At 49.8% G+C, this 57,671-nt stretch carries 48 protein-coding genes (1 of these 48 running past the window's edge); 27 read left to right on the forward strand and 21 right to left on the reverse strand.

Annotated features, from left to right (window positions below; translation table 11 throughout):
* Positions 1-246: 246 nt before the first annotated feature.
* The 11 genes from L3D05_RS20540 to L3D05_RS20590 form a co-directional block, all read right to left on the reverse strand.
* Positions 247-1,221, reverse strand: a complete 975-nt coding sequence (locus L3D05_RS20540; protein WP_239618203.1) for a hypothetical protein — start codon at positions 1,219-1,221, stop codon at positions 247-249.
* A gap of 14 nt (positions 1,222-1,235) precedes the next feature.
* Positions 1,236-1,910 (reverse strand): hypothetical protein, encoded by a 675-nt coding sequence (locus L3D05_RS20545; RefSeq protein WP_255807645.1) that lies wholly within the window; start codon positions 1,908-1,910, stop codon positions 1,236-1,238.
* 369 nt (positions 1,911-2,279) lie between these two features.
* Positions 2,280-3,083: a carbohydrate ABC transporter permease gene (locus L3D05_RS20550; protein WP_239618204.1), complete on the reverse strand. Its 804-nt coding sequence runs from the start codon at positions 3,081-3,083 to the stop codon at positions 2,280-2,282.
* Positions 3,080-3,967, reverse strand: a complete 888-nt coding sequence (locus L3D05_RS20555) for a carbohydrate ABC transporter permease (protein WP_239618205.1) — start codon at positions 3,965-3,967, stop codon at positions 3,080-3,082. Before L3D05_RS20555 ends, L3D05_RS20550 begins: the two co-directional genes overlap by 4 nt.
* 91 nt (positions 3,968-4,058) lie before the next feature.
* On the reverse strand, positions 4,059-5,432 hold the full coding sequence (locus L3D05_RS20560; RefSeq protein ID WP_239618206.1) for an ABC transporter substrate-binding protein: 1,374 nt from the start codon (positions 5,430-5,432) through the stop codon (positions 4,059-4,061).
* Positions 5,433-5,550: 118 nt separating this feature from the next.
* A complete protein-coding gene (locus L3D05_RS20565; protein ID WP_239618207.1) occupies positions 5,551-7,281 on the reverse strand; it encodes a sensor histidine kinase in 1,731 nt (576 codons plus the stop codon).
* 13 nt (positions 7,282-7,294) lie between these two features.
* A complete protein-coding gene (locus L3D05_RS20570) occupies positions 7,295-8,857 on the reverse strand; it encodes a response regulator transcription factor (protein WP_239618208.1) in 1,563 nt (520 codons plus the stop codon).
* 40 nt (positions 8,858-8,897) lie between these two features.
* On the reverse strand, positions 8,898-10,016 hold the full coding sequence (locus tag L3D05_RS20575; RefSeq protein ID WP_239618209.1) for a TolB-like translocation protein: 1,119 nt from the start codon (positions 10,014-10,016) through the stop codon (positions 8,898-8,900).
* The gene (locus tag L3D05_RS20580) at positions 10,013-11,497 is read right to left on the reverse strand and encodes a sensor histidine kinase (RefSeq protein ID WP_239618210.1); all 1,485 of its coding nucleotides are present in this window, start codon (positions 11,495-11,497) and stop codon (positions 10,013-10,015) included. Before L3D05_RS20580 ends, L3D05_RS20575 begins: the two co-directional genes overlap by 4 nt.
* Positions 11,494-12,180 (reverse strand): response regulator transcription factor, encoded by a 687-nt coding sequence (locus L3D05_RS20585; protein WP_239618211.1) that lies wholly within the window; start codon positions 12,178-12,180, stop codon positions 11,494-11,496. The genes L3D05_RS20580 and L3D05_RS20585 overlap by 4 nt, the downstream gene beginning before the upstream one ends.
* Positions 12,181-12,216: 36 nt before the next feature.
* Positions 12,217-13,143 carry a M15 family metallopeptidase gene (locus tag L3D05_RS20590; RefSeq protein WP_239618212.1) on the reverse strand — a complete coding sequence of 309 codons (927 nt, stop codon included), beginning with the start codon at positions 13,141-13,143 and terminating at the stop codon, positions 12,217-12,219.
* A 300-nt stretch (positions 13,144-13,443) separates the two neighbouring features.
* Here L3D05_RS20590 and L3D05_RS20595 point away from each other — a divergent pair, with 300 nt between their 5' ends.
* The gene (locus tag L3D05_RS20595) at positions 13,444-14,115 is read left to right on the forward strand and encodes a sensor domain-containing protein (protein WP_239618213.1); all 672 of its coding nucleotides are present in this window, start codon (positions 13,444-13,446) and stop codon (positions 14,113-14,115) included.
* Positions 14,116-14,201: 86 nt separating this feature from the next.
* Here L3D05_RS20595 and L3D05_RS20600 read toward each other — a convergent pair whose 3' ends face one another.
* Positions 14,202-14,510: a winged helix-turn-helix transcriptional regulator gene (locus L3D05_RS20600; RefSeq protein WP_239618214.1), complete on the reverse strand. Its 309-nt coding sequence runs from the start codon at positions 14,508-14,510 to the stop codon at positions 14,202-14,204.
* Between the two features lie 158 nt (positions 14,511-14,668).
* On the opposite strand from L3D05_RS20600, the gene L3D05_RS20605 reads away from it, so the two are divergent.
* Positions 14,669-15,070: a DoxX family protein gene (locus L3D05_RS20605; protein WP_239618215.1), complete on the forward strand. Its 402-nt coding sequence runs from the start codon at positions 14,669-14,671 to the stop codon at positions 15,068-15,070.
* A 22-nt stretch (positions 15,071-15,092) separates the two neighbouring features.
* Positions 15,093-15,797 carry a pirin family protein gene (locus L3D05_RS20610; protein ID WP_239618216.1) on the forward strand — a complete coding sequence of 235 codons (705 nt, stop codon included), beginning with the start codon at positions 15,093-15,095 and terminating at the stop codon, positions 15,795-15,797.
* A 325-nt stretch (positions 15,798-16,122) separates the two neighbouring features.
* Here the strand turns inward: L3D05_RS20610 and L3D05_RS20615 are convergent, their stop codons facing one another.
* Positions 16,123-16,935 (reverse strand): histidinol-phosphatase, encoded by an 813-nt coding sequence (locus tag L3D05_RS20615; protein ID WP_239618217.1) that lies wholly within the window; start codon positions 16,933-16,935, stop codon positions 16,123-16,125.
* A gap of 20 nt (positions 16,936-16,955) precedes the next feature.
* The gene (locus L3D05_RS20620) at positions 16,956-17,858 is read right to left on the reverse strand and encodes a LysR family transcriptional regulator (protein ID WP_239618218.1); all 903 of its coding nucleotides are present in this window, start codon (positions 17,856-17,858) and stop codon (positions 16,956-16,958) included.
* Between the two features lie 207 nt (positions 17,859-18,065).
* Here L3D05_RS20620 and L3D05_RS20625 point away from each other — a divergent pair, with 207 nt between their 5' ends.
* From L3D05_RS20625 to L3D05_RS20635, 3 genes are all read left to right on the forward strand, one after another.
* Positions 18,066-19,697, forward strand: coding sequence for an MDR family MFS transporter (locus L3D05_RS20625; RefSeq protein WP_239618219.1), 1,632 nt, complete (start codon positions 18,066-18,068; stop codon positions 19,695-19,697).
* A 3-nt stretch (positions 19,698-19,700) separates the two neighbouring features.
* Positions 19,701-20,282 carry a PadR family transcriptional regulator gene (locus L3D05_RS20630; protein WP_239618220.1) on the forward strand — a complete coding sequence of 194 codons (582 nt, stop codon included), beginning with the start codon at positions 19,701-19,703 and terminating at the stop codon, positions 20,280-20,282.
* Positions 20,283-20,394: 112 nt separating this feature from the next.
* Positions 20,395-21,645 carry an MFS transporter gene (locus tag L3D05_RS20635; protein WP_239618221.1) on the forward strand — a complete coding sequence of 417 codons (1,251 nt, stop codon included), beginning with the start codon at positions 20,395-20,397 and terminating at the stop codon, positions 21,643-21,645.
* 26 nt (positions 21,646-21,671) lie between these two features.
* On the opposite strand, the gene L3D05_RS20640 is transcribed toward L3D05_RS20635, so the two are convergent.
* Complete coding sequence (locus L3D05_RS20640) at positions 21,672-22,619, reverse strand: zinc dependent phospholipase C family protein (protein WP_239618222.1); 948 nt, start codon at positions 22,617-22,619, stop codon at positions 21,672-21,674.
* Between the two features lie 116 nt (positions 22,620-22,735).
* Between L3D05_RS20640 and L3D05_RS20645 the strand changes: the two genes are divergently transcribed.
* The 4 genes from L3D05_RS20645 (at position 22,736) to L3D05_RS20660 (ending at position 27,242) form a co-directional block, all read left to right on the forward strand.
* On the forward strand, positions 22,736-23,194 hold the full coding sequence (locus L3D05_RS20645; RefSeq protein WP_239618223.1) for a chemotaxis protein CheX: 459 nt from the start codon (positions 22,736-22,738) through the stop codon (positions 23,192-23,194).
* Positions 23,195-23,312: 118 nt separating this feature from the next.
* Positions 23,313-24,095, forward strand: coding sequence for an SDR family NAD(P)-dependent oxidoreductase (locus L3D05_RS20650; protein ID WP_239618224.1), 783 nt, complete (start codon positions 23,313-23,315; stop codon positions 24,093-24,095).
* 44 nt (positions 24,096-24,139) lie between these two features.
* The gene (locus tag L3D05_RS20655) at positions 24,140-25,744 is read left to right on the forward strand and encodes a DEAD/DEAH box helicase (RefSeq protein WP_239618225.1); all 1,605 of its coding nucleotides are present in this window, start codon (positions 24,140-24,142) and stop codon (positions 25,742-25,744) included.
* 196 nt (positions 25,745-25,940) lie between these two features.
* Positions 25,941-27,242: an S-layer homology domain-containing protein gene (locus L3D05_RS20660; protein WP_239618226.1), complete on the forward strand. Its 1,302-nt coding sequence runs from the start codon at positions 25,941-25,943 to the stop codon at positions 27,240-27,242.
* 78 nt (positions 27,243-27,320) lie between these two features.
* Here the strand turns inward: L3D05_RS20660 and L3D05_RS20665 are convergent, their stop codons facing one another.
* The gene (locus L3D05_RS20665) at positions 27,321-27,539 is read right to left on the reverse strand and encodes a hypothetical protein (RefSeq protein ID WP_239618227.1); all 219 of its coding nucleotides are present in this window, start codon (positions 27,537-27,539) and stop codon (positions 27,321-27,323) included.
* Positions 27,540-27,645: 106 nt separating this feature from the next.
* On the opposite strand from L3D05_RS20665, the gene L3D05_RS20670 reads away from it, so the two are divergent.
* The 5 genes from L3D05_RS20670 (at position 27,646) to L3D05_RS20690 (ending at position 33,499) form a co-directional block, all read left to right on the forward strand.
* Entirely contained in the window at positions 27,646-28,749 is a 1,104-nt protein-coding gene (locus tag L3D05_RS20670; protein WP_239618228.1) for a GerAB/ArcD/ProY family transporter, read from the forward strand.
* Positions 28,746-30,185 (forward strand): spore germination protein, encoded by a 1,440-nt coding sequence (locus tag L3D05_RS20675; RefSeq protein WP_239618229.1) that lies wholly within the window; start codon positions 28,746-28,748, stop codon positions 30,183-30,185. Before L3D05_RS20670 ends, L3D05_RS20675 begins: the two co-directional genes overlap by 4 nt.
* Positions 30,182-31,321, forward strand: a complete 1,140-nt coding sequence (locus tag L3D05_RS20680; protein WP_239618230.1) for a Ger(x)C family spore germination protein — start codon at positions 30,182-30,184, stop codon at positions 31,319-31,321. Before L3D05_RS20675 ends, L3D05_RS20680 begins: the two co-directional genes overlap by 4 nt.
* 86 nt (positions 31,322-31,407) lie before the next feature.
* Complete coding sequence (locus tag L3D05_RS20685) at positions 31,408-32,196, forward strand: ABC transporter ATP-binding protein (RefSeq protein WP_239618231.1); 789 nt, start codon at positions 31,408-31,410, stop codon at positions 32,194-32,196.
* Positions 32,189-33,499, forward strand: a complete 1,311-nt coding sequence (locus L3D05_RS20690; protein WP_239618232.1) for an ABC transporter permease — start codon at positions 32,189-32,191, stop codon at positions 33,497-33,499. Before L3D05_RS20685 ends, L3D05_RS20690 begins: the two co-directional genes overlap by 8 nt.
* Before the next feature lie 217 nt (positions 33,500-33,716).
* Here L3D05_RS20690 and L3D05_RS20695 read toward each other — a convergent pair whose 3' ends face one another.
* Together L3D05_RS20695 and L3D05_RS20700 are read right to left on the reverse strand one after the other, a co-directional pair.
* Positions 33,717-35,024 carry an aminotransferase class I/II-fold pyridoxal phosphate-dependent enzyme gene (locus L3D05_RS20695; protein ID WP_239618233.1) on the reverse strand — a complete coding sequence of 436 codons (1,308 nt, stop codon included), beginning with the start codon at positions 35,022-35,024 and terminating at the stop codon, positions 33,717-33,719.
* 101 nt (positions 35,025-35,125) lie between these two features.
* Positions 35,126-35,752, reverse strand: a complete 627-nt coding sequence (locus L3D05_RS20700; protein ID WP_239618234.1) for a pyridoxamine 5'-phosphate oxidase family protein — start codon at positions 35,750-35,752, stop codon at positions 35,126-35,128.
* 114 nt (positions 35,753-35,866) lie between these two features.
* Between L3D05_RS20700 and pdxR the strand changes: the two genes are divergently transcribed.
* Positions 35,867-37,387 carry a MocR-like pyridoxine biosynthesis transcription factor PdxR gene (gene pdxR / locus L3D05_RS20705; protein WP_239618235.1) on the forward strand — a complete coding sequence of 507 codons (1,521 nt, stop codon included), beginning with the start codon at positions 35,867-35,869 and terminating at the stop codon, positions 37,385-37,387.
* Entirely contained in the window at positions 37,380-38,165 is a 786-nt protein-coding gene (locus L3D05_RS20710; RefSeq protein ID WP_239618236.1) for a helix-turn-helix domain-containing protein, read from the forward strand. The genes pdxR and L3D05_RS20710 overlap by 8 nt, the downstream gene beginning before the upstream one ends.
* Positions 38,166-38,239: 74 nt before the next feature.
* Here L3D05_RS20710 and asd read toward each other — a convergent pair whose 3' ends face one another.
* Complete coding sequence (asd, locus tag L3D05_RS20715) at positions 38,240-39,031, reverse strand: archaetidylserine decarboxylase (RefSeq protein ID WP_239618237.1); 792 nt, start codon at positions 39,029-39,031, stop codon at positions 38,240-38,242.
* Between the two features lie 167 nt (positions 39,032-39,198).
* On the opposite strand from asd, the gene L3D05_RS20720 reads away from it, so the two are divergent.
* The gene (locus L3D05_RS20720) at positions 39,199-40,347 is read left to right on the forward strand and encodes a glycosyltransferase family 4 protein (protein ID WP_239618238.1); all 1,149 of its coding nucleotides are present in this window, start codon (positions 39,199-39,201) and stop codon (positions 40,345-40,347) included.
* Between the two features lie 845 nt (positions 40,348-41,192).
* Here the strand turns inward: L3D05_RS20720 and L3D05_RS20725 are convergent.
* Complete coding sequence (locus tag L3D05_RS20725) at positions 41,193-42,584, reverse strand: Nramp family divalent metal transporter (RefSeq protein WP_239618239.1); 1,392 nt, start codon at positions 42,582-42,584, stop codon at positions 41,193-41,195.
* Positions 42,585-42,817: 233 nt separating this feature from the next.
* A complete protein-coding gene (locus L3D05_RS20730) occupies positions 42,818-43,183 on the reverse strand; it encodes an ArsR/SmtB family transcription factor (RefSeq protein ID WP_239618240.1) in 366 nt (121 codons plus the stop codon).
* Between the two features lie 179 nt (positions 43,184-43,362).
* Here L3D05_RS20730 and L3D05_RS20735 point away from each other — a divergent pair, with 179 nt between their 5' ends.
* The 9 genes from L3D05_RS20735 to L3D05_RS20775 form a co-directional block, all read left to right on the forward strand.
* Entirely contained in the window at positions 43,363-49,947 is a 6,585-nt protein-coding gene (locus L3D05_RS20735; protein WP_239618241.1) for a WIAG-tail domain, read from the forward strand.
* A 206-nt stretch (positions 49,948-50,153) separates the two neighbouring features.
* The gene (gene aepX, locus L3D05_RS20740; protein WP_239618242.1) at positions 50,154-51,050 is read left to right on the forward strand and encodes a phosphoenolpyruvate mutase; all 897 of its coding nucleotides are present in this window, start codon (positions 50,154-50,156) and stop codon (positions 51,048-51,050) included.
* A gap of 181 nt (positions 51,051-51,231) precedes the next feature.
* The gene (locus L3D05_RS20745) at positions 51,232-52,401 is read left to right on the forward strand and encodes a KamA family radical SAM protein (RefSeq protein WP_239618243.1); all 1,170 of its coding nucleotides are present in this window, start codon (positions 51,232-51,234) and stop codon (positions 52,399-52,401) included.
* A gap of 126 nt (positions 52,402-52,527) precedes the next feature.
* Positions 52,528-53,724: a YheC/YheD family endospore coat-associated protein gene (locus L3D05_RS20750; RefSeq protein WP_239618244.1), complete on the forward strand. Its 1,197-nt coding sequence runs from the start codon at positions 52,528-52,530 to the stop codon at positions 53,722-53,724.
* Between the two features lie 17 nt (positions 53,725-53,741).
* The gene (gene aepY, locus L3D05_RS20755) at positions 53,742-54,902 is read left to right on the forward strand and encodes a phosphonopyruvate decarboxylase (RefSeq protein ID WP_239618245.1); all 1,161 of its coding nucleotides are present in this window, start codon (positions 53,742-53,744) and stop codon (positions 54,900-54,902) included.
* Positions 54,902-56,023: a 2-aminoethylphosphonate aminotransferase gene (locus tag L3D05_RS20760; protein ID WP_239618246.1), complete on the forward strand. Its 1,122-nt coding sequence runs from the start codon at positions 54,902-54,904 to the stop codon at positions 56,021-56,023. The genes aepY and L3D05_RS20760 overlap by 1 nt, the downstream gene beginning before the upstream one ends.
* Positions 56,024-56,083: 60 nt before the next feature.
* On the forward strand, positions 56,084-56,776 hold the full coding sequence (locus L3D05_RS20765; RefSeq protein ID WP_255807647.1) for a YheC/YheD family protein: 693 nt from the start codon (positions 56,084-56,086) through the stop codon (positions 56,774-56,776).
* A 25-nt stretch (positions 56,777-56,801) separates the two neighbouring features.
* Positions 56,802-57,530 carry a YheC/YheD family protein gene (locus L3D05_RS20770; RefSeq protein WP_239618248.1) on the forward strand — a complete coding sequence of 243 codons (729 nt, stop codon included), beginning with the start codon at positions 56,802-56,804 and terminating at the stop codon, positions 57,528-57,530.
* 32 nt (positions 57,531-57,562) lie between these two features.
* Positions 57,563-57,671, forward strand: the beginning of a protein-coding gene (locus L3D05_RS20775; RefSeq protein WP_239618249.1) for a YheC/YheD family protein. It continues 650 nt past the right edge of the window; the window shows 109 of its 759 coding nt (coding positions 1-109); the start codon lies at positions 57,563-57,565; its stop codon lies beyond the right edge, outside the window.

Consider the following 57,671-nt stretch of genomic DNA (forward strand, 5'->3'; position numbering starts at 1 on the left):
AGCAAACCCAGCAAACCCAGCAAACCCAGCAAACCCAGCAAACCCTTAGTAACAAATAATAAATGGAAATGTACAGTTATTTCTTTGTGATGAAACAGCCACCATGAAATAAATGGAAATGTACAGTTAATTCATTCATTTTGATCTTGGATTGAATTAAATGTTATTAAATAGATGTAGATTTACAGTTATTTCGATAATTGCGCTAGTTTGCGCTTGAAATAAATGTACCTATACAGTTATTTCTTATCGAGATCGCACAAGCACCAACAGCAGCACCAACAGCAGCACCAACAGCAGCACCAACAGCAGCACCAACAGCAGCACCAACAGCAGCACCAACAGCAGCACCAACAGCAGCACCAACAGCAGCACCAACAGCAGCACCAACAGCAGCACCAACAGCAGCACCAACAGCAGCACCAACAGCAGCACCAACAGCAGCACCAACAGCAGCACCAACAGCAGCACCAACAGCAGCACCAACAGCAGCACCAACAGCAGCACCAACAGCAGCACCAACAGCAGCACCAACAGCAGCACCAACAGCAGCACCAACAGCAGCACCAACAGCAGCACCAACAGCAGCACCAACAGCAGCACCAACAGCAGCACCAACAGCAGCACCAACAGCAGCACCAACAGCAGCACCAACAGCAGCACCAACAGCAGCACCAACAGCAGCACCAACAGCAGCACCAACAGCAGCACCAACAGCAGCACCAACAGCAGCACCAACAGCAGCACCAACAGCAGCACCAACAGCAGCACCAACAGCAGCACCAACAGCAGCACCAACAGCAGCACCAACAGCAGCACCAACAGCAGCACCAACAGCAGCACCAACAGCAGCACCAACAGCAGCACCAACAGCAGCACCAACAGCAGCACCAACAGCAGCACCAACAGCAGCACCAACAGCAGCACCAACAGCAGCACCAACAGCAGCACCAACAGCAGCACCAACAGCAGCACCAACAGCAGCACCAACAGCAGCACCAACAGCAGCACCAACAGCAGCACCAACAGCAGCACCAACAGCAGCACCAACAGCAGCACCAACAGCAGCACCAACAGCAGCAGCAACAGCAACAGCAACAGCAGCACCAACAGCAGCAGCACCAACAGCAGCACCAACAGCAGCACCAACAGCAACAGCAACAGCAACAGCAACAGCAACAGCAACAGCAACAGCAACAGCAACAGCAGCACCAACAGCAAGTAGCAGTACTAAACTACTTCCATTCCGCGAATCCTTTTGCTAACTTATAGCGGATTGCTCGTTTACCATTTGCGCCGAAAATGGGTTTCAGCCAACCTTTTACGCTTAAGACACCTAAATGTTTTACTGCAGTGCGATGGTCGATGTGTAGATGTCGGGTTACATCTATTGGGCGAATTGGACGAGCTAGGCGAAAAGTTAGTCGGATAATTTCTAACTCCGCTAGGCTCATTAAATCAGTGTTCGTGTCATTTCCGATGTTGGAACTAATATAAAGACGTAACAAGGTAAGGCATAATTCTGGGCGGTTTGCTACATCGTCATAAGCAAAAGAGATGACACGGAAACCCATAGCTTGATTGAATAATTCACGATTTAATTCACGACAGTAACCATCTCTATCTAAATCGCGAACGTGTTTGGAGTAGCTTTTTATTTCAATGAGTAGGCTGATCGGCCCTGGAGGCTTCCATGCGAAATCAGCGAAATAGGATCTGCCACGCCAATCCATAATCTCGAATTCCGGGTGTAAATCATCCAAATTGCCTTTAAGAACCCACCAAACGTTTTGCAAAAATAGCTTCTCGCCGTGAAAATTGCGGCTAATCAGTCGTCCTCTCCGTTCACCTGATCTTTGCCCGATATGGGCTTGCATAAACTTCTCGTATGCTTGTTCAAAATCGATCATAAAAACCTCCTTAGAATTATCGTGATAAACCACCAACAACCAAACCACCAACAACAACCATCCATCCTGATAAACCGACGCACCCCCAACGGCATTGTAGGTTGAAAAAGCCTGTGTTAAAAATCCTGGGCCGAATGGAGCTTGGGTTGAGTGAACTGTGTTGAAAATCCTGAGCCGAATGGAGCACGGGTTGAAAGCGACATTCACGCAAAAAAAGAACGCCCTCATCCCATAGAGCGGGACAAGGACGTTCTTCGTCTCTTAGTTGACAGTATATTCGGAAAATAAAAGTTTGAATAGTCCTAAACAGATGAACACATGAACTCTTGGCGTTGCCTTTAAATATCTAGCCTACTTCTCAATCCACCCTTACCCCTTAACAGCGCCGGCGGTTAAGCCCTTCATGAACGTTCTGGAGCCCAGAATGAACAAGATCAGCACGGGTACGGTAGTCATCGCGAGGGCGGCCATACGGGCGGCGTAGTCGGTGCGATGGACCATTCCGAGATTGGAGATGAAGAGCGGCAACGTGAACCAATCCGATTTGTTGATCGTGACCAAGGGAAGCAAGTAGTTGTTCCATGACCACAAGAACACCATCGTCGCCATCGTCGCCAGACCCGGCTTAATGATCGGAAGGACGATGCGGAGCAAGATGCCCGGTTCCGAGCAGCCGTCGATTCGCGCGCATTCGAGCAGATCGTTCGGAACGGCATCCCGCATGAATTGGATCATGAAGAACGCGCCGAACGGGAAGGCCATCCAGACGAAGATGATCGGCCAAAGCGTGTTACCTACGCCGATGTGACGCATTTCGATAATATAGCCGATCAATCCGACCTGCGTCGGCACCATCATCGTAAGGATAACGAATATCTGCAGAAAATTTCGGCCGCGAAATTTGAACTTGGCGATCGCGTATCCGATCAACGTGCTAGTGAATAGCGCGAGCGCGACGGAAGTAATCGACACGACCAAGCTATTACCGTATACCCGCAAGAAGTCGGATTTAAATACCGTTTTCAAATTCTCGAACAAATAGTCGCTAGGAAGAAGCGGAATTCCTTTGAACAAATCCTCGTTGAAATACGTACTCATGACGATCATCATGTAAAAAGGAAACAGCGACAGGATCGAGATTAGGATAAGGCAAACCCACATCAATTTTTTCATCGCTTATCCTCCTTTTGCGCGCTGAGGCGGTAGCTGATGATGGAGAAAAAGACGATCAATACGAACAAAGTATAAGCGATTGCCGAAGCATATCCGAAGCGCGTATTGGAAATGAACGATTCGTCCACGAATTTCCATATGACAGTAAGCGCCGTATTGTCGGGTCCGCCGACTTGCACCGATCCGGACCAACCGCCGTACAGCAGCTTAGGTTCATCGAACAATTGAAGGCCGTTTATGACTGACGTGACGATCAAAAATACGGAGATGTTTCTGAGCAACGGCATCGTGATGTGACGGAAAGTATGGAACCCCGTCGAGCCATCGACTTTGGCCGCTTCGTATACGTCTTGCGGCACAGCAGTCATGCCTGCCATGAAAATGACCATGAAATAACCGAGATTGCGCCAAACGACCATCAAGGCAATGACCGCACGCGATGTCCAAGGATCTTGGAGCCAATAAAAGCCTTCCTGCATCAAACCTAGCTTCACGAAAATGAGGTTGATCAAGCCGGTTTGCCAATCGAATAAATATGAGAAAATAAAACCGATGGCGACCGGAGTCGTAATGTAAGGCAGAACGTTAACCGTTTGAAAAAACTTTCTTCCTCTCGTTAATTGGAAGGTCCAGTAGGCGAGAAGCAGGCCTAGAATCAGCGTGATCGGAATGAACATCGCCATCATGATCAACGTGTTCCAGAGCGATTTGTAGAACAAAGGATCTTTCGTTAATAAATCGACATAGTTGCGTAAGCCGACAAACGTTTTTTCGCCGATTCCGTTCCAGTCGCTTAAGCTCAAATAGAAGGAATAGAGTACAGGGTACAGTTGGAACGCCGCGTAAGAAAGAATGAAAGGCAAAGCGAAAAGGTAGGGCCACATGCGTGGCCCCCATTTCCGTTTGCGGGATGCGGCGGAAGACGTTTGAAGTGTGCGTTCCGAATTCACGTTCATCCCTCGTTTATGCAAGTTTTTATTTCACTGTAGCTTCGGTTGCTTTGTTCTTCACTTCGGTGATGAACTTCTGCAACGCGGCGTCCGCGGTGATGGAAGTGTCCTTGGTCCACAATGGATAAAGCGCATTGAACACGCTGTCGACGACGGAGTCATACTTCGATTGCGCTTCGCCCTTCATGTCGGGAACGATGTTCTCCATGAAGTATTTCGCGAGATTTTGTCCGCCGAAGAACTCATCGTACGCTCCTGGAGCTTCGATCAGAGCTTTTTCGTTCTCGTAGAACGCTTTGGAGCTGGTCATGTTACCGAAAGTTTTGAAGTTGTAGGCCGATCCTTCATCGGACAAATAAGCGAATTGCATGAATGCCCAAGCGGCTTCTTTAACTTTGCTGTCTTTGTAAATTCCGATTGCGGTACCGCCACGCGTAAATCCGCCTTCCGGCGCTTTCACGAGACCCCATTTTCCGCTGCCTTCAGGGTCGTTAGCAGAAATGTGCCATTTCGGTCCCCATGGTCCCATCGGGTAGAACATGAATTGGCCTTTCGCCATCGACGCGGACCATGCCGGAGTCCAAAGCTCATTCTTGCCGAGAATGCCTGCGTCTCTCATTTTGAAGAGCGTTTCAAGCGGTTTTTGAAGTTTGGACGTTAAGTCCACATCAGTTCCGTTAACATAGGAGTTGAAGTTTTGACCGCGAAGAACGATATAAGCATCGCCCAATCCCGGGAACATCAACACTTTGCCGCCGCTTTTCTCTTTCAACTCTTGGCCTTTAGCAATAAAAGCATCCCAAGAGGAGATCAGCTTCTCGAGCTCGGCAGGATCGTCCGTGCCCCAGTATTCCTTGGCGAGGTCGCGGCGGTATGCGAAGCCGGCAGGCGTAATCGCTTGGTCGATCGCGATCAATTCGCCTTTGGAGTTTTGCAGGTAAGGAACCGTGTAATCGAGCACGGAGCTTTTGTCGAAGTTGTAAGGAGCGCCTTCTAGGTTATCCAGCACGCCAAGATCGAACAATTTGCCGCGGTAAGCGGATTCTCCAAGGATGATGTCAGGCACGTCGGAACCGGAAGCGATACCGCTTTGCAGCTTCTGCAAGTAATCGTTCGGGTTAACGACGGTAACTTCAACCTTGATGTTCGGATATTTTTTGTTGAATTCAGGAATCATGCCTTTTTGGAACGTTTCATCCCAATCCCATACTTTGACTGTACCGCTTAGGTCGTTCGGGTTGGCACTTGCCGCTTGGCTAGCGCTAGGGCTGGCTCCCGCGCTTGTCGTTGCCGACGGCGCTGCATTATTATTGTTGCTGCCGCACGCTGCGAGCGATACGGTTAGCAAGGAAAGCGAGGCGAGCATAGTCGCCCATTTTTTGACTCCGATTGTCTTCATTCTAGTAACCCCTCCTGTATATCTTGTGGAAAACGCTTACCTTGTTTATGTTAACAGCGAGGGTTAAACGAGAAAACGAGAGTAAGCGGCTATTTTGTATAAAATCCGGCGATCCGATTTATTCGTTCGACTTCAATGGGAGCCTGATTCGAATAAGCGTGCCTTGTCCATCAAGGCGGTCGATTTCGACCCCGTAAGGCGAGCCGTAGTGGAATTGGATACGTTCGCGGATGTTGCTTAAGCCGATTCCGCGGGTTCGTTCTGGCTCGGAAAGCGATAGGTGGCGTATTTCCTCATTGTTGTTTTCGTCCATGCCGACCCCGTTATCTTCGACTTCCAATATCAATTGATTATGAGCTTCATAGGCTCTGATCGTAATTCGCCCATCTTCGCGATCGGAAGGAAATAACCCGTGCAGAATCGCATTTTCGACAAGAGGCTGCAGGAGCATCCGGGGAACTTGGGAATCCCATAGTTGTTCCTCCGCCTGCCACTCGATGCGGAACCGGTCCGGATAGCGGGTTTGTTGGATGATAACGTACTTATCTACGATTCGGCGTTCTTCACTAAGCGTCGCGAACTCGGCCCCGTCCCCGGTTTTGATCGTATCCTGAAGAATGGCGATTAAAGCTTGGGTCATCTCGGCAGCTTGAACATTTCGCCCCGCATGCGACAAGTAAATTATCGTATTCAGAGTGTTATACAGGAAATGAGGATTGATCTGGGCCATGAGTAGGTCGATCTGCATTTTACGTCTCATGTCCTGATCGCGAATGGAAGATTCGATATGGGATTTCAAGTCGTGCACCATCCGGTTAAAGCCTGCCCCCAATATTTCCAGCTCATCTCCGCTATGGATGGACACGCTCGTATTAAGATCGCCCACGGCGACCCGTTTCATCGCTTTGGTCAACCGGGACAGCGGCTTCGTTAAGCTTAGAATAATCGGCAACATGACAATTAGGCTAAGTACGATAGCGGACAAAATGATCAGGATGTAAAAATAGAAAACGCGATTGATTTTCTCGAACAGCCTGTCTTTCGACAGAAGCGCGACTTGTTTCCAGCCTTGGTTCATGGAGGCGTCGGACAAAGCGATCCATCTCGCGTCTTCCCGATAGGTCCCGTCCGATGAGGAAACGGCATTCATAAATGCGTTGTCATCCGCGGAGAGGTCGGAATGGCTTTCGTATAACGTATCGCCCGATCCCGTGGATAGCTGGATTTGTTCGAAATCCCCGGCGCTTTGAAGGAACGAATTGTCGATCTCCGAGTAAGCGATATCCAATACCAAATAGCTGTACGGGGAAATGTTATCTCCGATCGGTCGGTATTTCAGAATGTAACTGAATACTTGGCGATTGCTGCCGATATAGAAAAATTGATGAGGGACAGAGAAGCCGCTGCGCTCCTCCATTCGGCTAACGAACCAATCCTGTTTCATGTATTCGGCGAAATAATCCTCGTAGCCGCTATTGTTGGAGAAGGTTTCTTGGTCCGGCCTGACGATGATAATGTTTTGGATATAATGATTCAAAGCGGCGAAGCGTTTGAGCTTCTCTTGTACGGCTTGCTTGCGAAAATAGTTTTCCTCCAGAGACGGGCTGGGAGTCGAGTATACGAGCGAACCGATCTCTTCGTCCGATACGATATATTCCGCCGTTTTCGTTACTTGCTCTTGAACTTTTTTAAGTTGGAAGGAGATCTGCGCCAGCTTAGTCCGGCTATCCTTGATCGATTGCTCCCGGATGATGCTCTTGGCGTAATCGTAAATAAAAAATCCGCTCAACATCAAGGTGATGGACACGACGAGCGCAGTGCTGGCGATGATTTTCGATCTGATTTTCATGCGCATCGCTTGCTCACCGTTTCCTTTCCACGTACTCGAGCGGAGTCATGCCCGTCGATTTACGGAACACCTGGCTGAAGTATTGGCTGTTCCGATAGCCTACGAGCTCTGCGATCTCGTATATTTTGTGTTTTCCCTCGTCGAGCATCGTTTTGGATTGATCGATTCGAATGGCCGTTAGCGCATCCAATACGGTCTGCCCGGTTTCTTCTTTGAACAGGTGGCGCAAGTGGTCGCGGCTGATGCCGATGTGATCGGCGATTTGTTGGGCTCCGACGTCCTCGGAAAAGTTTTTGCGAATATACTCTAGCGCTTGAATCACTTTCCTGGAATACGTGTTGAAAGAAACGGATGACTCCTCTAAGAAGCGGCACTGGCCGATAAACCAATCTCGGACGCCATCCACGGAAATCCATGAAGCGGTGTCGATTTCATTCCTCATCCACAATTGCTCCAAAGAAGGAAATCTTAACGTTTCTCGGCTTTGATCGATTAAGATTACCAATTGTTTGCACATATCGGTAAAGCCTATCAGGTCCTTAGAGGCGGCAGCTTCGGAAAAGAGGCTTGCGAGCAGGGAGGGAATCTCGTCGAATTGAAACGTTTTCATCTTTTCGGCTAAGCCCTTCACCGTTTGATCCGCGACGAAACGGACCGGTTTGTAGCCATGCCGATCCTGTAAGCGATAGAGAAACTTAGGGCCGTAAAATACGGAGCAGGACAATCGAACGTTAGCTTCGTGAAAATGGGCCGGAATGGTTCTCCAATCGGTAATATCGTGCGCGACCGCAACGGATGCCGTTCCACCGGCTTGATTCTCGACCGCGCTTTTAGCCAGCATGGCTTTCTCGTGAGCTTTGTCCCATAGCTTATGCTCGCTTCGAATGCCTTGGGCGATAAATAAGAAAGCGTATTGGGATTTGCGAATCGGAATCGCGGCGAGCAGCGATTCGTCCTCCAGTTCAACATGCACAGGCTCGAACACCGGGGGGATTGGGGTTCCGATATTCGACATTGCCGTTAAGAGAGGAAACGGTCGATCCTGTTGAACGACGACCAACTGAAGGAAGTCCGATTCCGTATAGGCTTCGGCTACCGTTTGCCATTGCTCCTGGGTAACCGTCCGACCGGTTAACAACTCTCCGAGCAATGACTTGCGAGTAGCGGCTTGTTTGAGCAAATCGTCCTCGAACTCTTTTTGGAGTAACGTTAACTCGCGAGCGAGGTAATCCGCTTTCAACTCATGCTTAACCCAATAGTTGGACAAGCCAAGTTGAATAGCTTCCTTCGCGTAATCGAATTCCTTATAGGAGGATAGTAGAACAATGCGAGGAGTACGTTGTTCAGCTACGGTCGCTAGAACACGTTTGCAAAACTCAAGCCCGTCCATGACGGGCATTTTGATATCAACGATAATCAGTTGTGGGCGGAATTCCTCTACGAGAGCTAACGCTTTGACGGGGTGGGTGGCTACGCAACAAATTTCGAACCCCAATTCCTCCCAAGGCACCAAGCTACGAATATGTTCGATTGCCAGAATTTCGTCATCGAGGATCAATACGCGGATCGGTTTCATCTGTCGTCTTCCCCTATCAAGTCATAATGTAACTCTTATATTAACTGATTCTGACGAGATAGGTAACAAATCGATTCCGGCTTTGTTGTTCGTCGGGCTGCGTTGCGGAAACCATAAGCCTGTTGCCGGTGGGATTCCAGCGCAAGGGGTCCGCGATGAACTTGATGTCTAACGACAAAATGGTCGACAATCCGGTCGAGGCGTCGGCCACGTAGATGCCGCGAACGGTTCCGTTGGACGTAATTCCCGCATACGCAAGCTTATTCCCATCGGGCGACCATGCGGTGCCGTAAATTTGGGAATCTTGGGCTATCGCTTGGAGAACTTTCCCTTTCAAGTCCGTAATGATAAGCTCCGTTTCGTTGCTCTCGATTTTCCGAACGATAGCGAGTCGTTGCTCGTCCGGCGATGGAACCATCCAGACGACGTTGTCGATCGGCAACAACTCGGGTTTCAGATTGAGCGGGCTTGTTATAAGAGCGCCTTTAAGTGAGCTATAGATGACCTGATTATTCAGATAGGCGATATTATTCGCAAAAGGGATTTCGGTGTTCTTGAGCAAGGTTGGAGTCGTTCGGTTCGCATCCGCTCTATAGATCTTGCCGTCGATAGTCGCGTACACGACGGAGTCGTTATCGATCCAACGTCCGTTATCGAGATTCATCGCGTCGAAATCCGTGAACGTCGTGGTTTGGCCGGACGGGATGTCTAGGATATGGCCCTGTCCGGTATTGCTCTGCAGACTGTACGTTTTGTAGAAAATTTTGGACCGATCCGGGCTCACTTGGGCAGAGCCTTGGTTCTCGTTCGCAGGCAGGAGCGGGGTTTGCTCGGGAGATGAGAGGGACTGAACATAGAGATTATGCGGATACCATTCGATACCTTCCGCTTGTTCCGGCGTGAAATCGTGGTTCTCCCGATCGACGAGAATGTCATTTTCGCTAAGCCAATCCATTCCCCTTACATTGTTGAGTCGGACCAAAGCATGGATTTCCGTTTTGTCGTACGAGGTTTGCTCCGGATTGTCCATGACGGTGATCGCTTTGCCTTGAATAAGCAGCTCTTCCTTGTCCGTTGTCCCTTGCTGCTGACAGCCGTACAGGAGAAGCATCAAAGCGATTATGACCCATTTAGTTGTGTTAAGGGATGTCGATTTCATGGAAGCTCCTCCTTGTTAGGCGACGTAGGCGAGACTGGAAAGATCAAGCGAAAAGCCGTACCGATTGCGGAATCTAGCAATTCGATCGTTCCGTTATGTTTTTCCATCAATTGTTTCACGAGCGCGAGACCGAGTCCGGTACCTCCTCTTTGTCTTGAGCGGTCCCTGTTTACGGTAAAGAAAGGCTCGAAGATTTTGTCTCGGGCTTCCTCCGGGATTCCGACTCCCGTATTCTCGATCTCTATGATAGCCAAGTATCCTTCCATACGGTTGGAGATGTGAATCCGGCCGCCCGGAACATTGTACTTGATCGCATTGTCGAGCAAGTTAACGAGAATATGAACGAAGCTTTCGCGATCGGCCCAGATGGAGATTTCCTCTAATCGATGATCGATAACGACGTCGAACCGTTCGGCCTTCGCTCTCATTCTGCTGATTAAGTCGAGCAGGATATCCCGAATGCGGATTTGCTCCGGTTGGAATTCGAAATCGTACTTTTCTAAAGCAGTCAGCCGCAGCGCCTTCTCGACCATATCCGTTAACCGATCGGTTTCGAGTTTAATATGGTGGACGGCATCGTTTCGCAGAGCATCCTCCTCGGGATACAACTCCATCAGATCGGAGTAGGCCTTGATGGACGTGAGAGGCGTTTTGAACTCATGGCTAATATTGCCTATGAACTGCTTCTGTTGCCGTTCGAGCTGCTGAAGCTTAACGACGGCTTGACGAAGCTTTCGATCCTCGTCTTTCATCGCTTCCATGCTCTTCCGTATTTCCGTGCTCATGTAGAAAATGCTCTGACTGAGCTGACCGAGCTCGTCCTTCCGCTTCAGAGGAGGAGCCATTAGAAATTGCCCTTTGCGGATCCTTTCGGCAGCATGGTTTAGCGTAACGATTGCGGATGTCGCTCGCGAGAAGTAGAGGTAACCTAGGATGAAGCTCGCTGCAAGGACGGCGGCCCCGGTAATAAGGAAGAGGCCGGCGATCGTATCGTAGAACCGAATGTCGTTCACTAACGGATACTGAAACTGAAGCACTCCCATTTGTTTGCCCGGACCTTGAAGCGGAGTTAAATAAAGCAGCGAATTGCCTTCCCGCTGATATGCTATTTTCCCTTTTAACGCGAACGAAAGGGCGTTGTCGACTTCATAGGAGGAGCTCAGCGGAGCGGAGTCGCCGACTTTTTTGCCGGAATTGTCGTATAGCACGACATGCAATCCGGAATACACCGCCAGATCCATGGAGAACTGCTGTCCGCGGGAGCGCAGGAATGGCTGATCATCGATAGGCGGGGAAGTTAGGTACGCTTGTTTGATGCTTAAGTTGGCCAGCCGGGTTTGCTGCAGGAGCTCCTTTTCTATCCGTACCTGCTGATGGTCTTTGATTCCCTTGAGCACGAATACGCTAAGGACGACAACGGTGAGCAAGAGCAGAACGGCTAGGAAAAGACTAAACTTCAGCTTGATGCTAACGGCGGTCATCGTTCAATCCCAACTGCTTTATAACCCACGCCGAATACGGTTAAGAGCATGCGTTGGCCGGCTTCGCCCAGCTTCTTGCGCAGACGCTGCATATGGATGTCGACGGTTCTTGTACCCGTCGCGTAATCCATTCCCCATACGGTATCGAGCAGTTCATCGCGGGTGTATACCCTTTCCGGGTGCGAGAATAGCAGGGCAAGGAGGTCGAATTCCTTAGGCGTAAGTTCGACCGATTGTTGGTTCACTAGCACCGTACGAAGCTTGAGATGTATCGTCAATGGATCCGCGATAATCGTGTCGGCAGTTTCCGGTTCTCTTTTCTCTAAGCGGCGAAGAAGCGCCTTCGCTCGCGCAATGAGTTCGCGCAAATCGAAGGGTTTAGTCATATAATCGTCCGCGCCCATCTCCAGCCCGACGATTTTGTCGACGATATCATTCTTAACGGTTAGAAGAATAATGCCCATATTCGCGCGGTTATCCAGCTTGCGGCATACCTCGTATCCGGTTAGCTTGGGCATCATGACATCCAGCACGATAATATGGGGATGGAAACTTAGCGCCGTATCCAGAGCGGCTTGTCCGTCGTATACGGTGATCACCTCGTAACCTTCCTTGCGGAAAGCATAAGAGATCGGATTGGCAATGCCGGGTTCGTCGTCTGCGACGAGAATTCGTTTCATCATAGTTTCACCTGATGGACGGAATGAAGTGCAAGGGATCTATTTCGAATTAACGGCTTCGGCAACCTCGTCATAATACTGCTCGAGAGTTACTTTCTTCTTAGTTATGTCCTTCGCAATCTCTTTTCCTACATAACGCACGTGCCAAGGCTCGTAGGAATATCCGGTTATGTCTTCTTTACCCTTCAGGAAGCGAAGGATAAACCCATGATCTGGCGCGTGTTTGGACAACCATTTGCCTTCTTTCGTGTCACCGAAGCTCTCTTCCAGACCGTAACCGACGCTGGCGCTCGAGATGTCCATCGCAAGGCCGGTCTGGTGTTCGCTCTGTCCCGGACGTGCACTAGTGCGGTTTGCGACTTCTTCTCCCTTATTTTTCGCGTTGTTGTCGAATATCGATTTCTGCGTGGCGTATGAACGATAACCGGATACGGCTTTTAATTCAATTCCATCCTCTTCGGCCGCTTTGAAGAGCGATTCCAAAGCTTTAGCTGCATCTTTGCGCATCTGCTTTTTCGGAGAATTTCCCGAGAAGGAGAACGGAACATCCGGAACGACGAGATCCGGGGGGACGTAATCGGACGGAAGATTCCGCTTCTTATTGACGAGAACGTAGGGACTTTCCGCATTGGTAATGACCGCTAAGCCGTCCGAGTTTTTCTTAATCGTGGAGCTTGGCAAGCTATTGGCCAACAGCTCATATATCGAGTTTACTTGAAGCGGCGGATCGACCTTCTCGGTTGGCGTTGCCGAAGGCTCTGGTTTCTTCGAGGGTTCAGGCTTGGCCGAATGCGTTTCTGCAGGTTCGCTCGGTAATGGAGTGCTGGACGGTTGTACGTTAGGCGCAGATGGGCTGCTCGTTGCTTGATCGGAGGAATCCGGGTTGGATGTTCTGTTCGACAGCGTCCAGACCCCGCCGATTACGACGATAATGAGAATAACGGCAATCGCGAATTTTTTATTCATAATTCTCTCTCTCTCCTTAGGAATGCTCTTGAGAATTCAAGAGTAAGAGAGAGATGTTTCTGCGTGATCTCGAGTTGTTTCTAAAGTGTAAACTTGCTAATTGAGGTTCAAGAACTTGCAGCTGACGCTATCGATTCGCATTCGGCGAGTTAGAGCAGGCGGTCAACCGATTCCGGCAAACTAGACTTTAGTCCAGCGAGTGACTGTTCGATAGCCAAGGGCAATGTTTCCAGTTTTCTGATAAGATACATTCATAAGGTAGGTACTTTCATTAAGGCAAAGTTGAGGGGAAACAGACAGATGAAGAAGATGAAGGTGTTCAAAAGTTGGATCATCTTATTGGGGGCTTTACCTCGAGGAATTGGCGCTTTTGTTATCGCAATAGCGGGCTTAAGCGTAGGGCTACCTTTGGCGGTATTCGTAATCGGGCTCCCCCTATTGGCGGGAATGCTGATCGTATGCGAACGTATACTGGGCATTGATCGCCGATTGCTTGCGGAGCTGGATAATAAACAATCATTAAACTCGCAGAACTTGAACTCCGATAAAATAAACGTGGCGGACATCGCCAACGATAGCCGCCTTAAAAATTGGCGGGGCTGGTTAAGCATTCTGGGCAACAAGCAACAATATTGGAACTTGGTTTACGGAATATTCCAGTTCCCCATATCGATCCTTACGTTCGTCCTTGCTGTTCTTATTCCTGCCTTAGCCTTAGGTTTAATGTTATCGCCGGTTGCCGCAATCGTTAGCACGGAGTTTTTTCAATTCGATCTATTCGCGGGAGATTGGTTCATGAATTGGTTATTCCCCGACTGGACCAGTTTCCAACGATCTTGGTTCAACGCCGGATTGGGCGCCGTGTTGCTATTGTCGGCACCTTATCTCATAAGAAAGCTAGTCGGTTGTTACTCGGCATGGATTCGTTGGATTTCCAAGTCGACCGATAGCGTTCCGAATGCTACTTTATAGTTCCAATATCTCGATACACAAGCAAAACCTCCAGTCCCATTTGGGATTGGAGGTTTTGTTTGTGTATCCTTCAGACGGCGATTTCGTTACATCCAATTCTCGCCCCAATTTTGGATGGAATGAATGACTTCCTCCAAATTACGGCCTTTCTCGGTTAACTCATATTCGATGCGCACCGGCATTTCAGGATATACCGTCCGCGTTAGAATCCCGGATGATTCAAGTTCCTTCATGCGATCCGTTAACATTTTATCGCTCATCTCAGGAATTTGTTCCTTGATATCCTTGAACCGTTTGGGACCGCCAAGCAATACGCGGATGATGAGTCCCGTCCATTTTTTGCCCAGTAATTCTGCAGCGGATTCGTATTTGGGGCACATTTTGGAATAGTCCATACCGATTCCCCCTTTGAATCTTATTTTAGCATACCCACTTCAGAAAAGTAAGTTATATATATTAAAACTATAGTTACTTGACAAAAGTAAGTCACATGAAATAATATAGTAAAAAGCAGATCGGCAGAAGATGCTAAACAAATCGAAAGGTGTGGGTTATGATGGAATGGGGATTGTTGTTGCTTAGAGTCGTTGTTGGTTTATTGTTCGCTGGACATGCGATGCAGAAATTGGCTGGTTGGTTCGGAGGCCATGGTCTGGCAGGTACGGGAGGTTTTTTCGAGTCGATCGGAATTAAACCGGGACGTACGATGGCATTGCTGGCCGGTCTTGCGGAGCTCGTAGGCGGATTGCTGTTCGCGTTCGGATTGTTTACTCCGTTAGCGGCATTACTAATCGTTCTAACGATGCTAATGGCAATCGTGAAAGTGCATGGAAAAAACGGCTTATGGGTAACGCAGAATGGATATGAGTTCAATCTAGTTCTGATCGTTATTGCCGTATCTGTTGCCCTTATTGGACCTGGCGACTATTCCTTAGACGCATTGTGGGTAAACTGAAAGAGATAAGGAGGCGTGATCGATGATTTCGATACAACGCGCAAATGAACGTTATTCCGCAGACCATGGTTGGTTAAAATCCAATTTCAGTTTTTCCTTCGCGGATTATTATGATCCGGAATACGTGCAATTCGGACCGATGAGAGTTCTGAACGACGACTCCATAGCCGCGACTGAAGGCTTTGGCATGCACCCGCATCGGGAAATGGAAATCGTGACGATCGTGCTTAGCGGAAGATTAGAGCATAAGGATAGCCTTGGTAATCGTGCGGAGACGACTTGGGGCGGCATTCAGCGGATGTCCGCCGGTACCGGAGTATTCCATTCGGAGTACAACATATCGGAAGACGAGCAGCTTGATTTGTTGCAGATGTGGTTCCTGCCTAACGTCAAGGGAGTAACGCCGTCCTATGAGACGACGGAATTCGATAAAGACGGATTGGCGGATGCGCTGGTGCCCGTTGCTTCGTCAAGAGGTGTTGAAGGAAAAGTCGCGAGCTTGCATCAGGATATGACCATCTATTTGTCGGATCCTTCGGCAGGCAAGCCTTTGACCTACTCCCAGCTTGGGGGAAGGAAAGTGTTTCTGTTCGTGCTAGAAGGTGATGTTAGCGTGAATGGCGAGGTTGAACTGAGCCGACGGGATGCTGCGCGGATCGAGGATGTCCCTGAGTTGACTATCGTAAGCAAGGACGGAGCACGTATTGTGCTAATTGATTTGCCTTAATGCCGGATGAATGAAGGTCAAAAAAGTCCACATCGCGAACTACAGGCACTCATTAGCGAAAAGTAACCGTTTTTGTTACACAATTGAAACATTCCTGTTACCTGTCTGTCGCAGAGGTCGGATATTATAATAAACAAGACCCCCTTTTTTCATATGATTGAAGCCTGCCACCGATGGTAGGCTTCCTTTTTTTTGTAGGTATCATCAAAAAGAAGTGATAGCGTTATGGCATCACCTTATTTAAGTTAAAAAGCAAAAATAAACACAAAAACACCCAAAGAGCTGCGACCTCTCGCAATCTGTTGGGTGTTTTTGCGTCTTAACCTTATAGCGGAACGACGACTTTCTGTTTCTGCCGGAAGAAGACCCAGCGACTAAAGCCGATTTCACGCAGCCGCTTCTGGACAAGCTCCCATTCGTCGCCTACTCGCGCTGGAACATGAGCATCCGACCCGAAGGTAACGTCTACGCCGAAATGACAGGCACGCTCGAGCAAGGCGTCGGAAGGATACCATCCGCCTACATCTTTCGTTTTCCCGCTCGTATTGATCTCGATAGAGATGTCGTTGGCGGCTACCGCTTTCAGTGCTTCGTCGATCTCGGACTCGGCGCCTTGGATGTCGGCGAAAGCTGGATAGTATCCTTTCATGGCGTCGATATGGCCAAGCACTTGAAACATTCCGCTGTCGGCCGATTGGCGAATGAGGTCGTAATAATGTTTTTTCTCGTCGAGTTGCTCATCATCATCTTTGCCCTTCCAACGATTGCGGTTAAAGATGCTGACTCCTCGCGTTTGGTGAACCGAGCCGATGATGTAGTCGAAAGGATACGGTTCGTACGCTTTCCGGTATAGCTCGATCTGGTCGATATAGAAGTCGGACTCGACGCCGAGCAATACTTCGATTTTCTCTTTGTACTGCTCTTTCAAGCGAAGAACCTCGGCAATGTAATTGGGGAAGTCGCTTCTGGCCATGGCGATGTTGGGTTGAGGCTGATCGAGTTCATGGGCAAAATAAGGCGAGTGGTCGGAAATGCCGATAACCTGCATGCCGGCTTGAATCGCCGAGACGATGTAGTCGTTGATTGTTCCCGATGCGTGGCCGCATCTCTCATGGTGCGTATGCAAATCGAATTTCATGTCAGTTCTCCTCGTTTCCCTTATTCGCTGCCGATAAACTGATCCTCGGGCATGCCTTTCAGATCGTTCAGAAATTGGCGCATGGCACTGTTGACGTAGCGACCGGATTTGGTCATGACTCCCACGGGGTGGCTTACTTCCAACTCGTTCACGGGAATCATTTTAAGCGTACCCCGACGAAGCTCGCCCGCGATAGATAGTTTGGATACGACTGCCGCACCCATGTTGAGCTCGACCATCCGTTTAACCTCTTCACTGCTTCCAAGCTCCATGACGATGTTCGGTTCAAGCCCGTATTCTCGGAAAATCCGGTCCGTGAACCGTCTGCCTAGCGTGTCCGGCGATAGGAGGATAAGCGGGACATCCTTGAGCATGTTAATCGTAATGCGATTGGAAGAAGCCAAAGGATGTTGGGGGGCAACGACGAACTGGAAAGTATCGTAATAAAGCACCGATGTTTCCACTTGCAGGCTTTTATCCGTCAAGTAACCGATGCCGACGTCTATCGTTCCGTTCTCTACGCAAGAGAGCACCTGTGCGGAGGACATAGACTGGATACTTGTTTTGATTAGCGGAAATTGGTTTTGAAAATAGGATAGCACCCGAGGCAAAATTTGAATGGCTATCGATGTCGTCGTTCCTAACACGATATGGCCTTGTGGGGTTTGGTTCAGATCGGACAGCTTCTGCTTTAATTGCTCCACGATTCCTAATATTTGCTCGGCGTGCTCTAAGAATACTTGCCCGCGATCGGTTAAAGTGACGGGGTGGTTGCGATCAACGAGAATCGCTTTGAATTCGTCCTCTAAGCTTTTAATCTGCGCGGATACGGCGGGTTGCGTCAAGTTGAGCACTTCGCCGGCCTTGCGGAAGCTTAGCGTCTTGGAAATCGTCACTAACGTTTCCAGTTGGCTTATGTTCACTTTGTCGCCTCCTAGGATTGAATATATTTATCAGGTCAACTTAAGCATATAAAAAGGATTTTTCGTTAATTCCATTATAGGGGATTCATTCTATCGTAGCAAAGTGTTGATTATAACTCAAATTTGAGTATAATATCGAATGAGTAATCAAATTTGAGTACTCGTACCACAAAACGCAAAGTAAGGATTGGGAGGAAATATTAGAATATGGACGTAAAAAAAAGCAATTCGAAACTTGTCGTCGCGGGCTTGATGTTAGGCCTATTCATGGCCGCGCTCGATCAAACGATCGTATCCACGGCGATGACGACGATCATTCAGAAGCTCGGAGGTTTGGAAAGCTTCATCTGGGTATATTCCGCATACATGATCGCAATGGTCGTCGCGACGCCTATATTCGGGAAACTGTCGGATATGTATGGAAGGAAACGGTTTTTCTTGATGGGACTCGTCCTATTCCTGCTCGGTTCGATTTTATGCGGAACCGCGCAGAACATGGATCAACTAATTATTTATCGCGCGATTCAAGGTATCGGCGGCGGTGCGCTCATGCCGATCGTATTTACGATTATTTTCGATCTGTTCCCGGCAGAGAAGCGCGGTAAAATGATGGGGCTGTTCGGAGCCGTATTCGGAGTTTCCAGCGTGTTCGGCCCGATCATGGGCGGAGCGATTACGGATCATTTAAGCTGGCGTTGGATTTTCTATATTAACGTTCCGATCGGTATATTGTCGATTATCTTTATCGCGAAAGCGTATCATGAATCGAAAGTGGCCCGCAAACAGGTTATTGACTGGGCGGGTGCGGTATTGCTGACGGGTACCGTCCTGTTCTTGATGTTCGGCTTGGAGCTTGGCGGTTCAGACGGATGGGCATGGGATTCGGCGAAAACGATCTCGTTGTTCGCAGGCTCAGCACTCTTTTTCATTTTGTTCTTGTTGGCGGAGAGAGTCGCTAAAGACCCGATTATTAAGCTTAGCTTATTTAAGAAACGGCTATTCACGAGCAGCATGGCCATCAGCTTGCTGTACGGCGGAGTCATGATTGCCGGAGCCTCGTATATTCCGATCTTCATCCAAGGGGTATTCCACAAGACGGCAACGGAGACGAGCACGGTTCTGACCCCGATGATGCTCGGAGTTGTACTGAGCAGCCAGATCGGAGGCCGATTCGCCACGCGTTTCAGATATCGCGACGTTATGATCGTGTCGGCGTTGACCCTGCTCGTTGGCTCCTATTTACTTGGGTTCGTGATGGATACTGAAACTAGCCGGTTATTGATTACGTTATTCATGGTCATTATCGGTTTGGGAATGGGAGTCTCCTTCTCGTTGCTCAACATTTCCACGTTGAATTCCGTTCCTCCGCAGTATAAAGGTTCGGCCTCGTCGCTCATTACGTTTTTCCGGACGATCGGTTCGGCTCTTGGCGTAACGGTATTCGGTACGCTGCAAAAGCATGAATTCCAGAAAGGCATTCAGGAGTTGCCGAACATAAACCCGGAGATGGCGGCGAAAATAAAAGGCGGCCAAGCGCTTTTGGATCCGACTATGCAAGCGAAAATGGGACTGTCGCCGGATATCGTAAACGCTTTGTTAGGGAAGCTCGCGGATTCGATCATTTTTATTTTCCAATGGTCCGTTCTGTTGCCCGTACTTGCTTTGGTTTTCGTATTGCTCATGGGACGCTCGCGTATGGAGAAGGCACAACCCGCAAATCAAGGCGGACCTGGAGCGCCTGGAGCGCCTGGAGCACCAGGAGCACCCGGAGCACCGAATGCTCAGGGCTCTAATGAAGCAGTCTCCAGCAAACCGGAGCCCTCATACCATGGGCACTAAACCATGTCGATAAAATTATTAATCTTGGGGTTGCTCAGCGAGTGCAACCGCCATCCCTATGAGATCAGGCAGACGATCAAAGCAAGAAATTGGCACCATACGTTCAAGATCCGGGACGGCTCGCTCTACTATGCGGTCGATCAGCTTCGAGACGATGGGCTGATCGAAGTGGCGGAGGCGATTACTCTTCAGGATAATCGTCCTGACAAAATGATCTATCGCATAACGGAGAAGGGGAAAGCCGCGCTTCTAGACATGCTTTACGGGGAACTAGGAAAGGATTTCCATCCCCAACATCCATTCTTCGTTGCTCTTCCATTTGCGAGGCATGCCGAGAATGATCTGATGGAGCCGCTAATCGCGAGGCGATTGGAGCAATGCATGGAGCGAATTGAACATCTCCGCTTCGTGCTCGAGCTCAAAGGCGAATGGTTACCGCACGGCTCATTACGTATGATCCAAGGCATCAAGCGTTTCTGCGAAACGGAACGGGAGTGGCTAGAAGTGCTGCTGGAAGATGCGCGATCGGGCAAATTGACCGATCTCGGGGGATTTCTCGATCAAGGCGCTCAAGGTTCAGATTAAGTAAAGATAACATTAAATAATGTAAAAACCGTGAAGAACGAAAGGAAAGCGCTTAGCTTTCGTCGAATGAATCCGTCAAACAACGCTAAAAAGCGGGAAAGGCGATTGCCTGATGGATGATAAACGAAAGATTAACGCTTGGGTGATGTACGATTGGGCGAACTCGGCTTTTGCTACGACGATTATGGCCGCGGTTATGCCGATTTACTTCATTAAAGTGGCAGGCGGAACGGATGGAAGCTGGAGCTTTACGCAAACCGCGGCTGCCATCGTCGTAGCGTTGTTGTCGCCCTTACTCGGCGCGATTGCGGATCATACGGGAAGGAAAACCGCCTTCCTCAGATTCTTCAGCATCATTGGCGCGGCTGCTAGCGCGGCTCTTGCATTCGTCGGAACCGGGGATATGTGGCTTGCCTCCATTCTTGTCGTCATCGGAATGGTCGGGTTCGGAGCAGGGAATACGTTCTACGATGCCATGCTGAACGATATCGCTTCGCCTTCGCAGCGTGAAAGAGTAAGCGCGCGCGGCTATTCGATGGGGTATTTGGGCGGCGGATTGCTGTTAGCGGTCAATCTGGGGTTAATCCTGGGATGGGAATCTATTGGGCTGCCGGACAGTACCGCTGCCTCGCAGATTTCGTTCGTTACGGTCGGAATATGGTGGTTCGTGTTCTCCTTGCCTTTATTTCGGAATATTAAGGATACCCCGTCAACAATCGATAAAGGCAGTATAAGGACAAACTTGAAAGCAGGGGTGCAACGTCTTCGGGGTACGTTCCTCAGAATTAAGCGATATCCCGAGCTTCTTAAATTCATGCTCGCCTTTTGGTTCTACGCCGACGGTATTAACACGGTTATCTTATTGGCCGCCAGCTACGGGACGACAATCGGAATCGAATCTGACCATCTCATTATAGCTCTCTTGATCACGCAGTTTATCGGATTCCCGGCAACGCTGCTATTCGGCAAATTAGCCGATCGGTTAGGCAGCAAGAGAATGCTGTTCACCTCGCTTGCGATCTATATCGTAATCGTGATTCTGGGTTATTTCATGACAAGCGCGCTGCACTTCTATCTGCTAGCTTGTTTGGTCGGTTTAGTTCAAGGAGGATCGCAAGCGACTTCCAGGGCGATTTTCAGTAAAATGATCCCGCATGGAAGAATCGCGGAGTTTAATGGATTCCTGAGTATCACTTATCGGTTATTCTCTTTTATGGGATTGTTGGTGTTCGGAATCGTGAAAATGATTAGCGATTCTAGCCGTTCGGCGTTGCTGACAGTTGTACTGTTCTTCGTCGTAGGAATCATTTTGCTTACTTTCGTGAATTTGGCAAAAGGAGAGCAGGAAGCCCAGCACTCTTAATCGCAGGATTGCCAAGGGCGTAGCCGTTAGGCTGGGACAATGGAATCCGCGAAAGTGATCGTTCCCCTGTCGCAAGGTAAACCCGTTTCATAGGAAACATCCCGAAGCAGCTCGCTGAAACGCAACTTCAGCCGGGCTGCTTCTTCGTCTGTCGCGGCTTGCAACCATGCGATGCCCGCAGCAGTCGTTTCATGGCCATCCGCTAAAGCAAGGTCCCACAACTCCATTGCGCTTGTACGGTGATGGACCGTGCGATCCATCGGATCGATCCAGGGCTGTCGGCTGTCGTTCAGGACGTCCCATTGAGGGATTTCGCACGGTGGGGAAAAAGGGGCGAGTTGTCTGAAAGTTAATCTGCCTTTCCAGCCGCTTGGATCAAAGAATAAGCGCTGCGCCCGGAGCATCTGTGCAACGGCGTGATCGAGCTGCTCAGAATGAATCCGGCTTGCGATTACGGGGTAGTGTTGGGCTACGACGTTCAGGAAATCGTTCGCGAATTCGCCTGGCAATCTATCCTCCGTATCCACCTCCGGAAAGACCGGCGTGTTGCCGGTATGGATACCCGCCCGTCTCATCAAGATGACGGAATCCATCGCCGTCTCGTACCGCTGATGATGCCACTTCTTGAAGCCGGAACGGCTGAACACGAAAGGATGAAGATGCCTATCCAGCACATGATGCAGAAGAAAGCCTATCGTATAGGCCACGGCCGGATCTTCCATCGGTCGACATCTCACGGCGCTGAACAAAGAGAGCAGGAACGGACCGCAATGGATATTGTGGAGCAGCGTGCCAAGCTGATTCAATGGAGTCGAGGACTGCCACGGTAAGAAATGATCATAGAATAGAAAGTCGGGGCCTTGGCAACCGAGTTGAAACGCGGCCTTCCACGGTTGTCGATCCATATATTGGTCAATGCAAATAGCCCTTAAGACTTCTTTACCAAATTGGATATGGGCCCAAATATTCGGCATGCTTCCGCTCCCTTTGACAAAAATCAGTGTACTTGTACCTATGATTTCAGTATAATAAAGGAAAGCGGTTACGGCTAGCGGTTTCAATCCAATTAGACAAAGGGGCGCGTTCAGGCATGAAGGCTGAGTACATCAACCCATTTTTGGAATCCGCGCGTATGGTCATCGAACAGATGGTTCAAATCCGTCCCAGTACCGGACAGCTCTCGATTAGGGACATCAAATTCGCGGAAAATCATGTATGGATTCAAATTGGACTAACAGGTCATATGACTGGCGATATCGTATTTGGTTTAAGCGAATCCGTTGCTTTACGAATTATTTCTGCCATGATGGGCGGCTATACGATTACCGAGATCGACGAAATGGGCAAGAGCGCCATTTCCGAATTAGGCAATATGATTAGCGGTAACGCTAGTACGATGTTGTACAATCAAGGCGTGCACGTAGATATCACGCCTCCGCAGATTATGGGTTCCCATTTTGCTTCTGCTACGGGCGCTAGTCGCGCTTTAGCGGTTCCGTTAATTATGGATGGAATCGGGGAAATGGAAATTCAAGTACTCATTGCTTAGTACATCTGATTTATGTAAACTTATAAGGTTGCTCGTTCGCCCCGGCTAGGGGCTTTTTTCATGGTATAGTATTCGTAGCTCAGCTTTTATTGCTTATTTCCTCCAAGGAGAGGTAATGATGAGAGTAGCATTAAGTGATAAGGTCGTGCTCATAACAGGGGCATCGAGCGGGATCGGGGCATTGGTCGCTAAACTTCTGGCCGATAAGGGAGCAATTCCCGTTCTCACGGCGCGATCAAGGGATAGAATGCTTAAGTTATCCGCATCCATTCAAGGCGAGCACGCCGTGTACGAGATGGATGTCACCTCGGATGAGCAGGTCAAGCAAGTCGTCTCGCAAGTGCTCGAGCGTTACGGTAAAATTGACGTACTGCTTAACAATGCCGGATACGGGGAGTTTATTCCTTTTACGGAAGCCCGGATCGCCGACTTTCATGAGATGATGGATGTAAACTTCATGGGGGCGGTACGCTGCACCCAAGCGGTCTTGCCTTCCATGCTCGAGGCTGGGCGAGGGCATATCGTCAACGTGGCCTCGATGGCCGGAAAAATGGCGACCGCAAAATCGACTGCGTATTCCGCGACCAAGCATGCGATACTCGGACTGACGAATGCGTTGCGCCAGGAATTGCGCGGTTCGGGTATCGCCGTGTCCGCCGTAAATCCGGGGCCGATCGATACGCCGTTCTTCGATCGTGCGGATCCAGACGGGAATTATGTCCGTAACGTTAAATGGTTCATGATGTCGCCGGACAAAGTCGCAAAAGCGATCTTGGGCGTCATCGAGCGGCGTAAACCGGAACTCGATTTACCTTGGACGGCTTCAATCGGAGTCAAATTCATGCAGGTGTTTCCTCGGATTAGCGATTCGCTCTTTGGGCGGTTCATGAATAAGAAGTAAGGTTTTTACGTTATTTTGTCAAATTAAAGACTGGGGTTGAGTTGATGGGTTTTATAGAGTTAGGTCTGAACGAGGTGCTTGCTCAGAAGCTGGCGGCTGCCGGAATCTCGGAGCCATCTGAAGTGCAGAGTCAGGCGTTGCCTGAGTTGCTGAGCGGAAGAGATGGCGTATTGGTGTCTCCGACAGGTACGGGGAAGACGCTCGCTTACTTGCTGCCCTTGTTGCAGAAGATCGACGGCTCGCGCCGGGAGACGCAAGCGTTAGTGCTCGCGCCGACGCAAGAGTTGGCGATGCAAATTATGCGCGAAGCGGAAACTTATGGGCAACCGCTCGGCATTAAAGCTACGGCGCTTATCGGAGGAGCTTCGCTGGCTCGCCAGCTGGAGCGAATGAAAAGCAAGCCCGCGCTTATCGTTGGAACTCCGGGTCGCGTACGAGAGGTGGCGAGCACTCGCAAGCTGAGCTTGCATTCGGTAACGTCCGTAGTCATAGATGAGACGGACCGTGTGTTCTCGCTCGGCGGGAAAAATGACGTGGAACAATTGATGCGACAGTGTTCGCGCGACAGGCAGACCGTATTCGTGTCCGCTACCCGTTCGGAAGCAATGAGGGATGCGGAGCGCAAATGGCAGAAGGACCCTTGGGTGTCCGACGTGACGGAGAAGGAAAACGAGAACGGGCTTTCGTCGACATTGGAGCATTGGTATTTCTTAAGCGACCGTCGCGAGAAAATCGATCTGATCCGTAAAATCGTTCGGCACATGAAGCCGACTTCGGCGCTCTTATTCGTTAACGATACGGAGAAAATCGGGGAACTGCTTGCTAAACTGCGCTATGAGGGAGTTTCCGCCGATGCGTTGTACGGAGATACGCGCGGCCAAGAGCGCGGGGAAGTGATGCAGCGATTCCGTAAAGGACGCACGAAGCTGCTGATCGCGACCGATGTGGCTGCCAGAGGCTTGGATCTTCCGGGATTGCCGCTCGTTATTCAATTCGAGCCCGCTCTCGATGCGGACCACTACGTGCACCGTTCGGGCAGAACGGCCAGGATGGGACGCGATGGAACTTCGATTACGCTGATTTCTCCGGAAGAAAGATTTATTATCGACAAGCTGGAGAAACAATTAAAGATCCAAGTGCAACCGAAGGTTCTATACGAAGGACGAGTCGTATCTTTGGAAGAGGGCATCGCCAAGAAGGGGACGGCCGTTGAGCGCGGCCCTCGATCCGGCGGCCAAGACGCTAAGGATGGACGTCCGGTATGGAAGTCGAAGGCGGAATACTTGGCGACGCTTAAGCCCGAGTCTAGGCAGGAGAAGAAGCCATCGGAACAGGCTAGGCCTAATCCGCAGACGGAGAAAAATTCGTACTCCGGGAAAAAACCTTTGTCGGCCGGCAGAACGTATTCGGAAGACAAATCATACAATAAGCCGGTGCGTGCGGATAAACCGACAACGCCTAAAAAGACAGCCGATAAAGCTCCGGTTGCTAGCGTAACCACTTCCGCGAATGCCGCTAAACCAGCAATGAAGGCACCGGTCAAACCAGCGAAAGTGAAGGCGGACCGGGCGAAGGATAAGAAAAACAAAGGCGCTCCGAAATGGTTAAAGGAAAAGCGCGAGTCGTCTGCCTCAGACAAAAAAGAATAGAATATTAAAGCTAACTAAGCCCACCGCGTCATGGTGGGCTTTTTTTGTTCGATTTAGTCCCGGAAATGGGTCCTTTCCCATACTTTAGGCTTATTTTTCCTCTAGGACCCTCCGATAATCCAACTCTCCTCCGAATGGTATAGGCATACGGGATTTATCCGTGAATACGCTACTTACCAAAGGAGAGATTGATCTCATGAAAAATGCCCAACCTATGTTGAAGAAAACGGCTGCCGCCACTTTGGCCTTAACGATGTTAGTCGGAGGCGCAACGGGAGTCATGGCTTCCGCGAAGTCCAAGCAAGAATCCAACGATTGGAAAAACAGTTCTTGGGATAACAAGAACGATAAGCATAACGATAAAGACGACGATAAAAAAAATAAAAACAATAAAAACAATAACGATAAGAACAAAAACGATAAAAAGAACAATTCCAAGCTTCAAATCAACCTCAACTTCGGCGACTTGAACGAGAAAGAATGGAAATGGGCGTACGACCACATTATCCGGCTCGCCGCGCAAGGGGTATTTAACGGATATGAGGACGGCAGCTTCAAGCCTCGCAACAACATTACGAGAATAGAAGCTTTAGTAGCCGCAGTTCGCCTGCTTGGATTAAAGGAAGAAGCAGAGAAGCCGGAGAACATGAACGCTAAGCTTAACTTCAAGGATTTCGATCAATTGAAGAAAAAATACGGCTGGGCAGTAGGATATGTTACCGTTGCGCTCGAGAACGACCTGTTCTCGGAGACGGACAATGTGATTCAAGCGGATAAGCCGGCTAACCGACTGTGGGCATCGGTACTGCTCGTCAAGGCAATGAAGCTGGATGCCGAAGCTAAGAAGAAGATGGATACGGTATTGCCATTCCGCGACGCTAAAGACATTCCTGCAGGTTCCGTTGGCTATATCGCGGTTGCTCTCGAGAAGAACTTGATCACAGGCTATAACGACAATACGTTCCAGCCTAACCGTCCCGTAACGCGTGCCGAGTTGGCCGCATTGTTAGATCGGGTTGATCAGCAACTTCCCGAGGATCAGAAGGCGCAAGCGATCACGGGAACGATCCAAGCGATCGCGGGCGGCAACATCACCGTGAAAAAAGCCGACAATACGACGATTCAAGTTCCGGTAGATGCGAACGTGTTTATTTTCCGCAAGGATGTCAAAGCGCCATTGTCCGCTCTTCAGGCAGGAGACGAAGCACTCGTGCGTACGTATCAGGGCAAAGCGGTGTTCATCGAGGTTACGAAGCCGGCGGACGTTATTTTTCAATTAGTGGATTCGGGAAAAGTCGGCTCCTTCAGCTTGAACGCGCAAGGCAAAATCGCTACGCTTTCGCTCAGTAAAGAAGTGAACGGCACGCTGCAAACGATCATCTATAACGTAGATGCGAACGTCACGATTATCGGAAACTCCGGCGTCTTGTCGCCGAACTTGAACGTCGTCGTTAAAGGGACTAATAATATCGTTCAATCGATTGAAATATTGGCATAATTCCTATTTATAAGCTTCGCAATGAGGGGACCGCTTCCGGGCGGTTCTTTTTTTGTGTGCGGAAATTGACAGTGAATCTCATTGACGAGAATTGTCGGATTTCGTGACGGGCTGAAACCGATCCGCAACGAGTAAAACAAGGATAACTGGCACTAAAGTAATCGTATCGACAAGGAAGAATCCCCAGTTACTTATTGAAATCCACCTGAACCATTGGTAATCGGACATAAATACGGACACAAGGTAAAGCCAAATACCGGATAACGCATAGGCGATCGCACACGCTTTGGAATTCATATCCACACCTCTTTTCGAAGAGCATTCCACTCACTCTCCAAGGTTATACAAGGCATAATTCGAATGCGAGAGCACATACTGAATGCATTGGAAAGGATGGAACGATATGGAACGTCGGATTACGATTAGCAATATTCAATTGATGTCTTTAATCGCGATTACCTCGATCGGAACATCGAGTCTTTATGCCCCCGCCACTTTAGCCCGCTATGCGGAACGTAATTCTTGGTTCCTGGTTCTGGCCGGAGGGGCGGTCGGGTTGTTGAACCTATACGTATTCCTATGGTTGAACCGAATGTATCCGGACAAAAATCTGATCAAGATTTGCATGCATTTGCTGGGACCTTTGGTCGGCGGCATTGTTGCGTTGGGTTTCATATTTTACTTCTTGGATATCACGTCGTGGGTACTAAGGGAATTTTCTCAATTTTTTATCATTGCCCTTAATCCCATCATTCCTCAAAACTGGTACTTGATCGCGGGAGTCGTTATGTGTCTTTACGCTGTATTTCACGGTCTGGAAGTATTCGCGAGAGTAACGGAGATCGTTTTTTTCATTACGGTAGCCACTTTGCTGACGATCTATTTGCTGTTGCTCAACCAATATCACCCCGAATATTTGTTTCCCGTACTGGAGGAGGGGATGATTAAACCCCTTAGCGGCTTAATGATCTCCACTTCGTGGTTCGGCGACATGATGTGCGTCTCCATGGTTCTGCAGCACGTGCGCAAAACCAAAAGAACGATGGCGTATGCGACTTGGGCAATCGGGATCACGACTATTCTCATGCTCATGTCCGTTCTTTCCTGTACCATGCTGTTCGGGGCGCAAACGACCGAAACGTTTACTTATCCTATCGTGAGCTTGATTCAGAATATCAAGCTGTTCCGCAATATCGAACGGTTTGATGCGGGGCTCGTCGCCGTGTGGGTAATGAGCTCGTTCATCAAAATTACCGTTTATTTCTGGGCCGCGGTTCAAGGCCTCAAAGATATGTTGCGAATCCGAAAGCCGCGCCTATTCCTAATACCATTGGCGTGCGGATTCTTTCTATGTTCCAAGTATAAAGTGTGGGGACTTATCGAATTAGCCACCTTTTACGACAAACAGGCATGGTATTTCGTATCGTTTCAGTTCTTCATTCCAAGTCTGTTGCTATTGATAGCGCTTATGAGAAGAGATAGCCACAAAAGGCGGGTGAGCTCATGAACGGGAATAAAACGGTATTGTCCGACGACGTAACGGAGAATAAGCGGTTATTAAACGAACGGATGCAAGGAACCGAAGATTTAGTCATGTCCGATGCTTTCAATGGCCAAGGAGAGGCCCTAACGGTCTGTTATTTGGAAGGATTAATCGACAGCCGCAGACTTGAACAAACGCTCGTTCTGTACATGGAAAACAAGCGTTTGTTTCCGGCCTTTCGAACGGATTCCAAGTTACACTCCATCGAGGAAGTAACCGATTGCCTCGTATCGGGAATGACGGTCCTGCTCTTCACGGAACCTGCCTACGGCGTAGCGATCGATACGTTGGGCGTACAGTTGCGCAACGTGGAAGAGCCCCCGAGCGAAGCAACTGTAAAGGGATCGAGAAGCGGGTTTACCGAATCCTTATACAATAACCTCGCGCTGATCCGCTTTCAATTTCCCGCAGCTAGCCTGAAGGTCGAATTTCGTAAAGTGGGTTATTTAAGCAAGACCACGATTGCGGTTCTCTCTGTCGGAGGGATAACGAATGCGGAGATTCTCGGAGAAGTGCACCGTCGAATCGGTGAAATATCGGAAGACGCGATATTGGGAAGCAATGATATCGAAGAATGGATCACGGACAATCGAGGAACGATGTTTCCTCTGATCGAATCAACCGAACGGCCCGATCGGGTCGTCGGAGCGTTGCTGGACGGAAGGATTGCCGTCCTCGTACAAGGAACCCCATTTGCGCTATTGTTGCCGTTCGTGTTCTTGCAGGCTTTCCAAGTAAGCGAGGATTACTCGTGGAACTATTATATTGGATCCGCCATGCGTGTACTTCGGTTGCTTAGCGGATTAATCGGCATGTTGCTGCCTGCCTTCTACGTGGCAACCGTCACCTTCCATCATGAATTGGTTCCAACTCCCTTATTGCAAAGCATAGCAGCAGCTAAAGAACCGGTACCCTTCCCGGCAGTGGTCGAAAGCACGGCCATGATGCTCGCCTTCGAGATCATGCGCGAAGCGGGCATTCGCATGCCTAAGCAAGTGGGACAAGCGGTTAGCATCGTCGGGGCGCTTATCTTGGGACAAGCAGCCGTACAGGCCGGCATAGTGTCGCCGATTATGGTCATCGTGGCGGCGTTGACAGGAATTTGTACGTTCACGCTGCCGCCGACCATGATGAACTACGTGATTCGGGTCCTCCAATTCGGGATGACTTTTCTTGCCTCCCTGCTAGGTTATGTTGGAATTACTGTGGGAATTATTATGCTATTGACTTACCTGGCGTCGCTTCGTTCTTTCGGAGTACCCTATCTTGGGCCTGTTGCTCCTTTCGATATGAGCGAATTGACCGACGTGCTCGTACGCCGTCCGAGCACGAGCAAAAATAGACGACCGAGTCTATTCCGCGCGATAAACTTGAATCGAAATCGAGGCAAGACAAGATGAATGCCAGATCAGGGCTTATGATATTAGCGATCGGCGTCTGTTTATTGAGCTCGGGATGCAAAGGGATTATGGAACTGAACCAACTGCACATCGTTCATACCGTAGGCATCGATGCAGGGCGGAATAACGGGGTTAAAATCACGGCCGAAATCGCCAGGCTCTCCGCCAGCGGTCAACAGCCTAAAGGGATGCAAGACCGAACATTTTACTTGTCGGGCGAAGGAAATAGTTTATTCGAAGCAGCCCGGCTCATGAGGACGAAGACCGACCGGACGCTTCTATGGGGACATGCCACGGTCGTCGTAATCAGCAAGGCTGCAGCCGAACAAGGCATCGGCAAGCATATTATGGCCATAAGGAAGCTTAGGCAGTTCCGAAACTCCACGTTGGTCTATGTGACGGAGGGCAAGGCTTCCGAAGTGTTGGAAGCGACCATGCCGAACGCGACGATCACTTCGCAGGCTCTTAGGGGGTTGTCGGAGGGCGGGGAAAGCACGGCGCTGACCCAACAGACGACCTTGATCGACGTATATAAAGATTTGATTAATCAATACAGAGACATTCATATCCCTGCCGTGCAGTTGCTTGAAGACCCTAGCGGAAAGAAGAAATCTTTACTGAAGTCCGAAGGGCTGTATGCTTTCGATAATGATCGAATTGTCGGGCTCATGAAATTCCGGGAAACGAAGGGATATTATCGGGCGATGGGCAGTTTGAGTGGTTCCGTCGAGACGATACCGTGCGGCCAACATCAAACGGTCTCTTTCGAGAATACAAGCAGCAATAGCCGGTTAAAAACCTATTTAGACGCAAATGGTAACCCGAATGTCAGAATCGAAATCAATGCGGATTTAAATTTGGTTAGCGTCCAATGCGAAAAAAGCCAAGAAGGGACAATATCATTAATTAAACAATGGGAAGAAGAGCTGAATAAGGCGATTTCGGACGACGTCGAGCGATTCATTGCTTTCTCGCAAAAGAATCATTCTGATTTATTGGGGATCAAGGAACGAATACATCGAAAATACCCTAAGCATTGGAAGAAGATAAAAGATAAATGGGACGAGATCTATCCTACGACGAAGTTCAGCGTCGAGGTTCATACCAGAATTGACCATACGAACTTTACCACATAATCGAGTTAATGCGCTTCCCTTTGTGCACAGTACCCTCGCCCGGTATAATAGAGGGAAAAGCTGGGGTGTTATGGAGGGGATTCAAAGTGGCTTCAGAGCAAAGTAGCAGTGCCGTTCCCGCGCTTAAAATCAAAGAGCTAACGGGAGGTTATAGTCAGCGAAGACCGGTGCTGCACGAGGTGTCGATTACCGTTAATCCGGGAGAAATGGTCGGGCTGATCGGATTAAACGGCGCCGGTAAAAGCACTGCGATCAAACATATCCTTGGGCTCATGGTACCGCAGAAGGGGGAAGTCCGGGTTGCTGGCGTTACGTTGGAGGAGAACCGCGACCTCTACCGATCCTCGACGGCATATGTGCCGGAACAGCCTTCTTTGTTTCCGAACCTGACGGTGAAGGAGCATCTGCAATGGACGGCGATGGCCTATAACCTGGAGCAAGGAGCGGCGACGGCGAGAATGGAAGAGCTCGCTCAGACGTTTCGGATGACTGAAGCGATGAACGCTTTGCCGGACACGCTGTCTAAGGGAATGAAGCAGAAGGTTATGCTAATGAACGCACTACTCGTGAGCCCGCCCTTACTCATCATAGACGAGCCGTTCCTCGGACTGGATCCGCTCGCAATCCGTGGATTGTTAACCGCTCTGGACGAGGTTCGCGCAGGAGGGAGCGCGATTCTGTTAAGCTCGCACATTCTACCTGCACTTGAACGCAGGGCGAATCGGCTGGTAGTTCTGCACAGGGGGCGCATCATAGCGGAGGGTTCTCCTCGCGAAGTGAAAGCTCAAGCGGGCTGCAGCGATCCGGATTCCACGATGGACGACGCCTTCGAAGCGCTCGTCATGGCAGCGGAAGGAGGCCAACCGCGTGGGTAAGCTAGGGCAGGAGGAGCAATTCGGCTTTTTGCGTTCTCTTCGCCAAAGTCGCGCGGCGGCTTTCCGTCAAGAAGTCGTTCCCTATTTTCGATACGTGTTTCAGAGCGGATTCGGCCTATTTGTTTCGGCAATCTTCTTTACGGTACTAGTATGGTACATCGATTTCATTAAAGCGATCCCGGAGGAGTGGCGCGCGGATCTCGTTGGCGTGGCCGTCATTTCATTAGCCGCGATTCAAGCGCCCCTTCGTACCTATTTGCGTCCGGCGGATCCGGTATTCCTATTGGCGATGGAGGGCCGGATGCTCGAAGCTTACCTCAAGCCGATCTTGCGGAAAACGATCATCGCGGCCGTGCTACTAACTTTAGCGGTATTTTTACTATTTGCTCCTATCTATGTGCGCGCACCGCTCACTGCGGACATCGCGAAATCCCATCCCGTGGCGATACTGTGCGTATTGTTCGCGATCATTGCGGCTGGCAACGTATACGGTGGATGGAGGGAACGCAAAGCTGCCGCCCGTTCTTGGCGATTCGCTTTGAGATTAGCAAGAGGATTGCTGACGATAGTTGTTCTCGCGGCTCTATTACTGAAGCCGCTCGTGCTGGCAGTTCCGCTCATGCTGCTTTGCATGGGGGTAGTCGCGTTATTGTGGCGGTTACCAGTACAACATGCCTTGCCGTGGGAGAGGCTCATCGAGGAGGAAGCGGTGTCCCGCCGACGCTGGATGGCGTTCCTCGGCTGGTTCGTAGACGTTCCGTCGGAAGCTTCCAAGCCCGCTCGGCGCCGTTGGATTACGTGGGCAGGGGATTTCCTGTTGTGGCAGCATCGTTGGTCTTGGCATTTCTTATATGCCAAAGTCTTCTTACGCGGAGAGACATTCGGAGCGTTATGGCGCTGGGTCATAGTGGCCGGCATCGTGCTCATCGTGTCGGGAAATGTGTGGATCGATGCAATCATTTACGGAATCGCCATTCTTATATGCGGATTGCAATTAAGCGAGCTGCGCAGGGTTAGGTTTGTCGAAACGGCCGCAACGGTTCCGATCGCGCCGGAAGGAAGGCTAGTCGCGGCGTCGGCGATTGCCCGTTCAGCCGGATTAGTGGTAGCCGTGCTGCTCGGATTGGTGGGCATGCTGACGACTAACTGGGGCGCGTCCGGTGCAGGCAAAGGGGCCTCTGGCGGCGAGGTTACAGCGTATCCACTTGAGCATTGGCTGATTATGATTGCATTCGGCGTGTTATGGTGCGGTTGGTGGACACCGCGGAAAATCTCCAAATTCGTCGATGAAGATGATTTGTAGAAGGCTTGCATCCCAAGTAACAAATCCGCCCCTGTAGTCCGGCAAAACCGGACTGCACGTTGCCAAAGTAACAAATCCGCCCCTGTAGTCCGGCATAACATAACCGGACTGCAAGCGGCCAAAGTGTGGGGCTGTAGTCAGGTGATCAAAAACAAACTAACATAAAAATGGCTGGCACAGAGGAGAACCCTCTAAGCCAGCCATTTTGCAATTGTATTTATGCTTTTCCGCCCTTAACATCGAGAACGGCTTGATAGATCCGGTCGAACAGATCTTCGAGGTTCACTTCTTCGATGCAAGAGAAAGCAACCCGCAGATCGGTTGTGCCAAGCGCGATCGTTCCGACGCCATAAGCGTTCAGCAAACGCTGACGAACGGCTTCGGCATCCACGTTGAAAAGCTTAAGGCACATAAAGTATCCCGAGTTAAAAGGATAATAAGCCCATTCTTCGTTACCGTATTTGCCGCTGTCGAGCAACTGCTTCACTTTGTTGGCGCGACCCTTCATGATGTTGAACTTCTCTTCCTTCTGCGCTTGGAACTTATCCGATTTCAACGCGCGAAGGATGAACGTTTGGGAAGGGTGAGGACCGCTGGAAATCGTGGCGCGGATACATCCGATCGTCTTCTGCTCCAATGCCGCCAAGCTGGCTTCCGTCAATCCGCCGTAAGTGATAAATCCTACGCGGAATCCCCATACGTATTCTTCTTTCGTTGCTCCGTCGACTTTGACCGCGAGCACTCGCTCGTGCAATCCGCATAACTGGCCGAACAGCGACTCCTGCAAGGAGTCCTCGAAGAACAAACCAAAGTATGCGTCATCCGTTACCGCTACGACGTTAATTCCAGCTTCGGCAGCGTCGCGGATAGCGGCGACGATCTCGCGGCCTTCTTCCGGACTCGGAGTGTATCCGGTTGGATTGATCGGGAAGTTAAGCAAGACGATCGCTTTGCCGCGATCTTTCTGAGCGAGCAGAGCGTCGCGCAGTCCAGCCGAGTTAAAGCGGTTGTCGGCATTGTATAGCGGATAGTAGACCATGTCGGCGCCGCGGCGAACATTAAATGTTAATTCGTAGTTTTCCCAGTTTTTCTCCGGAACGATGACGGCATCGCCAACGTCGGCAAACAGGTCGGAGACGATGCTCAGGCCGTGCGTCAAAGCGTTGGTGACAACGGGTAAACTAATATTTTTGCCCACGATGGATGGATTCTCTACAAACATCTTCTCGCGCCATACGGTACGAAGCTCCGCTTTTCCTCCAGGAGGGGCATATTCGTATATGTCCTTCGGATCGTATGCAGACAATGTTTCTTGAATAATGCCGAGGTGCATCGGAATGCCGTTCTCCGTTGCGATCCCGATCGTAGCATTATAAAGGTTCGCCTTCTGCTTCGCTTCGGCAGATTGGCTTAGAATGCCAAGCTTAGGCATATAAAGTGCTTTTCCTAATCCGGAAAGCATTTCGGCTGCATTCGGGTTGTCACGGGTTAACGTTTCGTTTAACTGCTGGGCAAGAGGGTTCATGACTTCCATCCTTCCAATATTCATTAGGTGATATTATACACTATTGAAAGAGGAGCGTCATTGAAATCGATCGCAATCTCCGAAAAAAGACAAGGGAAATTTTAGGAGTCACCAATTGGACACTTTAAAGCGCTGTCGCGAACGTGCTTTATCGTAGCGGCATCTCCGTTAAGATTGCGTTCGCATAACTTTTCTACGACCTGGTCTCTGCGTTTGTCAGATAAATTTTGCCCGAATTTGAATTTTCCAGTCATTTCGTCAGGGTCAAGGCGCATCACGGCTACACCTCGCAAGGAGGATTCGTAACGGGAGTCTGCCGCGTCGATCGGCGCATGTCCACCTTCAGGTTGCATATTCCTTAGCAAGGCCGCTAAAGCAGTTGCTTTTTCCGCGGGATCCTCAACTTGGGCGACGATGCCCCGAATCCGAACGGAACGGAAGAACACGGTTGCCGGACAAGCCAGATAAGGATCCGTGAAATAAGACGGGATAAACGCATGCGCTTGGTAAACGACGAACTCTGCTCGTGGGTCGTTGTTAAGTCCGGCCATTTTCTCCCCTTGCTTGCTGCCATGGAAATAAATCGCTTGATCGCAGTACACGTAATTAAGAGGGACAGCTTTGGGCCAGCCGTCAGAGCCTATGAACGTCAATACCCCATCGTGCAACTCCCTCAGAAAGGCTTCGCATTGCTCGGGTTCCGATACTTTGAACTCTTTTCTTCTCATCCGGTAACGACTCCATTCCTTGTTAAGTTAAGATCTAGTGTAAGACGAATATTGACAGGGTAAAAGATCCAATTTACATTAAAATGACTAGTCCATTTCGAAAGAGTGAATCGATTGAATTTTCCTTTTGCCTATTCCGTTAAGCTCGCTGAATGCGGGACCAAACATTTGGCGCTTTATTTGGCTATTCGCGAGGCCATAACAGAGGGCCGGCTTGCCCCCGGAGAGAAATTACCTTCGACAAGGCAGCTTGCCGCGTTGTACGAATTGTCTCGCGGAAGCGTAAGCTTGGCTTATGAAATGCTTACCGCGGAAGGTTTCGTCCAATCCGGAATCGGCCAAGGCACGTTCGTCTGCGGATGGGAACAGGAAACAACGACCGAGAGAACGGACGAGCCCGATCAAGCTGAGGCGGCACCGAAGCTAACGGAATGGGGGCGTCGTTTAATGCGAACGCGAGCCTCGACCGTCGAGCGTGCCGAAGGGGAGGGGATCGAACCTCTCTCTTTCGTTCCGGAAGGCGTCGGATCCGAATGGTTCCCGTGGATGGAATGGAAAGCGGAAGTCGCCTTGCAGTGGAAGAAGTTCGGAGTAGCTTGGAAGGACGGACATTCTTCGGAAGGCAGCTTAGCGTTGAGGCAAGCGATTTCCAACCGTCTGCGACGTGAGAGGGGAATTGTTTGCGATGCCGAGAACATTATGATTACGTCCGGTTCGATGCAGGCTATCGCCTTGCTTGCCCAACTGCTGTTGGAAAAAGGGAAAACCGCGGTTATAGAAAGCCCTTGCTATACGGGAATTCAGCGGGCGGTGAACGCAACGGGGGCTATGGTGATCGACGAAGCCGTCGACGACAACGGCATTATTCCGCAGGATTGGGATGCGCAACTACTGTTCGTAACGCCGACCCGGCAATTCCCGACGGGAGCCGTGCTAAGCTATGAGCGCCGCCGCGCGTTGCTTGCTTGGGCTTCTCGGAAGAATGCATGGATCATCGAAGACGATTATGACAGCGATTTTCGTTGGGGAGGCCGTCCGATCGAACCGCTTAAAGCGTTGGACCGGGAAGGCAGAGTCGTCTATGTAGGAACATTCTCGCGTTCCATGAGCGTTGGGGTCCGGATCGGATACGCGGTCGTACCCAATGAACTCATCGAGCCGTTCATCGCTGCTAAAAACTTGTATGATCCTTATCCGACGGGCATCGTCGAACAATTGGCTTTAGCGAACTGGATGTCGGAGGGGGGGTACGATCGGCACATGCGCCGGGTGCGCAGAACGTTCGGTAAGCTGGAAAACAAGCTTCGGTCAGGTTTGACGCGACATCTGGAAGGTTTATTCGAAGTGATCATGTCCGATGCGGGTCTGCACGTATATGCAAAATGGAAAAAAAACGCGGATGACTACGCACGATTGGTTCGGGAATGCGAAAAAAAAGGCGTGACGTGGAGGGACGGGGCTAGGTATGATACTTGTCAAGGGAATACTTCCGTACCGCGGCTCTCGGCTTTATTCGGCTTCGCTCACCTAGACGAAGGCCGAATCGAAGCCGGAATCGAGCTAATCCGCCAGACCGCGTACGCTTTGGGATTATTCGACTCCAACCAAGGACAAGGAGGAACCGTTCATGCTTGAGCTTTCACCATCGTCTTTCGTACTGCTCTCTTCGTTCGCGAAAATTTCCTGCGAGCCCGGCTGGAAGTGGCAAAAACGAGAAAAGCCTTTAGCGAATTACGATATTTTCTACGTATGGAGCGGGGAAGGGGAGCTGTTTCTTAACGGTAAACCTTATAAGCTTGGCAAAGGCAGCTGTTTCTTGTTCCGTCCGGGAGACCACACGAGCGCTACCCATAATCCGCAAAAGCCGCTCGTCCTTACTTATATTCATTTTGATGTATCGGAAAAAGTTGGACACGTCCCCGAGCCTTATCGGGAGATCGAGGATACCTTCGACTTCGAGCATATGCTCGCTAAATATGTACGATTGTTCTTGGTCCGTACATACGCGGCCGAGATAGAAGCCCAATTGATTCTGAAACAGCTGATCATCCATCTGCTGCGTTACGAGCGGAAGGAACCGGTCGAGCGCAAAGCGAGTAACCAACTGACAGAGAGCATACGCGAAGTGGCCAACTACATTCAGCAACATCCTGGCATCGTACATCGCGTGGACGATCTTGGCAAACGGGCGGGATTGTCCTCCCGGTATTTTTCCATCAAATTCAAGGAACTCATCGGGATGTCCGTGCAGACCTATATGATCCGGACAAGAATAGAGCGGGCGCAGCACTTGCTTATGCATGCCGGAATGAACGTGACGGAAGTCGCGGATGCGCTCGGTTACCGGGATATTTTCTTCTTCAGCCGCCAATTTAAGCAATATACGGGAAAAAGCCCCTCGGAGATTCGTTGAGGGGGACGTTCATAATATTCGCTTAAAGCGAACGCGCGCCGAACATAATCGGCGCGCGCTGTTTAAGTTCGCTATTACTTTCGCTCCAACAACGTTCCGAGCTTCTCGCCCATTAGAACCTTATCGCCTAGCTTCAAATCGGAACGGGGCTGCAGTGTTCCATCCTCCGTCAGCAGTACGATCGTAGAGCCGAATTCGAAGTAAGCCAGCTCGTCACCGCGGCCCAATTGGTGGGGCATAGGATCGACGTATTTAATGCTGCTTACGTTCAAAGCTCCGACTTTAACGACGGCAGCTTCTCCAACATCGTTACGGATATAGGTGACAAGCCTTTCGTTACGGGAGAGGACGCGCCGCATGGACGTCAAGCCGAATTCGTTAACCGGGTATACACGTCCGAGGATATGTTCGGTTTCCACAATCTCTCCTTCGCAAGGCGAGTGAATGCGATGGTAATCCGTCGGGCTTAAATAGAGTACCCAGAAGTAGCCGTTAAGGTATTGAGCAAGGCGAGGCGAGCCGTTAAGCAACTCCTCTACTGTATAGTCCTGGCCTTTAACCTGTAAGATCATACCGTCTTTAATTACGCCGCAGCCAGTGATTTTGGCATCGACGGGGCTGACTAGAACGCTGTCAGTCTGGTCGATCGGCCGTTTGCCGGGTTTTAGCCTGCGCGTGAAAAAGTCGTTCAATGAACGATAGTCCTCCAACCGTTTTTCCGCATCTTCAACCGGTATTTTATACATCGCGGCGAAACGGGGAATCCAACGGCGGCTTAAGGAGGATTTAGCGAAACGTCCCGTCATGCGGGACAAAAATTTGCGTGAGGACAGTTCAGTCATCATGCGCAGCAGCCAACGAGTCATGCAGCCGAGCACTCCTTTATCGTAAAATACATTCCCGAGAATTGTGACACATCGGTAGATAAAGTGCAATAGTTCTTCGTATAACGTACATATGCCGTGACTTATCGCGCTTTGCCCGTATATGCTGTCACGACATGCCGACATTCAGCGGTAAGGGGAGTAGGACGATGCTTAGAGCGGCTTTCATTACTCCGGGAGCATTCCCGATTCCGTCTTCGATGGGCGGATCCGTCGAGCGCGTAGTGGAGAAGGTAGTCCCAGGACTGCTTCATCGCGTCGATGCGACGATTTACGGCCGAACGAGCAAACGTTTAACTTCCAATGGGAATATAGGCGGAATTCCGATCGAAAGATTTCCCGGTTCGGATAAAGCCAAGTACTTCAGATTAGTTCGCAGCAGGCTTGCCAAAGCTAAACCTGAGGTCATTCAGGTCGAGAATCGTCCTTTGTGGATTCCTCGATTAAAGCGTTCTTTTCCTAATAGCCGAATATGGCTTAATTTACATTCAACCACCTTTATTAATTCGCCTTACTTGAGCAAAGCGAACCGAAAAAGATGTCTTCTCGCAGCCGATCGTATTCAAGTAAATAGCGAATTTCTCCGCGCTTACGTTCAGAAACAGGTTCCGATGGCGGCGGGAAAAATCAGAGTCAACCATCTAGGCGTCGATGCGGTGAGATTTCCTGGAAGATCTAGTATAGAAGGCAACCTCATGCGACAAAAGTGGCGAGCGAAGCACGGATGGAAAAATCGACGTATCGTGCTTTACGTGGGAAGGCTCGTCCCTCAGAAAGGCGTCCACCATCTTCTGCATGCTTTGCCGAGCCTGATCGCGAGTTCGCCCGATGTGTTGCTGGTCATCGTCGGCAGCGCGCAATACGGCTCGCATAGGCAGACACCATATACAAAGCGGTTGCGTCAACAAGCGAAGCGCTGGAAACACCATGTTCATTTCCAACCGTATGTTTCTCACGCCGAAATCCCGTATTGGTTTGCAATGGCCGACATGGCTGTTGTACCTTCCGTTGGGCAAGAAGCGTTCGGACTCGTTAACCTCGAAGCAATGGCTTCCGAGCTCCCTGTCGTCGCAACGAGAGCGGGCGGGATGAAAGAGATCGTCGTTGATGGCTCTACCGGCTTTCTCGTAAGAAAGGATGCCCCGGCCATCGTAAATGAGCTTGCAAACCGCATCAGTTACTTGTTAGTTAATGAGGCAGCGTGCGAGGAGATGGGACGCAGGGGGAGAGCGCGGGTTTTGAACCATTTTCTATGGCGTCATACCGCGGAGAGGTGGCTCGGGTTTCAGTTCACGTAAGGTGCGGCTGAAATGGCTCCAGGGGCTAGTTATAGTCGCATAATGCGACGATGAGAAGGCAAGCGGAGCAAATCAGCCAGCTATAGTCGCATAATGCGCCGATGAGAAGTCAAGCGGAGCAAATCAGCCAGCCAATGTCGCAAAATGCGACGATGAGAGGGCAAGCGGAGCAAATCAGCCAGCTATAGTCGCATAATGCGACGATGAGAGGGCAAGCGGAGCAAATCAGCCAGCTATAGTCGCATAATGCGACGATGAGAAGGCAAGCGGAGCAAATCAGCCAGCCAAAGTCGCAAAATGCGACGATGAGAGGGCAAGCGGAGCAAATCACCCAGCTATAGTCGCATAATGCGACGATGAGAGGGCAAGCGGAGCAAATCAGCCAGCTATAGTCGCATAATGCGACGATGAGAAGGCAAGCGGAGCAAATCAGCCAGCCAAAGACGCATGATGCGACTTTGGCTGGCTGATTTGCTCCGCTTGCCGTCTCATCGTCGCATTATGCGACTATAACTGGGTGATTTGCTCCGCTTGCCTTCTCATCGACGCATTTAGCGACTATGGCTGGCTGATTTGCTCCGCTTGCCGTCTCATCGTCGCATTATGCGACTATAACTGGGTGATTTGCTCCGCTTGCCTTCTCATCGACGCATTTAGCGACTATGGCTGGCTGATTTGCTCCGCTTGCCCTCTCATAGTCGCATTATGCGACGATGAGAAGGCAAGCGGAGGAAATCACCCAGCTATAGTCGCATTATGCGACGATGAGAAGGCAAGCGGAGCAAATCAGCCAGCCAAAGTCGCATGATGCGACTTTGGCTGGCTGATTAGGCAAGGCGGATGGATTATCCCCAGAACGTGCGATACAGCAAGTATAAATTCAAGCCCATGATGACAACCGCGATAAACCAAGCTAGTATGTTCAGCCACATCGGGTTGACGAATTGTCCCATCTTCTTCTTGTTGCTAGTAAACTGGACGAGCGGTACGACGGCGAAGGATAACTGAAGCGACAGAATAACCTGGCTCAGAATGAGCAGATCCATCGTCCCTCTCTCGCCGTACATAGCCGTTACGATAACAGCGGGGATAATTGCAATCATCCGCGTAATCAGCCTTCTAAGCCAAGGAGCGAGTCGAATGTTCAGGAAGCCCTCCATGACGATCTGCCCGGCCAGCGTTCCCGTCAGGGTAGAGTTCTGACCGGATGCAAGCAACGCGACTCCGAACAGGATCGCGGCTAACGAAGTGCCTAGCATCGGAGCTAACAAGTGATAAGCTTGCCCGATCTCGGCAACGTCGGTGCGCCCCGCCGTATGGAAGACGGCTGCGGCGATGATGAGGATGGAAGCATTGATGAATAAAGCGAAAAACAAGGCAATCGTCGAATCCCAGGTGGAGAAGCGGATCGCTTGCCGCTTCCCAAGCGCGGTTTGTTCGAACTGGCGCGTCTGCACAATGGAGGAATGCAAGTACAAATTATGCGGCATGACGGTTGCGCCGAGAATCCCTATGGCGATATAGAGCATTTCCGGATTTTTGACGATTTCGGCGGTAGGCACGAAGCCGCGGAGCACGCCTCCCATCTCCGGAGTAGACCAGATAAGCTCGAACGCGAAGCACAGGCCGATCGTGGCGATTAAGGCGATGACGAGAGCTTCGAGATACCGGAATCCTTTGTTTTGAAGGAACAGAATGATGAGTACGTCCAATGCGGTTAAAATTACGCCGTACAGAATGGGAATATTAAATAATAAGTTTAAGGCAATGGCGGCTCCGATGACTTCAGCCAGATCGCACGCCGCGATAGCAAGCTCGCATAAGATCCATAAGCCGAAATTTACCGGGTTACTATAATGATCCCGGCAAGCTTGCGCCAGATCCCTTCCGGTTACGATGCCTAGTTTACCCGATAGGGCTTGCAAGACAATGGCCATTAAGTTGGATATCAAGATGACGGATAATAACGTGTAGCCGAACTGCGAGCCTCCTGCTAGATCGGTAGCCCAGTTTCCAGGATCCATATAACCAACGGCAACCATATATCCGGGTCCGGCGAATGCCAGAAACTTACGGAAAATAGAGCCGTTCTTCGGAATTCGGACGGTCCGGAACGATTCCGGCAAGGATACCGCATCTCTCTCTCTGCGCCAACCGCTTTCTTTTGGATTGTTTTCTATAGGAGCTGTCGGATTTGTAGTGACGGGCGGCGTAGCAACTGCCAGTTCATCATGCATAATGGTTCACCTCGATATTGATGTTGTTCATGGCAACAAGTGTGGCGTTTGGGACATTAATTTTCCCTAAGGCAAAACTTGAATGCTATAAATATACGCCCGAATCGAGGAAAAGTAAACCGGAAAATGCATCGTTGATTATCATTTGTGCAAAACAAAAAAAGCTTGCCGAATAAATTCGGCAAGCCATTGCCCGTCTCGACAGGAGAGCGGGTGTTTTGTGTTTTCACATTTTACCCATGATCCAAGTGTTGCAGCGTTTGCAGGAAAATTTGTTCAATGTGGGAATCATCGAGCGAGTAGAAGACGGTTTTTCCGCTTTTGCGGCGTTTAACCATTCTCATATTTCGTAAATACCGAAGCTGATGGGAAACGGCGGATTGACCCATCTCGAGCAGTACGGATAAGTCGTGAACGCATAGCTCTTGATGGAGAAGCGCGCCGATCAGCTTAATTCTCGTGGGATCGCCCAGTGCTTTGAACAGCTCTGCCAACCGGGATGCGGAATGATCATTGATCATTCGCTGCTTGATTTCCTGCAATGGAATATCCGAATGGGTACAGCCTTCACTGGATTGATCGAGCAATGGGTTGTTCATGGCTAGGCTCCCTTACTATTCATTGCAAATGCTCTTCTATTATATCGTAACTGGTTATCCGCGGAAATATTGCGCCCCTAATTTGTTGTTCGGATAGGGATAGTCGCCCATCCTCGTGACGTGCCCATGGGTGAATGCATATGATACTGAAGATTTCGATGACCAGGAAGGAGAGGCACATGAAAAAGAAACAGGCGAGTAAGACGACCAAATCGCGCCGGCCGCTATTCTATGTAGATAATCCGAACAAGCTTGAGCTGCAATGGCTGGATGACATACAACAATCACAAGCCAAGTCGATTACTCTACATGGATCGGCTGTATCCGCGCAGCAAACGACGGTAAGCCAAGCAGGGAGTAAACAGGGCCAGGGGCCAAGCAATGCACATGGAAACCGGAAGCCACTCAATGCAGCCTCGGCAGCCAAGAATGATCAAGCAAGCCCAAGTACGGGGATGCCACTTTCTTCCGAGCTCGTCTCGACTGATCAGGAAGCAGAGGAGATCATAGCGATCGCTTCCGCTTTGTCTCCTGCAATCGAGTTTCCGGCGGCAGTGGAATTACCGGATATTATCGCGGTCGTGGAATCAGCGGAATCGGAGAGCTCTCAATCAGCCGATGCGTTGGTCGCGATGCTGCAAGAGGACTCCTCGGATAACGAAGCGTTAGAGGCGGCTATCGTTGCGGAGGAATTGTCAGATAGGCAAGTGCGTCACGACAAACTTGAAGAGAAGAGAATGCCCTTGCGTCCAGCTCCGATCGTCTACACGGACGATATCGCGGATGAGGCGGTCACCGGAGAGAAGCTTGCTCCATTCGCGGTTAAGGCCGTTCATCTGGCGGCGGATTCTGTGAGCACCAATTCTATGGCGGACTTCTCCGTAACGGCGATCAAGCTTGCCGATGGATCCATCACTTCGTCGAAGCTAGCTCCGGAATCCGTCGTGGGGGACCATCTCACTAAAAACTCCATTTCCGGGCAGAAGATTCGCGATCGGTCGATTACGGGCGAGAAATTACGCGACGGGAGCGTTTCTTCGGAGAAGTTAGCGGATCGGACGATCAGTTCGGACAAAATCGCCGAGGGCTCGATCCAATCGAAGCATTTGAATCTTTCGATTATTACATCGGAATTACTGCAAGACCAGATCATTACTTCGGACAAAATCCGCAGCGGTTCTATTCGCAGCGAGAATCTAGCCAATGAAAGCGTCGATACTTCGAAGTTGGCCGATGGTTCCGTCACGAACTCGAAGTTGCGCGACGGATCGATATCCAAGGACAAAGTGGCACGAGGGGCCATCGAATCCCAACATCTTACGGACGGGCTTGTCCTTGCTGACCATGTGGCTTTTGGAGTACTGCAGGGAAAGCATTTGGCTCCGCGCGCCGTGGCGGCGGAGCATCTCGCGGACGGAACGGTCGGCGCTCGCGAGCTGGCCGACCGTTCCGTGTCGGGAAGCAAGCTGATGCTCAGCACGGTTCAATCCGAGCACCTGCAAGCAGGAGCAGTAAAGGGTGAGCATCTCGAAAGCGAGACCGTTAAAACCAAACATCTGGCCGATGGAACGATCATTGCTTCCAAGTTAGCCGAGCAAGCAGTTACGACGCTTAAGCTTGTCGATCACGCGATCACTTCGACCAAAATAGCCGATCAAAGCATCGTTTCCGGCAAAATAGCAGACGAGGCTATTCAGACAAGGCATGTCGCTAAAGGAAGCATTCTATCCGATAAGCTGGCGGATGGCAGCGTAGAAGCGCGTCATCTGACTGATAAATCCGTGGATGGCCGGCATATGTCCGCCCAGGCGATCGGTAGAGAACATTTGCAAGAGGGATTGATCGGCGCCGGGCAGCTCGCGAAGAATATCGTACAATCCCAGCATCTATCCGACGGAGCAGTCGGAACTTCGCAATTGTCGGATGGAGCAGTGAGTTCAGTCAAGCTCGGGGATCAATCGGTCAGTAGCCGGAATTTAGCCAACGCTGCCGTTAAAACCGAGCATTTAGCCTCAGAAAGCGTAACGACGGAGCAGTTGGCAGCGGGATCGCTAAGGCCGTATCATTTTGGACCAGAATCGGTTATAGGCGGAACACTGGCAACGGAATCCGTCGATAGCCGACATATTCGGCAAGGAGCCATCGAGGCCGCTCATCTGGGGAATGCATCGGTAAGCACGGAAGCTTTGCAAATCGAAGCCGTGTCGGAGAAAAATATCGCGCCCGGCGCCGTCGGTGAACGTCAGCTCGGCATACGTTCGGTATTCTCGCATCATCTGACCGATCATCTGATCACGTCCTTAAAGTTATCTCCTGAGTGCGTATCGACGGATAAATTAGCGGATTTGGCCGTGACGACGGCGAAGATCGCGGATGACAGCATCACTTCCGACAAGCTTTCCGACAACGCGGTATATGAAAAAGCGCTGCAGGATGGAGTGGTTACGGGGAGAACGCTAGCGGAAGGATCCGTTACTTCCAAGCATCTGAAGATTAAGTCGATCAAGCAAGCCCATCTGAGCGAAGGTGCCGTGACGGCTTCTATATTGGCGGAAGGCTCGGTGACCTCGGACAAAATCGCGAACGGATCGGTCAAGTCTCAGCACTTGGTCACGAGTGCGGTGGAAAGCCGCCATCTCGCCGAGCAAGCGGTAATTGGCGTACATTTAGCCGAGAAAAGCATTCGCGACCTTCATCTGAATGAGGGAATCATCAATGCAAGCAAGTTGGCGCCGAATAGCGTCGATAGCAGCAAACTCCAAGCGGGCGCCGTGAAGGAAGCTCATATCGGTGATAAGTCGATTACGTCCGTTCATCTTCAAGCGAACATAATCGATTCGGCCCATTTGCGCAAAGAAGCGGTAGGAGCGGCGCATCTGGCAAAGGAAAGCGTACAGGAAGCGACCATCTCGAACCAAGCGATTACAACGGATAAATTAGCGGATGACAGCGTCACTTCGAAGAAGATAGCTCTCCATAGTGTCGGTAACGAGCATCTGCAAATCGAAAGCGTGAGCGGCAAACACCTGAAGTCGGAAGCCGTACACGGTTACCACCTTCGCAAAGGAACGGTGTCCGTCTCGCATCTTGCGCCCGATTTGCTCGATTTGGCGAAGAACGGGGAACGGCGTATCGACTCCGAGAGGTTGGAACCGAATGCCGTCAGCTCAGTCCATTTGAAGGAGAAAACCATTACCGAGGATAAGCTGGCCGATGGATTGATCACGAGAGTGAAGCTCGCGGACGGTAGCGTTACGCTGGATAAACTCGCGGATGGCAGCGTGACGACGGAGAAGCTGGTTAAAGGCTCCGTAACGACGGAGAAACTGGTTAACGGCTCGATCACGACCGAGAAAATGGCGGACGGTAGCATCGGCATGGATCAACTGGCGGTGGGTTCGGTTGTTTCGGATGTTCTCGCGGATGGCAGCGTGACGACGGATAAAGTATTGGACCGCGCGATAACGAGGGAGAAGCTCGCCGGCGAAAGCGTTGGATCGGATCAACTGGCGGCGGGTTCGGTTGTTGCGGAAATTCTCGCGGATGGCAGCGTAACGACGGAAAAGCTGCAAGATCGCGCGATAACGACGGAGAAGCTGGCGGACGGAAGCGTAGGTACGGAGCAATTGGCGGCGGGTTCGGTTGTTGCGGAAATACTCGCGGATGGCAGCGTGACGATGGAGACGCTGCAAGATCGCGCGGTAACGACGGAGAAGCTGGCGGAGGGCAGCGTAGGTACGGAGCAATTGGCGGCGGGTTCGGTTGCTGCGGAAATTCTCGCGGATGGCAGCGTGACGGCGGAGAAAGTATTAGATCGCGCGATAACGACGGAGAAGCTGGCGGATGGCAGCGTAGGTACGGAGCAATTGGCGGCGGGTTCGGTTGCTGCGGAAATACTCGCGGATGGCAGCGTGACGGCGGAGAAAGTATTAGATCGCGCGATAACGACGGAGAAGCTGGCGGATGGCAGCGTAGGTACGGAGCAATTGGCGGCGGGTTCGGTTGCTGCGGAAATACTCGCGGATGGCAGCGTGACGGCGGAGAAGCTGCAAGATCGCGCGGTACCGACGGAGAAGCTGGCGGACGGCAGCGTAGGTAAGGAGCAATTGGCGGCGGGTTCGGTTGCTGCGGAAATACTCGCGGATGGCAGCGTGACGGCGGAGAAGCTGCAAGATCGCGCGGTAACGACGGAGAAGCTGGCGGACGGCAGCGTAGGTATGGAGCAATTGGCGGCGGGTTCGGTAACGGCAACTATTATAGCGGATAGAAGCATAACGACTGAGAAATTGCAGAACCGCGCCGTTACTTCCGAGAAGCTTGCCTACGGTAGCATTGGGAACGAGCAACTGGCGGTAGGCGCGGTTAGCGAGGATAATTTGGCGGACCAGAGCGTAACGGAAGCCAAGCTTGCCAATGGCGTAGTGACGGCTATGAAGCTAGCGATGGGAAGCGTAGGAACGTATCAATTGGCAATGGGTTCCGTCATCGCGGACATCTTGGCGGATCGAAGCATATCGACGGAGAAGTTGCTGGATCGTTTGGTTACGACGGAGAAGTTAGCGGACGGCAGCGTAGGCACGGAACAGATGGCGGCAGGCTCCGTGCAAGCGGACATCTTGGCGAATGGAAGCATTACGACGGAAAAGCTGCTTGACGGAGTCGTTACGACGGATAAGCTTGCAGGAGACAGCGTAGGAACGAGTCAATTGGTTAGCGGCTCCGTGACAACGGACATTCTGGCCGATGACAGCGTGACGGATGCTAAGTTAAGAGACGGGACGATCACGGCGAATAAACTCGCCAATAGAACGATAGGATCGCTTCAAATGGCGGAAAGCTCGGTGACGAGGAGCATCTTAGCCGACGAAAGCGTATCGACGGAAAAACTGTTGAATCGTGCGGTAACGACGGAAAAACTAGCGGACGGAAGCGTGGGAACGCATCAACTAGAGAAAGGCGCAGTCCATTCGGGGAATCTGGCGGACGAAAGTATTACGACCTTGAAGCTGTCCAACGCAGCGGTGACCTCGGATAAAATAGCCAACGAAACCGTGGGGACGAATCATTTCGTAAGGGAATCCGTGACGGAAGAAATACTGGCCGACTTAAGCGTTACTAGCTCGAAGCTAGCTGAAGGCTCGGTGACGACTCCGCATCTCGCTTATCGAAGCGTGGGAACGGATCAACTGAAAGTAGAGTCGGTTACGGAAGACAAATTAGCTAACGATAGCGTTACGACAGTTAAACTCATCGATGGCGTCATCACGACGGATAAACTGGCAGGAGGCAGCGTGGGATCGAGCCAGATGTCCGACGGAGCGGTAACTTCGGAAAAATTGGCTTACGGGTCTGTATCCTCCGAGAAGCTGCTGGACCGGTCCGTGACTTCGGAGAAAATTGCCGATCAAGGCGTCGGGACCAGACAATTGGCCGAACGCTCGGTGACGGAAGATATATTGGCGGACAGCAGCATATCGACCGTGAAATTGTCCGATGGGGCGGTTACGTCAGAGAAGCTGGCCGAAGGAAGTATCGGTACCGACCAGTTAGCCGAAGGCTCCGTGACGACGTTAAAACTGGCGAACGGCTCCGTGGCGCAAAATAACCTTTCGCCTGTCTTGCTTCAATTTTTGAGCTATGTGGGTGACGCCATTACCGATGAACGGTTGGCGGTTGGTGCTGTCAGCTCGGAGAAATTGGCTCTTGGAGCGGTGGGAACGGAACAGTTGGCGGACGGCTCGGTAACGAGAGATAAAGTAAGCGAGGGTAGCATCGGCGCGAATCAACTGGCAGCGGGCTCTGTTAATGCCGAAAAGATATCCGTGCGAAGCGTCAGTTCCTCGCACATCATCCCACGCTCCATACTCGGTTATCATCTTGGGGAGCAGACGATTACTTCCAGTCATTTTAAGCCGCAGGCCGTAACGGAAGCCCTGATTGCGGATGGCAGCGTGAGCGAAGCGAAGCTGTCTAGCGAAGTGCGCGAACTGCTTAATGAAATACAGCAAGCGCAAGCAGTTGCAGTCAAGCCTGTTGAGGCAATACGCGAGCTCGTTCCGGGTAGCGTGACGAGGGAGCATCTGGCGGATGGTAGCATAGGCGGATCGAAGCTGGAGCGCGGAGGCGTAACGAGTGAACATCTTGCTGTAGGAAGCGTAGGCGGCGCGCAAGTATGGCTAGGTAGCATCACAGGTGATCATATAGCGGATGGAAGCATTAGCGGGGCGAAGCTGGAACTGGGCAGCGTAACGAGCGATCATCTGGCGGATGGCAACATTAGCGGGTCGAAACTGGAACCGGGTAGCATATCGAGCGATCACTTATTGGATGGCAGCGTAAGCAGTTCGAAGCTGGAACTAGGCAGTATCGCAAGCGAGCACCTGGCAGATGGCAGCGTGAGCAGCACCAAGTTAGAAGCAGGGTGCATCACAAGCGAGCATTTGTTGGATGGTAGCATAAGCGAGTCGAAACTATCTTTTCAACCCGTGATTGCTCAACTACCTGGCGTTAGCTTATTGTTCGGCAACCAACAATACGAGTTCCAAGGCGGCATGGAGTCCATGCATATAGTCGTTCCTTTCTCCGCTCCTTTTGCCGACACCTCGTATACTTTGGTAGCCATGTCGAATCATGCTTCTTGTAGCTGTATTCTCGGTGCCAAACGCCCGCATGAAGCTGAGCTCATCGTATTCCGAACACGGCTCGGACCCGAACCTAAAGGCTTCATTCAATGGATTGCATTAGGCAATAGATCGCTAGGTTAATTGCTGCGTGAAATCTTGAAGCGATGTCTCAACACGAGGCATCGCTTTCTGACGTTCTTAAGACTTTTTTGAGGATCAAGTAGCAGTCACGAATTAATAATTATGGAATATAGACGAATCGCCAATGCAATGAGACTAGGAGATACATATTTCTAAAGACATAACGGGATAGGTTTGTTTAATTATCAAGGAGAGGAATGACATTAATGAAAAAATCCACCCAATTGAAGCTAATGATCCAGTCACAGACAACGGACTATATCATGGAGGCCCATAACGGTTTGTCCGCGAAAATCGTGGAGGAGGCCGGCTTCAAAGGGATTTGGGCCAGCGGACTTTCAATTGCAGCTTCTATGGGCGTAAGAGACAACAATGAAGCTTCCTGGACGCAGGTGCTGGATGTCTTAGAGTTTATGAGTGATGCAACGAAGATCCCGATTTTGCTGGATGGCGACACGGGATACGGAAACTTTAACAATGCAAGGAGATTGTTGAAAAAATTGGAGCAGCGACAGATTGCTGGGGTGTGTATCGAAGATAAACTCTTTCCCAAAACAAACTCTTTTATCAAAGGGGAAGCGCAGCCACTTGCCCCTATCGATGAGTTTTGCGGCAAAATAAAAGCCATGAAGGATACCCAGAAGGATCAGGATTTTGTAGTCGTAGCGAGAGTGGAGGCTTTTATCGCGGGTCATGGACTCGATGAAATGCTTAAAAGAGCAGAAGCTTATCGACAAGCGGGAGCAGACGCTATTCTCGCACACAGCAAACGAGCGGATATCAACGAGATTGAAGCTTTCGTGAAAGAATGGGGCGGTAGACTTCCGGTTATTATTGTGCCGACAAAATATTATAAGACACCCAAAAACCGCTTTCAGGAATTAGGAATCAATTTAGTCATTTGGGCCAATCACAACTTAAGGGCATCGGTAAGTGCCATGCAAAAAATTAGCAGAAAATTATTTAAAGAAGAAAGTCTCATCCAGATCGAAAACAAAATAACCCCCCTCGAAGAAATATTCCGTCTGCAAAACGCAGAGGAACTCCAATTGGCTGAAGAAAAGTACTTTACTACCTCATCTGTTGAAAAAGGAAGCGAATAGGAGCAAATCGTATCATCTGAAAGGCACCGTTCCAGAGTTCGAAGGCACGGTTTATTTATTTTCGCTGAACGGCTTGCGGATTTCTTGGCTTTTCCACGTTTGTCTAACACACAGTTGTCTCTAATCGCATTAACTGGAGCAAAATCACGTTTCCGTGATGGGAGAGGAGAATAAACGTTCAATGCAGGTAAAATACATTACAAAGTTGGAGGAATTACCCCATTTGTCAGACGGGGAGAGGGCTGCCTTGAAGCAAGTGACCGATAAATTCGTTTTTCGGTTGAACGATTATTATTTACGGTTGATTGACTGGTCGAATCCGAATGACCCCATCAGAAAGCTCGTGATTCCAAATGCCAATGAACTTTGGGAATACGGCCGATGGGACGCTTCTGATGAAGATACGAACTACGTGGTAAAGGGATGTCAACATAAATATCGAACGACTGCATTGTTGCTTGTCTCTGAAGTATGCGGAGCCTACTGTAGATTCTGCTTCCGCAAGCGCTTGTTCCGTGCGGACGTGAAAGAGGCGATGCCGGACGTTCAAGACGGAATCGATTATATCGCTAGAACACCTGAAATCAACAATGTTCTGTTAACTGGCGGCGATCCGCTCATCCTAGCGACGAGCAAGCTTCGCAACCTTCTGGAAGCCCTAAGATCAATCGAGCACGTGAAAATCATAAGAATCGGTTCGAAATTGCCTGTCTTCAATCCTATGAGAATCTATGAAGACGAAGAATTACTCAATACGATTCGAACCTATTCCACGGAAGAAAAAAGGATCTATATTATGGCGCATGTTAACCATCCCAAAGAGATCACTCCGGAAGCCATTAAATGCTTTAAGGCACTTTACGATGCCGGAGCTATCGTCGTGAATCAGACGCCTCTGCTGAAAGGAATCAACGATGATCCTGCAGTGCTCGGTGAATTGCTTGATCGGCTTTCATGGGCGGGCGTTACTCCTTATTACTTTTTCATAAACAGACCCGTGGCGGGTAACAGGGGGTTCGTGCTCACACTGAAAGAAACGTACCGAATCGTGGAAGAAGCCAAAGCTAGAACATCAGGCTTAGGCAAACGAGTGAAGCTTTGCATGAGTCATACGTCAGGAAAAATCGAGATCCTTGCAGTCGAGAACGGCAAAGTTTACTTAAAATATCATCAATCGCGTGACGGAGAGTATGGTAAGTTGATGATTTTGGATTGTCCCGAAGAGGCTGCATGGTTTGACGATTTGCCTGGTAATGAAAAATATTGGAACAGGCCGATCAAGAAAACGAACGAAGTCATTTCCGTGAACGAAATGTCGGATATGCCTCAGAAAAAAACTATCGAACAATAGAGGAGAATCGGAATGTATCGTTCAGAACAATCTTCATCGACTATCCATCCGATCGTCGGAGTGTATCTTGGAAGTGGATCGATACCGTTAAGAGACATTGGAAAATATGTCAGGATCAATAAACTTGTGAAAGCGAACAGAAGGGCCGGTACGACGCTAGCTTTTTTCACCGCTAATGATTTAAATTTCTCCGAGGAAAATTTCGAAGGAGCTTACTTCGATGAAAAGGGGAGAAAGTGGCAAAAAAAATCGTTCCCTTTTCCTGACGTCGTTTATATCCGAGGAGGCGGAGGCGAAACCGACGGCATTCTGGAAAGATTCGATGAGCTGGGAATCAAAAGAATCAATCCGATCCATGCCTTTAATAAGAGTGAATTATATCAATACTTGAACGAGAACGAAAATTTAAGATCTTATTTACCTAGTACCGTAAATGTTGATAACAGGAACGAAATCAAAAATACGATTCTTAAGTTCAGGAAAGCGTATGTGAAGGCGCACCGCGGCAGGAAAGGGCTGCAAGTGATGCGTATCGAGAAATTACCTAAAAACCCGGGTTACGTATATAGTTATTCGATTATCGGGAAATTGGTTCGCAGGAAAGCAAACAATATGCAAAGCTTGCTTAAAAACATCAATACCTTTTTCGGAAATAAAAAAGTAATTGTTCAGAGGGCAATCGATCTGGTGAAGATCAATAAAAACCGTCTTGTCGATTTTCGGGCAGAAGTGCAAAGAAACAAAAATGGCGAAATCGACATCGTCGGAATATGCGTAAGGGTAGGCAGTCCCAATTCCCCAATTACGACCCATTCGTTCGCTTATCGATATGACGTTTTTCTCCCTAAGCTATTTCCCCGTTATACCGCCAAGCAATTATTCGTTTTGAAAATAAAGATCAAAAAGTTTTTACACCAAGTTTATTTGGGAGTGGAGAATAAGTACGGAAAATTCGGGGAAATCGGTATAGACTTTGCCGTGGATAGAAGAGGGAAAATTTGGCTTATTGAATGTAATGCCCAATCGGCCAAAGTTTCAATTGTAAAAGCGTATGGATCTAGAGCGGAGCGGGTGTTTCTGAACCCACTGGAGTACGCGAAAACGATCACCAACTTCGACAGAGACCTATCATCCTTCGAAACAGAGGTTCCCGCAGCAATTGAAACTGTGAAAGGAACAGAGGTAGTTAAAGTAGCAGAAGCCATTATACCAAAAGAAGTGTTTATAGCAGCAGTAGCAGAAAAAGTAGAGGGAGCAGAAGTAGAAGTAGAAGCAGTAGCGGAAGTAGTAGCGGAAGCAGTAGCGGTAGAAGCAAAAGATTAGGAAGGTGCAAATCATCGATGATCAACACCAAAATTTTTGGGAGAGAGTTGAAAAAACTAGGCTTTGATTTTTACGTTGGCGTTCCCTGCTCCTTCTTAAAAAATTTAATCAATTATGCCATCAATGAGAGCGAATATATCGGGGCGGCAAACGAGGGGGACGCGGTCGCTATTGCTTCCGGCGCTTTATTGGGAGGGAAGAAACCGGTTGTTTTAATGCAAAATTCGGGTCTTGCGAACGCTGTATCGCCGCTCGTGTCTCTTAATTATCCGTTTCGCATTCCGGTATTGGGATTTGTCAGCTGGCGAGGGCAACCCGGCTATCAAGATGAACCTCAGCATGAACTGATGGGACGAATAACGACAAATCTGCTTGATTCCATGCAGGTGAAGTGGATGTATTTGTCTGCCGATTTCAAGAAAGCCAAACATCAGATCTCGCTGGCAGCCAAGTATATTGAGAGCGGTCATCCCTTTTTCTTCGTCGTAAAAAAAGAGAGTTTTGAACAAGAGATACTGCAAGAACAAGACCGTTACTTCAGCGTTAACAAAGAAAACATCAGCCAATGGGCCGACAATCAGCTGCCTACCCGTCAGGAAGCATTGCGGGTCATCAATGGATGCAAAGACGGCAAAACCGCTCAGCTCGCGACGACCGGAAAAACGGGGAGGCAATTGTACGAAATCGAAGATGCATGCAATAACCTTTATATGGTCGGTTCTATGGGGTGCATCGCTTCTTTCGGCCTCGGGCTGTCGATTAGTAAACCCGATTTCGATATCGTAGTTATCGATGGAGACGGCTCGCTGTTAATGAGGATGGGGAGCATGGCTACGATTGGCTACTACAATCCGCGGAATATGATTCATATTTTACTGGATAACAATGCTCATGATTCTACAGGAGGGCAGAAGACGGTTTCCCACAACATTAATTTTATCAATGTTGCTTCCTCCTGCGGCTACGCGAAATCTATTTACATCCACGATCTAAATGAGCTGAATAAATGCTTGAACGAATGGAAAATAACGAAAGGCTTAACCTTTCTTCATCTTAAAATTTCGTCAGGTACGGAGGAACAGTTAAGTCGACCGGCAATTAAACCTTACGAGGTCAAAGAACGATTAGCGATGTTTTTGAATCGAAATGTCTCCGAATCGAAAGGAGCGAGAAGTTGATGAAGCTTGCCAGCAGAAAAATCTTACTCACTCCCGGTCCCGCAACGACAACGGATGGCGTTAAACTTGCCCAAGTCGTGCCCGATATTTGCCCGCGAGAAAAGGAATTCGGCCGATTGCTGAAATCTGTTTGCACTGAATTGACCTGTATCGTTTCGGATTCGGAGAAATATACGACCGTTTTGTTCGGTGGTTCGGGCACGGCTGCAGTCGAGTCTATATTAAGTTCTGTCGTAGAGCGCGGCGGTCTGGTCCTGATCGTGAATAACGGCGCCTACGGCAAACGGATGTGCGAAATTGCGGAAGCTTATGGCTTGGGTCATCTGGTATTTCACAGTCCTGCTCATTCCGCCCTTGATCTGACGGCATTGGAATCGCTTCTAGACAAAAGTCGACGGAAAATAACCCATATGGCAGTCGTTCACCATGAGACAACCACCGGACTTCTGAATGACATAGAAGCGATCGGCGCTTTGTGCTTGAAATATGGAATACATCTGATCGTAGATGCCATCAGTTCTTTTGCAGCCATTCCGATTGACATGCGCAAAATGAATATTCATTATCTCGCCGCAAGTTCCAATAAAAATCTACAAGCTATGGCCGGTATATCGTTCGTAATAGCGGAAACCGAGTTATTGGAAAAAAACAAACCTAATACACCGAAAAATTATTATCTCGATTTACACGCCCAATATCGTTTTTTCGCGGAAACCTATCAAACCCGCTTTACTCCGCCTGTTCAAACACTATACGCGCTTAAACAAGCGATAGAGGAACTGAAGGAAGAGGGGATCGACCAACGATATGCGCGCTATAAGAAATGCTGGGAAACGTTAATCGCCGGCATTACGCGTATAGGTTTAAAATATATCGCCAGCGATAACCTGCATTCCAAGCTTGTTACATCCATCTTCGAACCGAACGTGGATGGGTACAGTTTCAAAGAAATGCATGACTATTTGCATAGCAGGGGCTATACGATTTATCCAGGCAAACTCGACGAATTTAACACATTCAGGATCGCGAATATCGGTGATATCTCTTACAAAGAGATAGAGTCATTTTTGGTGCTGCTTGAAACCTATCTGATTCGGAAAGGTTTTATCAAAGATGCTTAAGGAGGTGATCGTATCGAACACACTGTTATTAGAAGCAAAATGAAAAAGGGACTTGTCATTATGGAAGATCCCATCATGAAACATTATGTGCCGGATACGGAATGGTTTGATTCTTCCAGCCTTCGAAGAATGCTTCGAAACTATGCCCGCATTTATATCAAACCGGATGTCGGGAGAAAAGGGAATGGAATCATCCGGCTCAAGAGGCTTAATGCCGAAGAGTTTGAGATTTCGTATAAAGATACCAAAACCCTATGCTCACGAGATAAAGTATATTCGGCAATTAAAGAATTGCAGAATCCGGATAAGGAATACATCATCCAACGAGGAATTGATTTGGCAACTTATCGGCGTCGCCCATTCGATGTGCGGGTTGTCTTGCAAAAGCCCGAGGGCAAGTGGCGTGCAACGTTAATGTGCGCTAAACTCGCTCCCAGAAGGTCTTCGGTCGTCACGAATGTATCGAAGGGGGCAAAGGACTACAACCTTTATAGATTGCTTAAAGGAACCGATCAGCGATTGAATAGATCGGAAATCATCCGAGAGTTAATCGATGCATCCCAACAAATTGCGCAAATTTTAGGATCCCGTTTTCCGCTCAAAATTTTAGGTTTGGATATGGGGATCGACAAGAGAGGGAATATCTGGTTTATCGAAGCCAATACGAAACCGGATTGCAAAGGCTTGGAGAAGATCGACCGAGGGCTCTACCGTAAATATTTAAGGGCAAAAAAAATAATGCGCAACGGGTGATTTTATGGCGATTGAGGTACATCATGTGAAAAGCAAGCTTGCAGTGGCCTACCAGCTCATACACACTCCTGGGGTTTCCCGTCATATTCCGGACACGGAATTGCTGCGGGAGAGCGCGTTCTACAAGATGATAAGAAAGCATGACAAAATCTATCTCAAACCGGACCGGGGAAGAAAATCAAGAGGAGTCATTCGGATTGAGAAGTTGAATTACGACCTTTTTAAACTGAGGGAAGGCACTGATAAGACCTACGTCCATTCGAAGGATCTCTGGAAAAAAGTGAATGGCATGACTGAGGACAGCAAATATATTATCCAGCGGGCGGTTAACAGCGTGACGAAGGACGGCAGACCCTTTGATCTTCGTTGTCATAGCCTGAGAGTGAATGGGAGATGGAAGGTCGGAGGGATCTGCGGGAGGCTCGGGGAGAAGGGAAGTATCGTGACAACCTCGCATTACGGAGGGACCCCGACATTACTCGATACGCTCTTTAAACGACATTTGGGATTAACTTATATGGAAAGAACAAGACTGAATCGCAAACTAGAAAGATGCGTCGTGAAAACCGTGAGGCAAGTGAGCCATATGTTTCCCAATTTGTATGAGTTCGCCGTCGACATCGGAATTGATCGCCATAAGAGAATCTGGATTTACGAGGTCAACATCGAACCGTTGATCAGAGGGAATTTCAAGTTGCTGCCTGATCAAACTCTCTATCGAAAAATTAAAAGGATGAGGGAAAAAGCAAGATAAGCGTATTTCACAACGAAGGAAGGAATGATGGAATGGGTTCAAAGTGGGATCCTTCAAAGTGGGAAATACATCGATTGTATTCCAGACATCCCGAACTCCACAAACTTTTGCCGCCGACAACGCTGCTGAGTAAAGACTCTC

Origin of the sequence: Cohnella mopanensis (assembly GCF_022352055.1) — a bacterium.
Taxonomy (GTDB): domain Bacteria; phylum Bacillota; class Bacilli; order Paenibacillales; family Paenibacillaceae; genus Cohnella; species Cohnella mopanensis.

Bases quoted from the DNA above. Each gene is read 5' to 3' on its own strand.
- L3D05_RS20545 (WP_255807645.1), bottom strand. From the start codon at position 1,910: ATGATCGATTTTGAACAAGCATACGAGAAGTTTATGCAAGCCCATATC.
- L3D05_RS20550 (WP_239618204.1), bottom strand. From the start codon at position 3,083: ATGAAAAAATTGATGTGGGTTTGCCTTATCCTAATCTCGATCCTGTCG.
- L3D05_RS20555 (WP_239618205.1), bottom strand. From the start codon at position 3,967: ATGTGGCCCTACCTTTTCGCTTTGCCTTTCATTCTTTCTTACGCGGCG.
- L3D05_RS20560 (WP_239618206.1), bottom strand. From the start codon at position 5,432: ATGAAGACAATCGGAGTCAAAAAATGGGCGACTATGCTCGCCTCGCTT.
- L3D05_RS20565 (WP_239618207.1), bottom strand. From the start codon at position 7,281: ATGAAAATCAGATCGAAAATCATCGCCAGCACTGCGCTCGTCGTGTCC.
- L3D05_RS20570 (WP_239618208.1), bottom strand. From the start codon at position 8,857: ATGAAACCGATCCGCGTATTGATCCTCGATGACGAAATTCTGGCAATC.
- L3D05_RS20575 (WP_239618209.1), bottom strand. From the start codon at position 10,016: ATGAAATCGACATCCCTTAACACAACTAAATGGGTCATAATCGCTTTG.
- L3D05_RS20580 (WP_239618210.1), bottom strand. From the start codon at position 11,497: ATGACCGCCGTTAGCATCAAGCTGAAGTTTAGTCTTTTCCTAGCCGTT.
- L3D05_RS20585 (WP_239618211.1), bottom strand. From the start codon at position 12,180: ATGATGAAACGAATTCTCGTCGCAGACGACGAACCCGGCATTGCCAAT.
- L3D05_RS20590 (WP_239618212.1), bottom strand. From the start codon at position 13,143: ATGAATAAAAAATTCGCGATTGCCGTTATTCTCATTATCGTCGTAATC.
- L3D05_RS20595 (WP_239618213.1), top strand. From the start codon at position 13,444: ATGAAGAAGATGAAGGTGTTCAAAAGTTGGATCATCTTATTGGGGGCT.
- L3D05_RS20600 (WP_239618214.1), bottom strand. From the start codon at position 14,510: ATGGACTATTCCAAAATGTGCCCCAAATACGAATCCGCTGCAGAATTA.
- L3D05_RS20605 (WP_239618215.1), top strand. From the start codon at position 14,669: ATGATGGAATGGGGATTGTTGTTGCTTAGAGTCGTTGTTGGTTTATTG.
- L3D05_RS20610 (WP_239618216.1), top strand. From the start codon at position 15,093: ATGATTTCGATACAACGCGCAAATGAACGTTATTCCGCAGACCATGGT.
- L3D05_RS20615 (WP_239618217.1), bottom strand. From the start codon at position 16,935: ATGAAATTCGATTTGCATACGCACCATGAGAGATGCGGCCACGCATCG.
- L3D05_RS20625 (WP_239618219.1), top strand. From the start codon at position 18,066: ATGGACGTAAAAAAAAGCAATTCGAAACTTGTCGTCGCGGGCTTGATG.
- L3D05_RS20630 (WP_239618220.1), top strand. From the start codon at position 19,701: ATGTCGATAAAATTATTAATCTTGGGGTTGCTCAGCGAGTGCAACCGC.
- L3D05_RS20635 (WP_239618221.1), top strand. From the start codon at position 20,395: ATGGATGATAAACGAAAGATTAACGCTTGGGTGATGTACGATTGGGCG.
- L3D05_RS20640 (WP_239618222.1), bottom strand. From the start codon at position 22,619: ATGCCGAATATTTGGGCCCATATCCAATTTGGTAAAGAAGTCTTAAGG.
- L3D05_RS20645 (WP_239618223.1), top strand. From the start codon at position 22,736: ATGAAGGCTGAGTACATCAACCCATTTTTGGAATCCGCGCGTATGGTC.
- L3D05_RS20650 (WP_239618224.1), top strand. From the start codon at position 23,313: ATGAGAGTAGCATTAAGTGATAAGGTCGTGCTCATAACAGGGGCATCG.
- L3D05_RS20655 (WP_239618225.1), top strand. From the start codon at position 24,140: ATGGGTTTTATAGAGTTAGGTCTGAACGAGGTGCTTGCTCAGAAGCTG.
- L3D05_RS20660 (WP_239618226.1), top strand. From the start codon at position 25,941: ATGAAAAATGCCCAACCTATGTTGAAGAAAACGGCTGCCGCCACTTTG.
- L3D05_RS20665 (WP_239618227.1), bottom strand. From the start codon at position 27,539: ATGAATTCCAAAGCGTGTGCGATCGCCTATGCGTTATCCGGTATTTGG.
- L3D05_RS20670 (WP_239618228.1), top strand. From the start codon at position 27,646: ATGGAACGTCGGATTACGATTAGCAATATTCAATTGATGTCTTTAATC.
- L3D05_RS20675 (WP_239618229.1), top strand. From the start codon at position 28,746: ATGAACGGGAATAAAACGGTATTGTCCGACGACGTAACGGAGAATAAG.
- L3D05_RS20680 (WP_239618230.1), top strand. From the start codon at position 30,182: ATGAATGCCAGATCAGGGCTTATGATATTAGCGATCGGCGTCTGTTTA.
- L3D05_RS20695 (WP_239618233.1), bottom strand. From the start codon at position 35,024: ATGAACCCTCTTGCCCAGCAGTTAAACGAAACGTTAACCCGTGACAAC.
- L3D05_RS20700 (WP_239618234.1), bottom strand. From the start codon at position 35,752: ATGAGAAGAAAAGAGTTCAAAGTATCGGAACCCGAGCAATGCGAAGCC.
- L3D05_RS20710 (WP_239618236.1), top strand. From the start codon at position 37,380: ATGCTTGAGCTTTCACCATCGTCTTTCGTACTGCTCTCTTCGTTCGCG.
- asd (WP_239618237.1), bottom strand. From the start codon at position 39,031: ATGACTCGTTGGCTGCTGCGCATGATGACTGAACTGTCCTCACGCAAA.
- L3D05_RS20720 (WP_239618238.1), top strand. From the start codon at position 39,199: ATGCTTAGAGCGGCTTTCATTACTCCGGGAGCATTCCCGATTCCGTCT.
- L3D05_RS20725 (WP_239618239.1), bottom strand. From the start codon at position 42,584: ATGCATGATGAACTGGCAGTTGCTACGCCGCCCGTCACTACAAATCCG.
- L3D05_RS20730 (WP_239618240.1), bottom strand. From the start codon at position 43,183: ATGAACAACCCATTGCTCGATCAATCCAGTGAAGGCTGTACCCATTCG.
- L3D05_RS20735 (WP_239618241.1), top strand. From the start codon at position 43,363: ATGAAAAAGAAACAGGCGAGTAAGACGACCAAATCGCGCCGGCCGCTA.
- aepX (WP_239618242.1), top strand. From the start codon at position 50,154: ATGAAAAAATCCACCCAATTGAAGCTAATGATCCAGTCACAGACAACG.
- L3D05_RS20745 (WP_239618243.1), top strand. From the start codon at position 51,232: ATGCAGGTAAAATACATTACAAAGTTGGAGGAATTACCCCATTTGTCA.
- aepY (WP_239618245.1), top strand. From the start codon at position 53,742: ATGATCAACACCAAAATTTTTGGGAGAGAGTTGAAAAAACTAGGCTTT.
- L3D05_RS20760 (WP_239618246.1), top strand. From the start codon at position 54,902: ATGAAGCTTGCCAGCAGAAAAATCTTACTCACTCCCGGTCCCGCAACG.
- L3D05_RS20765 (WP_255807647.1), top strand. From the start codon at position 56,084: ATGGAAGATCCCATCATGAAACATTATGTGCCGGATACGGAATGGTTT.